General features: G+C 70.3%; 31 protein-coding genes and 3 pseudogenes (1 of these 34 running past the window's edge). 18 read left to right on the forward strand and 16 right to left on the reverse strand.

Annotated features, from left to right (window positions below; genetic code table 11):
• Positions 1 to 129: 129 nt before the first annotated feature.
• Positions 130 to 651 (reverse strand): hypothetical protein, encoded by a 522-nt coding sequence (locus tag ACWC2B_RS30065; RefSeq protein WP_450722067.1) that lies wholly within the window; start codon positions 649 to 651, stop codon positions 130 to 132.
• A gap of 284 nt (positions 652 to 935) precedes the next feature.
• Between ACWC2B_RS30065 and ACWC2B_RS30070 the strand changes: the two genes are divergently transcribed.
• Both ACWC2B_RS30070 and ACWC2B_RS30075 read left to right on the forward strand, forming a co-directional pair.
• On the forward strand, positions 936 to 1205 hold the full coding sequence (locus tag ACWC2B_RS30070; protein WP_450722069.1) for an integrase core domain-containing protein: 270 nt from the start codon (positions 936 to 938) through the stop codon (positions 1203 to 1205).
• Positions 1206 to 1228: 23 nt separating this feature from the next.
• Positions 1229 to 1428: pseudogene (locus ACWC2B_RS30075) on the forward strand (DDE-type integrase/transposase/recombinase); the annotation flags it as partial.
• Positions 1429 to 1465: 37 nt separating this feature from the next.
• Here the strand turns inward: ACWC2B_RS30075 and ACWC2B_RS30080 are convergent.
• Genes ACWC2B_RS30080 through ACWC2B_RS30095 form a run of 4 tightly spaced genes read right to left on the reverse strand, consistent with a single transcriptional unit; the run spans position 1466 to position 25560 of the window.
• Entirely contained in the window at positions 1466 to 1693 is a 228-nt protein-coding gene (locus ACWC2B_RS30080; protein ID WP_450722071.1) for an MbtH family protein, read from the reverse strand.
• The gene (locus tag ACWC2B_RS30085; RefSeq protein ID WP_450722073.1) at positions 1690 to 3000 is read right to left on the reverse strand and encodes a lysine N(6)-hydroxylase/L-ornithine N(5)-oxygenase family protein; all 1311 of its coding nucleotides are present in this window, start codon (positions 2998 to 3000) and stop codon (positions 1690 to 1692) included. Before ACWC2B_RS30085 ends, ACWC2B_RS30080 begins: the two co-directional genes overlap by 4 nt.
• The gene (locus ACWC2B_RS30090) at positions 2987 to 18937 is read right to left on the reverse strand and encodes an amino acid adenylation domain-containing protein (protein ID WP_450722075.1); all 15951 of its coding nucleotides are present in this window, start codon (positions 18935 to 18937) and stop codon (positions 2987 to 2989) included. The genes ACWC2B_RS30085 and ACWC2B_RS30090 overlap by 14 nt, the downstream gene beginning before the upstream one ends.
• An 11-nt stretch (positions 18938 to 18948) precedes the next feature.
• Complete coding sequence (locus ACWC2B_RS30095; protein ID WP_450722077.1) at positions 18949 to 25560, reverse strand: amino acid adenylation domain-containing protein; 6612 nt, start codon at positions 25558 to 25560, stop codon at positions 18949 to 18951.
• Between the two features lie 478 nt (positions 25561 to 26038).
• Between ACWC2B_RS30095 and ACWC2B_RS30100 the strand changes: the two genes are divergently transcribed.
• The 3 genes from ACWC2B_RS30100 to ACWC2B_RS30110 all read left to right on the forward strand — a co-directional run bounded on the left by ACWC2B_RS30100 (position 26039) and on the right by ACWC2B_RS30110 (position 30701).
• On the forward strand, positions 26039 to 26785 hold the full coding sequence (locus ACWC2B_RS30100; RefSeq protein ID WP_450722079.1) for a thioesterase II family protein: 747 nt from the start codon (positions 26039 to 26041) through the stop codon (positions 26783 to 26785).
• An 11-nt stretch (positions 26786 to 26796) separates the two neighbouring features.
• A complete protein-coding gene (locus ACWC2B_RS30105) occupies positions 26797 to 27651 on the forward strand; it encodes a mycofactocin-coupled SDR family oxidoreductase (protein WP_450722081.1) in 855 nt (284 codons plus the stop codon).
• Positions 27652 to 27719: 68 nt separating this feature from the next.
• The gene (locus ACWC2B_RS30110) at positions 27720 to 30701 is read left to right on the forward strand and encodes an amino acid adenylation domain-containing protein (RefSeq protein WP_450722083.1); all 2982 of its coding nucleotides are present in this window, start codon (positions 27720 to 27722) and stop codon (positions 30699 to 30701) included.
• Positions 30702 to 30759: 58 nt separating this feature from the next.
• On the opposite strand, the gene ddaH is transcribed toward ACWC2B_RS30110, so the two are convergent.
• Entirely contained in the window at positions 30760 to 31590 is an 831-nt protein-coding gene (gene ddaH, locus ACWC2B_RS30115; protein ID WP_450722085.1) for a dimethylargininase, read from the reverse strand.
• A gap of 188 nt (positions 31591 to 31778) precedes the next feature.
• Here ddaH and ACWC2B_RS30120 point away from each other — a divergent pair, with 188 nt between their 5' ends.
• From ACWC2B_RS30120 to ACWC2B_RS30140, 5 genes are all read left to right on the forward strand, one after another.
• The gene (locus tag ACWC2B_RS30120; RefSeq protein ID WP_450722087.1) at positions 31779 to 32420 is read left to right on the forward strand and encodes an FMN-binding negative transcriptional regulator; all 642 of its coding nucleotides are present in this window, start codon (positions 31779 to 31781) and stop codon (positions 32418 to 32420) included.
• Between the two features lie 226 nt (positions 32421 to 32646).
• Positions 32647 to 33741 carry a cytochrome P450 gene (locus tag ACWC2B_RS30125; protein WP_450722089.1) on the forward strand — a complete coding sequence of 365 codons (1095 nt, stop codon included), beginning with the start codon at positions 32647 to 32649 and terminating at the stop codon, positions 33739 to 33741.
• A gap of 57 nt (positions 33742 to 33798) precedes the next feature.
• Entirely contained in the window at positions 33799 to 34992 is a 1194-nt protein-coding gene (locus ACWC2B_RS30130; protein ID WP_450722091.1) for a cytochrome P450, read from the forward strand.
• Positions 34993 to 35020: 28 nt separating this feature from the next.
• Entirely contained in the window at positions 35021 to 36046 is a 1026-nt protein-coding gene (locus tag ACWC2B_RS30135) for a methyltransferase (protein ID WP_450722093.1), read from the forward strand.
• Between the two features lie 52 nt (positions 36047 to 36098).
• Positions 36099 to 36905, forward strand: a complete 807-nt coding sequence (locus ACWC2B_RS30140; protein WP_450722095.1) for an AfsR/SARP family transcriptional regulator — start codon at positions 36099 to 36101, stop codon at positions 36903 to 36905.
• Here the strand turns inward: ACWC2B_RS30140 and ACWC2B_RS30145 are convergent.
• The gene (locus ACWC2B_RS30145; RefSeq protein WP_450722096.1) at positions 36866 to 37390 is read right to left on the reverse strand and encodes a flavin reductase family protein; all 525 of its coding nucleotides are present in this window, start codon (positions 37388 to 37390) and stop codon (positions 36866 to 36868) included. The genes ACWC2B_RS30140 and ACWC2B_RS30145 overlap by 40 nt on opposite strands.
• Positions 37383 to 38900 (reverse strand): tryptophan halogenase family protein, encoded by a 1518-nt coding sequence (locus ACWC2B_RS30150; protein WP_450722192.1) that lies wholly within the window; start codon positions 38898 to 38900, stop codon positions 37383 to 37385. The genes ACWC2B_RS30145 and ACWC2B_RS30150 overlap by 8 nt, the downstream gene beginning before the upstream one ends.
• Before the next feature lie 417 nt (positions 38901 to 39317).
• Between ACWC2B_RS30150 and ACWC2B_RS30155 the strand changes: the two are divergent.
• Positions 39318 to 40064 (forward strand): annotated as a pseudogene (locus ACWC2B_RS30155) (transposase family protein); the annotation flags it as partial.
• Positions 40065 to 40413: 349 nt separating this feature from the next.
• Here the strand turns inward: ACWC2B_RS30155 and ACWC2B_RS30160 are convergent.
• The 5 genes from ACWC2B_RS30160 to ACWC2B_RS30180 form a co-directional block, all read right to left on the reverse strand.
• Positions 40414 to 41262 carry an ABC transporter permease gene (locus ACWC2B_RS30160; protein WP_450722098.1) on the reverse strand — a complete coding sequence of 283 codons (849 nt, stop codon included), beginning with the start codon at positions 41260 to 41262 and terminating at the stop codon, positions 40414 to 40416.
• Entirely contained in the window at positions 41259 to 42209 is a 951-nt protein-coding gene (locus ACWC2B_RS30165; RefSeq protein ID WP_450722100.1) for an ABC transporter ATP-binding protein, read from the reverse strand. Before ACWC2B_RS30165 ends, ACWC2B_RS30160 begins: the two co-directional genes overlap by 4 nt.
• A gap of 344 nt (positions 42210 to 42553) precedes the next feature.
• Positions 42554 to 43411: a DUF4097 family beta strand repeat-containing protein gene (locus ACWC2B_RS30170; RefSeq protein WP_450722102.1), complete on the reverse strand. Its 858-nt coding sequence runs from the start codon at positions 43409 to 43411 to the stop codon at positions 42554 to 42556.
• Positions 43412 to 43453: 42 nt separating this feature from the next.
• Positions 43454 to 43954, reverse strand: coding sequence for a hypothetical protein (locus ACWC2B_RS30175; protein WP_450722104.1), 501 nt, complete (start codon positions 43952 to 43954; stop codon positions 43454 to 43456).
• A gap of 333 nt (positions 43955 to 44287) precedes the next feature.
• Positions 44288 to 44992, reverse strand: a complete 705-nt coding sequence (locus ACWC2B_RS30180) for an LmbU family transcriptional regulator (protein ID WP_450722106.1) — start codon at positions 44990 to 44992, stop codon at positions 44288 to 44290.
• A gap of 670 nt (positions 44993 to 45662) precedes the next feature.
• On the opposite strand from ACWC2B_RS30180, the gene ACWC2B_RS30185 reads away from it, so the two are divergent.
• The 6 genes and pseudogenes from ACWC2B_RS30185 to ACWC2B_RS30210 all read left to right on the forward strand — a co-directional run bounded on the left by ACWC2B_RS30185 (position 45663) and on the right by ACWC2B_RS30210 (position 52625).
• The gene (locus tag ACWC2B_RS30185; RefSeq protein ID WP_450722108.1) at positions 45663 to 46058 is read left to right on the forward strand and encodes a hypothetical protein; all 396 of its coding nucleotides are present in this window, start codon (positions 45663 to 45665) and stop codon (positions 46056 to 46058) included.
• A 208-nt stretch (positions 46059 to 46266) separates the two neighbouring features.
• A pseudogene (locus ACWC2B_RS30190) lies at positions 46267 to 47647 on the forward strand (ISL3 family transposase); the annotation flags it as partial.
• A gap of 943 nt (positions 47648 to 48590) precedes the next feature.
• Positions 48591 to 48896, forward strand: a complete 306-nt coding sequence (locus ACWC2B_RS30195; protein ID WP_450722110.1) for a hypothetical protein — start codon at positions 48591 to 48593, stop codon at positions 48894 to 48896.
• 645 nt (positions 48897 to 49541) lie between these two features.
• Positions 49542 to 49982, forward strand: a complete 441-nt coding sequence (locus ACWC2B_RS30200; protein ID WP_450722112.1) for a hypothetical protein — start codon at positions 49542 to 49544, stop codon at positions 49980 to 49982.
• A 571-nt stretch (positions 49983 to 50553) separates the two neighbouring features.
• Positions 50554 to 50949: a hypothetical protein gene (locus ACWC2B_RS30205; RefSeq protein ID WP_450722114.1), complete on the forward strand. Its 396-nt coding sequence runs from the start codon at positions 50554 to 50556 to the stop codon at positions 50947 to 50949.
• A gap of 1529 nt (positions 50950 to 52478) precedes the next feature.
• Entirely contained in the window at positions 52479 to 52625 is a 147-nt protein-coding gene (locus ACWC2B_RS30210; RefSeq protein WP_450722116.1) for a hypothetical protein, read from the forward strand.
• A 98-nt stretch (positions 52626 to 52723) separates the two neighbouring features.
• Here the strand turns inward: ACWC2B_RS30210 and ACWC2B_RS30215 are convergent, their stop codons facing one another.
• The 3 genes from ACWC2B_RS30215 to ACWC2B_RS30225 all read right to left on the reverse strand — a co-directional run bounded on the left by ACWC2B_RS30215 (position 52724) and on the right by ACWC2B_RS30225 (position 56777).
• Complete coding sequence (locus ACWC2B_RS30215; protein ID WP_450722118.1) at positions 52724 to 53017, reverse strand: putative quinol monooxygenase; 294 nt, start codon at positions 53015 to 53017, stop codon at positions 52724 to 52726.
• Positions 53018 to 53032: 15 nt separating this feature from the next.
• On the reverse strand, positions 53033 to 55594 hold the full coding sequence (locus tag ACWC2B_RS30220) for a GH32 C-terminal domain-containing protein (protein ID WP_450722120.1): 2562 nt from the start codon (positions 55592 to 55594) through the stop codon (positions 53033 to 53035).
• 220 nt (positions 55595 to 55814) lie between these two features.
• A complete protein-coding gene (locus tag ACWC2B_RS30225; RefSeq protein WP_450722122.1) occupies positions 55815 to 56777 on the reverse strand; it encodes a carbohydrate kinase family protein in 963 nt (320 codons plus the stop codon).
• A 247-nt stretch (positions 56778 to 57024) separates the two neighbouring features.
• Between ACWC2B_RS30225 and ACWC2B_RS30230 the strand changes: the two genes are divergently transcribed.
• Positions 57025 to 57671, forward strand: partial view of a substrate-binding domain-containing protein gene (locus tag ACWC2B_RS30230; protein ID WP_450722124.1) — the 5' portion only. The gene runs 370 nt beyond the window's last position; the window shows 647 of its 1017 coding nt (coding positions 1-647); its start codon is at positions 57025 to 57027; its stop codon lies off the right edge, out of view.

The raw sequence follows: 57671 nt of genomic DNA on the forward strand, positions 1-57671 counted from the left end.
CCCTAGTAGCTCCGCTACGAGGACCTTCCGGCGCCTTGCGATCGCACGCACCAGACGCCCCGGCCTGATCCGGACGGGGTTTAGACACAGGCTCTAAGCCGTCGTCGACATGCTGCCGGATTTCCGGGCTCACCTCTGGCTGGCCCACGCCTGCACGAGCTGGGCCACCCCGAAGGTGACCGCCAGCGAGAGGGGCACCGGCCACCAGCGGCGCTGGGCACCGCTCAGCTCTTGCTGGTTGTACGTGTCCAGGGCGGCCAGGCCGCGCAGTGCCCAGGCGGTGGCGAGGACGAGCGGCACAGCCAGCACCGCGTGTGCGGCCCAGGCTCCCATCAGCGTCGGCCCGCCCCAGGAGTGCTGGTAGTCGTGCGCGTCCACGAGGGGGTACAGAGCACCATTGAGGGCAGCCATTCCGGTGATGACCGCGATGAACCAGCCACCGGCTCCCAGAGCGGTGCCGCACAGACCACGCAGCGCGGTGCGCCACTGCCCACGGACCAGCCCCCTGACCAGGCGTCCCAGCGAGAACGGAAACAGTGTGATCCCGTGCCAGGCCGCAGCCCAGACTGGCTTCCCGCCGGCCCTGAACACCAGGCGGGCCGGCACGGGACGGGGACGGGTAGGGGCGGTGTGCTGCTGTGTGATGTTCATAGACCCAGGCTCACCGATCCACGGCGCCCAATCGATCGTGCCAGCACGAAACCGAAGGGTGGGGTAAACCGAACCCCCGTGTTCCAGCGCCCGGCCGGCTGACGGCCACTCACCTCCAGCACAGCGGCGCTCCGCGCCCCGGTGATTACCTTGCTACGGCCGGTCCCTCGCCCGCAGGTCGCCCAAACGCACCCCACCACCGCCACACGTCCTGAAGCGATCACTAGACCCGCACGTCAACGCCCTGCCCATCTAGTGATCACCAACGGATCTGTCACACGCCCGTGGCCAGCGAAGTCACCAACCGGGTACGTGGCCGCCGACGCGAGCTGCTGGACCGCACCTTGATCTGGAACCAGCGCCACCTGCTGCACGCGCTGCGGGAGTTCGAAGACTTCTACAACTCCCACCGGCCCCATCAGGGCATCGCCAACACCCGCCCGCTGCAACCGTTGCCGGTGCCGATCACCGATCCGGACGTCATAGACCGCCTCGACATACGACGACGCGATCGCCTCGGCGGCATCCTCCACGAGTACCAGAATACGGCCTGACCTGCACGGACGAGATTTCCGGCAAGGGCAACGTCGATGGGCGCATTCTCCACAGCGATCGCGGATCGCCCAGTACACGTCCAAGGCGTTCGCGGACGCCTGCGAAGCGGCCGGCGTGACCCAGAGCATGAGCGCCGTCGGCAGCTCCGCAGACAACGCCGCCGCGGAAAGCTGGAACGCATCCATGAAGAGGGAGACGCTCCAGAGCGCGAAGACCTGGCCCACCGCCCGCCAGGCGCGGCTCGCGGCCACCAGTCTCTTCACTCCGAGCCGCAGTCCTCGGCCATGGCCCGCTGGAGGCTCTTGGGCCGCATGTCGGTCCAGTTCGCCTCCACGTACTCAAGGCACTTCGGGCGGGTGTCATCGCCGAATACAATGCGCCAGCCGTCCGGCACCGAGGCGAACACCGGCCACAGTGAGTGCTGGTCCTCATCGTTGGCCAGGACGTGGAAGCGGCCGTTCTCGTCGTCGAACGGATTCGTGCTCATACGCGTATCCCCATCTCTTCTTCTGCAACTCGGCTGTCCAGGATGGAACTTGCTATCTCGCCGCTCCTGACGGCCAGGTTCGACAGGAGCGAGGACGACAGTCCGTGGGTGTGCTCGGTGCCACCCTGCAGATAGATCCCACACCGCAGTGCGTCGGTGGTGACCAGGCGGTAGTCCCGGGTGACCCGGTACCTGTCCTCGTCGTCCTGGAGGCAGTGGGCGCCGAGGTCGCCGAGGATCTCGGTGGGGTCCATCGGGTCGTAGCCGGTGGCGCACACCAGCACATCGACATCGAGGTCGTACGACTCCTCGCCCGCCAGCGAGTGCACCGTGACCCGGGTGTCGTTCGGGCCCTGCTTGACGTCGACGACCCTGGCCAGGTTGATGAAGTCCAGCCGTCCCTCGTTGCCGACCTCGTCGGCGTACGCGCGCTGGTAGAGGTCGCTGAGCACCTCGTTGTCGACCACCGAGTAGTTGGTGTTCTTGTGGTAGTGCCAGATCGCTTCCTTGGAGCGGTGCGAGCCCCGGTAGAACTCATCCGCCGCATCCGGGTCGAAGACCTGGTTCGCGAAGGGGGTGTTGTCGGCGATGGAGTAGCCGTACGAAGGCAGGATCGCGGAGACGCTGACGCCCGGCACGTTGTCGTGCAGATAGCGGACGATCTCCGCCGCGCTCTGGCCCGCGCCGACCACGGCCACCCGCCTCAGCCCGTCGGTGTCCCGCTCCTTCAGGCGGTGCAGGAACTCCGAGCTGTGCCACACGGATTCGCCGCGCTCGATCCCGGGGGGCATCCTGGGGACGAGTCCGGTCGAGATGACGACGTTGCGGGCGCCGACCAGGCGCGTGCCGCCGGTGCTTCGGGGATCGGTCACTTCGAGTCGCAGATGGTCCGCGGGACCCGAGGCGTGCGGCTCGGGCAGACGGACCGCGGTGACCTGCGCGTTGTACGTGACGCGGTGCGCCACCTTCGCCCCGGCCCATTCCAGGTAGGCGTGGAATTCCTGCCGGGACGGGAAAAAGTCCTGGTTGTTGACGAAGCGCGCCAGCCGTCCCATCTCATGGAGGTACGAGACGAAGCTGAATTCCGAGACGGGGTTGCGGAAGGTGGCGAGGTCCTTGAGGAAGGAGACCTGCATCTTGGCGCCGGACATCAGCATCCCGGGGTGCCAGCTGATCGACGGCCGCCGTTCGAAGAAGACGGTCTTCAGCGGCGTACGCTGCTCCTCCAGCGCGACGGCGAGCGACAGGTTCGAGGGTCCGAATCCGATCCCCACGACGTCGTACATTTCAGGTTCACGCGTTTCCACGGAATTTTCCCCTCGTTGATTCGCCGATGATCCGGCAGATCTCGGCGGCCGGTCCGGGCAGATACATGTCGCCGTGCGCGCTGTCGATGTCGTGTTCGTGCACCGTGCCCCGGATGTAGGGCCGCCACAGGCCGGCGAAGGTTCCTTCGGGCTTCGGCACCGCGTTGAAGAAGACGGCATCGCCACGGAAGACGGGCTGGTGGAACTCCGGCATGAGCATGGTGTGGTTGACGATGACGGACACCGCGTTCGTCAGGAACTCCTCGCCGTCCGCCGTGCCCGAGACGCCGGTGAGGTGCTCGGTGAAGTACTCCCGGATTTCTGTCGCCGTCGGCGGCGCCTGCTCCCGCAGATGGCTGCCGGGAGCGCTGTCGAGCAGGGCGAGCAGGGCCACTTCGTGTTTCTGCCGCTGGAGTTCCGCCGCTATCGCGTGGGCGAGGGTGCCGCCGATGGAGAGTCCCATGAGGTGGTACGGGCCCTGCGGCTGTACGGCGAGGATCTCCGCGGTGTAGTCGGCCACCATGTCGTCGATGGAGCCGGGCAGCGGGGTCTTCCCGTCGAAGCCCTTCGCCTGGATGCCGTAGACCGGGCGGTCCGCCGGGAGCAGTCCGGCGAAGCCCAGATAGGGCCAGCAGATGCCGCCGCCGGGGTGGATCCACCACAGGGGTTCCGTGCCGGGGCCGTCCGCTTCGACCACTCTGATGGGCAGGACCGGGGCGAACGCGTCGGCCGGCGGAGTCGTACCGCCGTCGTCTCCTTCGGATCCCCCGGATTCCAGGTGCCGGGCCAGTTCGGCGACGGTGGGCGACTGGAACACCGTACGCAGCGGCAGTTCGACGCCGAGCACGACGCGGATCCTGTTGATGAGCCGGGTGGCGAGGAGCGAGTGGCCGCCCAGGGTGAAGAAGCCGTCGTCGATGCCGATCCGGCCGATGCCCAGCACCTCGGCGAACAGGCCGCACAGGATCTCCTCCCGGGGTGTGCGGGCGGGGCGTCCGCTCGACGCTCCCGCGTAGTCCGGTGCCGGGAGCGCGCTGCGGTCCAGCTTGCCGTTGCGGGTGAAGGGCAGTTCGCCGATGACCGTGAGTGCCGAGGGCACCATGTACTGCGGCAGGCGGGCGCGCAGGTGGCGGCGCAGCTCCGCGGGGAGTGCGCCGTCCGGGGGTGTGGTGCCCGGCACGAGGTACGCGGCCAGGCGTCGGTCGCCGTCGCGGTCGTCCACGATCACCGCGGCCCGGGCGACGGCGGGGTGGGCCAGCAGGGCCGCCTCGACCTCGCCGAGCTCGACGCGGAAGCCGCGTATCTTCACCTGGCCGTCGGCCCGCCCCTGGAAGGCCAGTTGGCCGTCCTGGCCGGTCACCACCATGTCGCCCGTGCGGTACATGCGCTCGCCGGGCGGCCCGAACGGGCAGGGTACGAAGCGCTCCGCCGTCAGGCCGGGGCGGCCGACGTAGCCGCGGGCCACGCCCGGGCCCGCGATGTACAGCTCGCCGGCCGTGCCCCGCCGTACCGGGCGCAGCGCCTGGTCCAGGACGTAGAGGAGGGTGTCGGGGGTCGGGCGGCCGATGGGCGGCAGTCCGGTGTCCGGGGCAAGCGGGGTGCTCATGGTGACGCACGCCGTGGTCTCGGTCGGCCCGTAGACGTTGACCATGGAGCGGCCCGGCGCCCAGGCGGCCACCAGTTCGGGCGGGGTGACCTCGCCGCCGACCACCAGCGACTCCACCGTGGACAGCGCATCGGCAGGGACCAGGGCGAGCATCGCGGGCGGGATCATCGCGTGGGTCACCGCATGGGCGGCGATCGTATCGGCGAGAGGGGTGCCCGGGGCCAGGCGGGTCACGTCGGCGGTGACCACAGCCGCGCCGCAGAGCAGGGCCGTGAACAACTCGCAGAGCGATACGTCGAAGCTGGGCGATGCGAGTTGCAGCATCCGGCTCTCCGGCGTGACGCCGAGCCGCTCCACATGGCCCCTGGCCAGGGCGGCGATGCCGCGGTGGGTGACAGCGACGCCCTTGGGACGGCCGGTCGAGCCCGAGGTGTAGATGATGTACGCGGTGGAGTCGAGCACGGCCGCCGGTGCGGTAGCCGCGTCGCCGCCGGGGTCCGACTCGGGCTCGTCGATGCGGAGTTGGAGGACGGGGACGGGGGCGAGCCGGTCCGTCGTGGTCGCGTCCACCAGGGCCAGCCCCGCCCCGGAGTCCGCCGCCATGAAGGCGATCCGCTCGTCCGGGAGGGTCGGGTCGACGGGCAGGTACGCGCCGCCCGCCCGGGCCACCGCGAGCAGCGCCACCACCAGGTCGGGTGAGCGGCGCAGCGCGACCGCCACGACCGCCTCGGGGCCCACGCCGCGCCGGGTCAGCCGGGCCGCGAGGCGGTTCACCCGGGTATCGAGCTCGCGGTAGGTCAGCGTGGCCTCCTCGGAGACGACCGCGGGCGCGTCCGGGGTCGCAGCCGCCTGTGCGGCGAACAGTTCGGCAACCGTCCCCTGGGGTGTCCGTATCTCGGTGGGCGGGGTGTCGTTGAGGTCGGCCAGCAGCCGCTCCCGCCCGGCCGGGGCGAGTCCGTCGACCGCGCCGACCGGGGTACCGGGATCGGCCGCCACCTGGTGCAGGACCCGGGCGAACCGGTCCGCGATGTCCTCGGCCGTCCCCGCATCGAACCGGTCGCGCTGGTACTGCAGGACCACCCGGAGGCTGGGTTCGGCGGTGGCCGCCACGCCCAGCGGGTAGTGGGTGCCGTTCGCGGAGGTCGCGGCGGTGATCTCGATGCCCGCCGACTTGTTCGCCTCGCCGATGCCCGCGCGGTCGACGGGGAACGACTCGAAGACCGTGACGGTATCGAAGAGCACCGGCAGCCCTGTGGCCCGGTGGATGTCGGCGAGCCCGGTGTGGTGGTGGTCGAGCAGCGCGCCCTGCCGGTCCTGGAGGCCGGTCAGCAGGGTGCCGATGCTGTCCCACGGCGACATGGCGACCCGTACGGGAAGAGTGTTGATGAAGAGGCCCACCATGGAGTCCACGCCCGGCACTTCGGCGGGGCGACCCGACACCGTGGCCCCGAACACCACATCCTGACGGCCCATCAACCCGGCCAGTACGAGCGCCCAGGCGCCCTGCACCACCGTGTTGAGCGTGACGCCCAGTTCGGCGGCCCGCCGGGAGATCTCGGCGGCGACGCCGGCCGGGATCGGGACCTCCAGCTGCCCGGTGTCGCCGGGGTCCGCGTCACAAGCGGCAGGGGCGGCGGGGGCGAGCAGGGTGGGCTCGTCGATCCCGTCGAGTTCGGCGGCCCAGGCCGCGACGGAGCGCTTCCGGTCCCGTGCGGACAGCCAGCGCAGGAAGTCGCGGTACGCGGCGGGCGCGGGCAGGGCCGATGCGTCGCCGCCCGTCCCGTACAGCCGCAGCAGGTCCTCCGTGAGCAGGGGCAGCGACCAGCCGTCGAAGAGGACGTGGTGGGCGGTGAAGACGAGCTCGGAGCGGCCTGGGGCGAGCGTCACCAGGGACATGCGCAGCAGGGGCGGTGCCGCCGGGTCGAAGTGTGCGTCCTGGTCGTCGGCGAGGAGCCGCTTGAACTCCCTTTCCCGCTCAGAGGCTTCGAGCCCGCTCAGGTCGGTCTGCTGCCACGGCAGGGTTACGTCGTCGAGGACCAGCTGCACCCGGTCGCCGGACGTGTCACTGACGAAGGCGGTGCGGAGGGTGGGGTGCCGGTCGATGAGCGCCTGTCCTGCGGCCCGCATCCGTGCCGGGTCCACGTCGCCGGACAGGTGGTAGACCATCTGGACGTGGTAGGCGTCGAACGCTGTGCCGGCGAGCAGGGCGTGGAAGAGGAGCCCCGATTGGAGAGCCGTGAGCGGCCAGATGTCGGTGAGGGATGGATAGCGGTTCTCCCACGCCTCGATCTCGCTCTGACGGACCGTCACCAGGGGGACGTCGGAGGGGGTGAGGCCCCCCGCGTCGGGCTGCTTGGTGTGTGCGGCCAGCGCTTCCAGCGCGGCACACCACAGGTCCGCCAACTCCCTTACCTCATCGGCCGACAGCACCCCCGTGGGGAAGTCGAACCTGGCCCGCAGCTCCGGGCCCCGCTCGGCGTCGGTGACGTAGGCGTTCACGTCCAGGGCCGCGAGTGCGGGGAGGCCGGGGTCGAAGTCCGCCACGATTCCGGCGGTGTCGGGGGCTTCGGTCCAGCCGAGGCCGCGGAGGTCTTCGGGCATGTCGGTGGAGGAGAAACGGCCCAGGTAGTTGAAGGCGATCTGCCCGGTGGAGTACGGGGCCAGCTGCCGGCCCGTCTCGTCGTTGAGGCAACGCAGCAGGCCGTAACCGATACCCTTGTCGGGAATGGCGAGCAGCTGCTCCTTCACCGCCTTGACGGCCGCACCCGCTGCCGGGCCGCCCGCGAACGCCTCGTCCAGATCCACACCTTCGATGTCGAGACGCGCCGGGAACATGCTCGTGAACCAGCCCACCGTGCGCGACAAGTCCGCCCCCGGGACCACACCCTCCTCACGGCCGTGCCCTTCCAGGCGCACCAGCAGCGAGGACTCCCCCACGCCCCGGCCCCGGCGCCACCTGGCCACTGCCAACGCCAGACCCGCCAGCAGACCATCCGCCGCACCACTACGGAACACCGCCGGCAACCCCGTCAGCAACACCTCCGTCACCGCAGGTGAGACCCGAGTTTCGATGCTGTCGACCGTCGACTGGACGTCTACGGCGGGGTCCAGTTCCCTCGCCCCGATGAGAGGCTCGCCTCCTTCAACTATCGAGCGCCACAAGGGGAGTTCTGCGGTACGGGACTCACTGGACGCCTCCTCGCGCAGGGCGTGCGCCCAGCGGCGTACCGACGTCGCCACACCCGGCAGCTCCGGCCGCGCTCCGGACTTGATCCGGCGCCATGCCTCCGCCAGATCCGGCAGCAGCACCCGCCACGACACCCCGTCCACCACCAGATGATGCAGCACCACCAGCAGCCGACCCGCATCCACGAACCACACGAACTGCGCCATCACACCCGCCACCGGATCCAGCCGACCCGTCGCAGCATCCAACTCCACCCGCAGATCAGCATCTTCGCCCGCACAAAAGACCAGGGACGCCACATCCGCAGGACCCCCGACCTCCATCCCCCCGGGCACCAGCCGCGAACGCAGCACATCATGACGGTCCAGAACCGCCCCCAGCGTCGCATGCAGGCCCGGCTCGTCTATGCCCTCGGGCAGGTCGACGACCGTGGTCATCGCGAACCGGTCGGAGCCTGCGCCCAGTTCCAGGAGGTACTTGGCCATCGGGAGCAGCGGCATCCAGCCCTCGCCGCCGCCCGCGAGCTCCGTGAGCGTGTCGGTGTCCCCGGCCGTTCCGGCCACCGCTGCGGCCAGTCCGGCGACGGTACGGTGCTCGAAGATGTGGCGCGGGGTGATCTCCACGCCCTGCGCTCTCGCCCGGGACACCACCTGGATCGAGCGGATGCTGTCGCCGCCGATGAGGAAGTAGTCGTCGTCGATGCCGACTTGGTCCACGCCGAGCACCTCGGCGTACACCCCTGCCAGGGTTGTCTCCACGGCGGTCCGTGGTGCCCGGTAGGTGCCGCCGGTGAGGACCGGTTCTGGCAGGGCCGCGCGGTCCGGTTCGCCGTCCGGGGTCAGGGGCATCCTGTCGAGCACCATGAAGTCGGAGGGGACCGCGTGCTCGGGCAGGTGCTCGCAGGCGTAGGCGCGCAGCTCCGTGGAGGAGAGGCCGGCGGTGAAGTCCATGCTGGCTTCGGCGCCCGCCGTCTTCGCGGGAACGACGTAGCCGATCAGCCTGCGGCCGGTGCCGCGGCCCGTGTGCGGGGCCGCCGCCGCCTGGGCGACGCCGGGGTGCGCGGCGAGCACGGCCTCGACCTGGGTCAGGTCGACCTCGGTGCCCCGGATGGTGGTGGTCCGTGTCTCGTCGCGGACGGCGGCGGCCGCGCCTAGCGGGGTGTCCGGGCGGGCGACGAGGCTCCGCAGCGTACGGACGAATCCGGCGGCGATGCCGTCGGCGGTGGACCGGTCGAAGAGGTCGGTGGCGTATTCGAGGCTGCCGAGCACGCCCTGGCCCGGGACGTCGGCCATGGTGAGGAACAGGTCGAACTTCGCGGTGTCCGTGGCGATGGTCTTCAAGTCGGCTCGCAGGCCGGTCAGTTCGAAGTCTCCCGGCGCGATGGTCTGCCAGCCGAACATCACCTGGAACAGCGGGTGGTGGGCGGTGGAGCGGTCAGGGTTGAGGAGTTCCACCAGGTGCTCGAAGGGGGCGTGCTGGTTGTCGTACGCGGCCAGCGCCTTGTCCCGGACCTGGTCGAGGACCCCGGCGAAGGTGAGCTCTTCGGGGATGCGGACGCGCAGCACCCAGGTGTTGACGAAGAAGCCGACCAGGTCGGCCAGGGCGGCGTCGGTGCGGCCCGCGATCGGGGAGCCGATGGTGATGTCGTCGCCGCTGCCGAGCCGGCGCAGCTGCACCGCGAGCGCCGACTGGAGCACCATGGGGACGGTTGCGCGGTGTGCGGTGGCCAGTTCCTCGACGGCCGCCGCGAGTCCCGCGTCGAGGGTGAAGTCGACGAGGCCGCCCCGGTGGCTGGCGGCCGGCGGCCTGGGGCGGTCGGTGGGCAGCGGCAACGGCTGGCGCGCTCCGGCCAGTTCGTCGCGCCAGTAGGCGGACTGGGTCGCGAGGACGCTGCCCGGGTCGTTCTCGTCGCCCAGGAGTTCCCGCTGCCAGAGGGTGTAGTCGGCGTACTGGACGGGGAGCCCGGGCCAGTCGGGTGCCGTGCCGCGCCTGCGGGCGTCGTAGGCGGTGGCCAGGTCCCGGGTGAGAGGGGCGAGCGATTCGCCGTCTCCCGCGATGTGGTGGATGACCAGGAGGAGGACGTGGTCTTCCGGGGCCTGCCTGAACACCCGGACGTGGAGGGGGAGTTCGTTGGCCAGGTCGAAGGCTCGGGTCACTTCGGCAGCGACGGCCTCATCGGCTGCGTCCATGTCGGTGACGGGGATGTCGATGGACACTTCGTCGGGGGTCAGGATGTGCTGGTACGGGACTCCGTCGTCCTCGCCGACGAGGGTCCGCAGAGTTTCGTGGCGTGCCACTACGTCGTGTACGGCGGCCTGTAGTGCGGGGATGTCCAGTGCGCCTTCGAGGTGCAGCACCACGGGCAGGTTGTAGGTGGCGGACGGTCCTTCGAAGCGGTCGGCGAACCAGAGCCTGCGCTGGGCGAAAGAGAGGGGGATCCGGTCGGGGCGATGCGCTACGGGGCGGAGTTCGGGCTGGCCCCCGGCGCCTGCCGGGCTCGTGGGTTCCGCCGGTATGCGGGCGGCCAGGTCGGCGACCGTGGGCGAGTCGAAGACCGTACGGATCGGGACGTCGGCGCCGAGTGCGGTACGGATCCGGCTGATCAGCCGGGTGGCGAGCAGGGAGTGGCCGCCCAGGGCGAAGAAGTCGTCGTCGACGCCGACCCGGTCCACGCCCAGCACCTCGGCGAACAGGGTGCAGAGGGTCTCCTCGCGGGCGTCGTGCGGCGCGCGGTAGGCGGCGGCGCCCGCGAACTCGGGGGCGGGCAGCGCGGCACGGTCCAGTTTGCCGTTGGCGGTCACCGGGAGGGCGTCGAGGACGACGAGGGCCGACGGCACCATGTACTCCGGCAGCCGGTCTCCGGTGCGGTCGCGGATGTCGGCGGTGAGCTGATCCGGGTTGTACCAGGCGCTGGGCTCGGCCGTCGGCGGCACGGGAGGGTCGTCGCCGGTGGGCGGGCGCACGGCGTACAGGGAGTACATGCCGGTCAGGGACAGCTCGTGGGAGCTCTCGACCGTGGTGCGGAACCCCTTGTCGCGCAGGAGCGCCACGACGGTGTCCAGGCGGCCGTCGATGTCGTGGACCTCGGCCACGATCTGCCGGACGAGCGGCCAGTGTTCGGGCTCGATGCCGAGCAGGACGTCGAGTTCGCCCTTCTCCGCGTCGATCTTCAGGAGGTCGATGGCGGAGATGCCGTTCTCCCGGATCATCTGGGAGAGGGTGCGCAGTTCGACGTTGACGGGAACGCTGCGCAGCCGGTCGGTGAGCAGTTCGTCCAGCATCTCGCTGTCGGTGGTGCCGCGGTCGTTCTCGATGACCCGTTCCAGCATGCGGCGCTCTTCGTCCTCGTCGGCGAAGCGCCCGGAGAGCAGGGACATCTCAGGGTAGTACGTGAAGACGGCGCTGCCGGGCTCGCGGCCCAGGGCGCAGTTGGTGATCCGGACGTCGATGCCGTGCAGCGCGGCGTTGAGCCGGAACATCCCGGCCAGTTCGGGCATCGGCTCGAAGGCGTGGATCCTGGCGTCGGGGCGCAGGGTCTTCACGTACAGGGAGAACAGGCCGACGTGGCCGCCGACGTCGACGACGGTCGCGTCTTCGGGGAGAGTCACGCCGCCCCTGAGGTACTCGTTCCTGGTGAAGATCTCGTCGTAGAGGAAGAGGGTGTTCGACCGGTTGCGGGCGGAGATCAGCATGCCGTTGGGCAGTTCGTGGAGGTCGACCCCGTCCAGTCGGCCCTCGCTCCTGAGCCGGGCGATCCGGGCCACGTCGGGGGCTTCGGCGGGTGCCGGGACGACGTATCCGACGAGCTGCGGTCCGCCCTCGGTGTCGCGGGCGACGACCGCGGCGTGCTCGACTCCGGGGTGGGCGGTCAACGCGGCCTCGATCTCGCCGAGTTCGATGCGGAAGCCCCGTACCTTCACCTGGTCGTCGGTCCTGCCCAGATACTCCAGCCGGCCCTGCCGGTCCCAGCGGACCCGGTCCCCGGCACGGTACATGCGGCTGCCCGGCGCGTCGGAGGGGCCGGCGAAGGGGTTGGCGACGAACCTCTCCGAGGTCAGTGCGGAACGGTGGAGGTAGCCGCGAGCCAGCTGGTCCCCGGCGATGTACAGCTCGCCCGGCACGCCCGGCGGGACGGGGTTGAGGTGTCCGTCCAGGACGTAGAGGCGGGTGTTCCACACGGGGCTGCCGATGGTGACCGTGCCGGCGCCCGCCCCGGTGCGGGTGGCGGTGACGTCGACGGCGGTCTCGGTGGGGCCGTAGAGGTTGTCCAGCGGGGCGTCGAGGACGGTGTAGTACTGGTCGCGCAGGTGCGGCGGGAGCGCCTCGCCGCTGCAGACGACCTGGCGCAGACTCGTGCAGCCGCGCGCGGCGGGTTCCTGGAGGAACGCCTGCAGCATCGACGGTACGAAGTGGGTGATCGTGACCCGGGACTCCTGGATCAGCCGGGCCAGGTAGGCAGGGTCGCGGTGGCCTTCGGGCTTGGCCACGACGAGCGCGGAGCCGGCGATCAGGGGCAGGAAGAGCTCCCAGACCGATACGTCGAAGCCCAGCGGGGTCTTCTGCAGGATGCGGTCGTCCCCGTCCACCCGGTAGGCGTCGCGCATCCAGAGCAGCCGGTTGACGATCGCCGCGTGCTCGACGACGACGCCCTTGGGGCGGCCGGTCGAGCCCGAGGTGTAGATGACGTACGCGGGGTGTGCGGGGGTCAGGGGGTGTACGCGGTCGGCATCGGTGAGATCTGTGAGGTCGGTGAGTTCCGTGCTGTCGGGGTCGGGGTCCGATCCGTCCTGGGGGAGGTGCAGGGCCGGGTCGTCGACGGCGATCTGCCGGGTGCCTTCCGGTGCGGGGGCGGCCGCTGTGGTGAGGGTGAGGAGGGGGCGCGCGTCCTCGTACAGGAAAGCGATGCGCTCGGCGGGGTGGCCCGGGTCGACGGGGAGGTAGGCGGCGCCCGCCTTGAGGATCGCCAGCAGGGCGACGATCAGGTCGGCGGAGCGCGGGAGTTGGACGGCGACCACGCTCTCTGGGCCCGCGCCCTGGGCGGCCAGGTGCCGGGCCAGCCGGTTGGCACGCCGGTTGAGCTGTGTGTACGTCAGGGTGGTGCCATCGAAGTCCACGGCGACGGCGTCGGGGGTGCGCGCGGCCTGCGCCTCGACGGCTGCGGTGAGGGTGACGGCGGGGACGGGCCTGGTGGTGTCGTTCCACCGTTCGACGACCTGCTCCCGCTCGGCGGGGGCGAGTGTCCCGATCTGCCGGACCGGGCGGTGCGGGTCGTCCGCCAACTGGGTGAGGACCCGGGCGAACCGGTCGGCTATCACGGTCGCCGCTTCGTGGTCGATCACCGCGTGCTGGTGCTGGAGGGCGATCCGCAGATGGGGGTCGGCGTCGGCGGTGACGGCGAGGGGGTAGTGGCTGCCGCTGAACGGGGTGAGGCCGGTGATCGTCACTCCGGCCGCGCTGTTGGCCTCGCTGATGCCGACGCGGTCGACGGGGAACGACTCGAAGACCACGACGGTGTCGAAGAGTGTGGTGAGCCCGGCGGCCCGCTGGATGTCGGCGAGCCCGTAGTGGTGGTGGTCGAGGAGGGCGGCCTGCCGGTTCTGGAGGGAGGTGAGCAGCTCGGCTGCGGTGTCCCCGGGGGCGTAACCGACCCGTACGGGAAGGGTGTTGATGAAGAGGCCCACCATGGAGTCGACGCCGTCGACCACGGCGGGGCGGCCCGAGACCGTCGCGCCGAAGACCACGTCCTGGCGGCCGGTGAGCTGTCCGAGCAGCAGGGCCCAGCCGCCCTGGACGAGGGTGCTGAGGGTGACGCCCAGTTCGGCGGCCCGCCGGGAGAGCGCGGTGGCGAGCTCGGTGGGGATCGGGACGTCGACGGAGCCGATGTCGGCGGTGGCCGTCTCGGATGCGGCGCCGGGGACGAGGAGGGTGGGCTCGTCGACTCCGGCGAGTTCGGCGGCCCAGGCGCGGGCGGCGGCCTGCCGGTCCTGGCGGGAGAGCCAGCGCAGGAAGTCCCGGTAGCCGCGGGTACGGGGCAGGGCCGATGCCTCGCCGCCCGTCCCGTACAGCCTCAGCAGGTCCTGCATGAGCAGCGGTACGGACCAGCCGTCGAAGAGGACGTGGTGGGCGGTGAAGACGAGCTCGGAGCGGCCCGGGGCGAGGGTCACCAGGGACATGCGCAGCAGGGGTGGTGCCGCCGGGTCGAAGTGGGTCTCGCGGTCGGCGGTCAGCAGCCGGTTCAGCTCTTCGGTGCCTTGACCGGTCAAGTCGTGTTGTTTCCAGGGGAGTTCGATGTCGTCGAGGACGATCTGGAGGTGGTCGCCCTCGGCGTTCGTCACGAAGGCGGTGCGGAGGGTGGGGTGCCGGTCGATGAGCGCCTGGCCTGCGGCGCGCATCCTCGCCGGGTCCACGTCGCCGGACAGATGGTAGACGAACTGGACGTGGTAGGCGTCGAACGCCGTGCCGGCGAGCAGGGCGTGGAACAGCAGGCCTGACTGGAGGGCGGTGAGCGGCCAGATGTCGGTGAGGGAGGGGTAGCGCTGCTCCCACGCCTCGATCTCGCTCTGACGGACCGTCACCAAGGGGACGTCGGAGGGGGTGAGGCCACCCGCGTCCGGCTGCTGGGTGTGTGCGGCGAGCGCTTCCAGGGCGGCGCACCACAGGTCCGCCAACTCCCTTACCTCATCGGCCGACAGCACTCCCGTGGGGAACCCGAATCGGGCCTGGAGGCGCGCACCGCCCTCGCCCTCGGTGACGAGCGCGTTCACATCGAGGACGGAGAGGGCGGGCATGTCGGCGTCGGGGGTCGCTACGACGGTGGCCGTGCCGGGGGCCTGGGTCCAGCCGAGGCCGCGGAGGTCTTCGGGCATGTCGGTGGAGGAGAAACGGCCCAGGTAGTTGAAGGCGATCTGTCCGGTGGAGTACGGGGCCAGCTGCCGGCCCGTCTCGTCGTTGAGGTAACGCAGCAGGCCGTAACCGATACCCTTGTCGGGAATGGCGAGCAGCTGCTCCTTCACCGCCTTGACGGCCGCACCTGCTGCCGGGCCGCCCGCGAACGCCTCGTCCAGATCCACACCTTCGATGTCGAGACGCGCCGGGAACATGCTCGTGAACCAGCCCACCGTGCGCGACAAGTCCGCCCCCGGGACCACACCCTCCTCACGGCCGTGCCCTTCCAGGCGCACCAGCAGCGAGGACTCCCCCGCGCCCCGATCTCGGCGCCACTTGGCCACCGCCAGCGCCAGGCCCGCCAGCAGACCGTCCGCCGCACCACTGCGGAACACCCCCGGCAACCCCGTCAGCAACACCTCCGTCACTGCGGGCGGCACTTCGGCCCATACGTAGTCGAGGGTGGCCGTCACGTCGACGGCAGGGTCGAGTGGCCTGCTGCCGAGGTCCGGGTCCGGGTGCTCAACTATCGAGCGCCACAAGGGGAGTTCTGCGGTACGGGACTCACTGGACGCCTCATCGCGCAGGGCGTGCGCCCAGCGGCGTACCGACGTCGCCACACCCGGCAGCTCCGGCCCCGCTCCGGACTTGATCCGCCGCCATGCCTCCGCCAGATCCGGCAGCAGCACCCGCCACGACACCCCGTCCACCACCAGATGATGCAGCACCACCAGCAGCCGACCCGCATCCACGAACCACACGAACTGCGCCATCACACCCGCCACCGGATCCAGCCGACCCGTCGCAGCATCCAACTCCACCCGCAGATCAGCGCCTTCGCCCACGCGGACGATCAGGGGCGCCACCTCCACCGGGCCCCCGACCTCCATGCCGTCACCCACCAGCCGCGACCGCAGCACATCATGACGATCCAGGACCGCCCGCAGCGTCGCATGCAAGCCCTCCTCGCCTATGCCTTCGGGCAGGTCCAGGACCATCGACATGGAGAACCTGTCGGAGCCGCCGCCCAGTTCGGCGAGGTATTCGGCGACCGGCAGCAGTGGCATCCAGCCCTCGCCGCCGCCCGCCAGCTCCGCCAGGCGTACGCTCCCCTCGGTCATGCTGCCGGCGACCGTGGCGAGTTCGGCGACGGTGCGGCGTTCGAAGATCTGGCGCGGGGTGATCTCCACGCCCTGCGCCCTCGCCCGCGACACCACCTGGATCGAGCGGATGCTGTCGCCGCCGACCGTGAAGAAGTCGTCGTCGATACCGACCCGGTCCACGCCCAGGACTTCGGCGTACACCCCGGCCAGGACCTTCTCCGGTACGGAGTCCGGTGCGCGGTAGGTGCCGCCCTTGAACTCGGGGGCGGGGAGTGCGGCCCGGTCCAGTTTGCCGTTGGGGGCCAGGGGCAGCCGGTCGAGCATGACGAAGGCGGAGGGGACCATGAACTCGGGGAGGCGGCCCGCGACGAAGGTGCGCAGTTCGGGGACCGATACGCCTGCGGTCAGGTCGACGTCGATGTGCCCGATGCTCTCGACGGTGCCGAGGCTGCCCACGCTCAACGGGACTATGTAGCCGACGAGTTGGGTGCCGCCTGGCCGGACGTGCGTGGTGACGACGGCCTGGGCGACGCCGGGGTGCGCGGTGAGCGCCGCCTCGACCTCGCCGGGTTCGATGCGGAAGCCGCGCACCTTCATCTGGGCGTCGTCGCGCCCGGCGAATTCGAGGTGCCCTTCGGTGTTCCAGCGGGCGAGGTCGCCCGTGCGGTACATCCGGGATCCGGCGGGGCCGTACGGGTCGGCGACGAACCGGTCGGCGGTGAGCGCGGGGCGGCCGTGGTAGCCGCGTCCGACTGCGCCCGCGACGTACAGCTCACCGACGACGCCGGGCGGGACGGGCAGGAGGCCGGGGCCGAGCACGTAGGCGCGCATGTTGCCGAGCGGTGCTCCGATGGGGGCGCTGCCGGGTGCGTCCTGGGCGGTCGGGGGTGCAACGAGGGCTGTGGCGTAGAAGCTCTCGCTCTGGCCGTAGGCGTTGACGACGCGGACGCCTTCGAAGGCTTCCTGGACGCGGTGGACGAGGGAGGCGAGGAGGGCTTCTCCGGCGAAGACGACGGTGTCGACCGTGGTGGTGGCGGCGATGTCGTCGATGATCTCGGCGAAGACCGAGGGCACGGTGGAGATGACGCTGCCCGACCAGGAGGGCCGTTCACCGAGGGCCAGTACGTCGCGGACGATCTCCACGGTGCCGCCGGTGCCGAGCGTGGTGATGATCTCGAAGACGGACACGTCGAAGTTGACCGAGGTGCCGGCCAGCATGCGGGAGCAGGGGCCGATGCCGACGACGGAGGCGAGGCGGGTGATGCCGTTGACGATGCCTCTGTGGGTGATGGCGACGCCCTTGGGGGTGCCGGTCGAGCCCGATGTGTACATCACGTAGGCGATGTTGTCGGGGTGGGGCGGCGACTGCGGAGTGATTCCTTCCGCTTCGGTCGGGGGCAGGGTGTCCAGGTGCAGGCGGGGGGTGCCGTCGTCCGGGAGGCTGTCCGCCGTGGCCGTGTCCGTGAGGAGCAGTTGGGGGTGGGTCTCGGAGAGGATGAAGTCCAGCCGCTTGCTGGGGTACCTGGGGTCGATCGGCAGATAGGCGGCGCCCGACATCAGGACGGCGAGCAGCGCGACGACCAGGTCGGCGGAGCGCGGCAGTGCCAGGCCGACGACGGACTCGGGGCCGGCGCCGTACCGGTTGAGTTCGCGGGCCAGGCGGGCGGCACGCGTGTGCAACTCCCGGTAGGTCAGCTCCTGTTCATCGTGGACGACCGCCACGGCGTCGGGCGTCCGGGCGGCCTGACGGCGGATCAGCTCGGGGACGGTCACCTCGGGTGTGGCGGCCGCCGTGTCGTTGAACCCGGCCAGCAGCGCGTGCTCGGCGGGGGCCAGTACGTCCACCGCGCCGACCCTGGTGCCGGGGGCCGCGGTGAGGGCGTGCAGGACGCGGAGGAAGCGGTCGCCGATGCCGGCCGCCGTGGACCGGTCGAAGAGGTCGGTGGCGTATTCGAGGTTGCAGGTCATGCCCTCGCCGGGAGCGCCCGCCGCGAAGTTGAACTCCAGGTCGAACTTGGCGGTGGGGGTGGCGACCGCCGTCAGCTCGGCGGTCAGGCCGGGTGGCAGCGGGAGGTCGACCCGGGTGTGGTTCTGCCAGGTGAACATGGTCTGGAAGAGCGGGTGGTACGCGGTGGAGCGCTCCGGGTTCAGCGCTTCGACGAGCCGCTCGAAGGGCACGTCCTGGTGGTCGTAGGCGCGCAGGGCCGTGTCGCGCACCCGGTCGAGGAGCCCGCCGAGCGTCGGGTTGCCCGAGAGGTCGGCGCGCAGCACCCAGGTGTTGACGAAGAAGCCCACCAGGTCGGTGAGCGCCTCGTCGGCGCGCCCGGCCGCTGTGGAGCCGATCGTGAGGTCGTCGCCCGCGCCGAGGTGGTGGAGCGTCGCGGCCAGGGCCGTCTGCATGACCATCGCCGTCGTCAGGCCCCGGGTCCGCGCCAGCTCTTCGGCGGCCGTGACGAGGTCGGCTCCGATGGCGAACTCGACCATGTCGCCTCGGTGGCTTGCGGCCGGGGGGCGGGGGCGGTCGGTGGGCAGCCGCAGCTGCTGGGGGGCGCCTGCGAGCTGTTGGCGCCAGTACGCGAGTTGGGTGGCGAGCACGCTGTCGGGGTCGTTCTCGTCGCCGAGGAGTTCCCGCTGCCAGAGCGTGTAGTCGCCGTACTGGACGGGGAGTTCGGGCCACCGGGGCGGCTCGGAGCGCAGTCGGGCGGTGTACGCGGCGGCCAGGTCGCGGGCGAGCGGCGCCATCGACTCGCCATCGGCCGCGGCATGGTGCACGACCAGCAGGAGGAGGTGCTCCTCGGGGCCTCGGCGCAGCACACTGGCCCGTACCGGAATCTCGGTGGCGAGGTCGAAGCGGTGGGCGACGGCCTGGCCCAGCGCGTCGGCCTCGCCCTCGGGGGTGATGTCGGTGACCGGCACCGGCAGGTCGAGGCCGTCGGCCGGGACGACGTGCTGGGCGGGCAGTCCCTCGTCGTCCTCGACGAACACGGTCCGCAGGCTCTCGTGACGGGTGACCACGTCGCGTACGGCCAGGGCCAGTGCGGTGGTGTCGAGGGTGCCGGTGAGGCGGAGCACGAAGGGGAGGTTGTAGGTGGCCGACGGCCCCTCGAACCGGTCGATGAACCACAGCCGCCGCTGCGCGAAGGACAGGGGGATCACTCGGCGTCTCCTCATCGGTCGGTCATGCGGCGTAGGCGGGGCCTGCTGGCGGTGGCCGGGGCGTCCAGCTCGCGCGCCAGTTCGGCGACGGTCGGGCGCTGGAAGACGGTGCTGACGGGGATGTCCCTGCCGAGCTCCGCGCGGATCCGGCTGATCAGCCGGGTCGCCACCAGGGAGTGCCCGCCCAGGGCGAAGAAGTCGTCGTCGATGCCGACCCGGTCCGCGCCGAGCGCCTCGGCGTACAGGCGGCACAGCGTCTCTTCGCGGGCGTCGCGCGGTGCGCGGTAGGCGGCGCCGGTGAACTGCGGTTCGGGCAGTGCGGCGCGGTCCAGCTTGCCGTTGGGCATCAGCGGGAGCGCGTCCAGGACGACGAAGGCGGCGGGCACCATGAAGTCGGGGAGCTTATCGGCGAGGAAGGTGCGCAGGTTGTCTGGGGTTGCGGAGGGAGTTACGGGAGCTGCCGCGGGGGTCACGTACGCCACCAAGTGCCCTGACGCGCCCGGGCCCCGGCCCTCCTTGACCGTGACGGCCGCCCGGTCGACGCCGGGGTGCGCGGTGAGCGCCGCCTCGACCTCGGCCGGTTCGACGCGGGCGCCGCGTACCTTCAGCTGGGCGTCGCCGCGTCCCGCGTACTCCAGCTGTCCCCCGGGGTTCCAGCGGGCCAGGTCCCCGGTGCGGTACATCCGGGATCCGGGCGGGCCGTACGGGTCGGGTACGAAGCGGCCCGCGGTCAGCGCGGGGCGGCCCCGGTAGCCGCGGCCGACGGTGGCCCCCGACACGTACAGTTCGCCCACCACACCGGGCGGCACGGGCTGGAGTCCGGTGCCGAGCACGTACACCCGGACGGTGTCGAGGGGCGCCCCGATGGGGGCTCCCGCCGCGTCGCCCTCCCACTCGTCGGTCCCGGCGAGGGAGTAGGTGGTGGCGTAGAAGGTCTCGCTCTGCCCGTAGCCGTTGACGACGCGCACGCCGGGCATCGCCTCGCGGATGCGCCGCAGCAGTGCGGTGGGCAGGGCCTCGCCCGCGAGCATCACGGTCTCGGCGCTGATCCGGCCGGGCACCTGGTCGAGGAGTTCGGCGAAGGCGGAGGGCACGGTGCTGATGACGCCGCCGGTCCAGCCGTCGCGCTCGCCCAGGGTCAGGATATCCCTGACGACTTCGACGACCCCTCCCGTACACAGGGTCGAGAAGATCTCGAAGACGGATACGTCGAAGTTGACCGACGCCCCGGCGAGCATGCGCGCGCCGGGCGCGACGCCCAGGGCTGCCACCAGGGACGGCAGGCAGCTGGTGATGTTGCGGTGCGAGATGACCACGCCCTTGGCGGTGCCGGTGGACCCCGATGTGTACATCACGTAGGCCACGTTGTCCGGCCTGGGGCCTGGGCCCGGTTTCGTTTCTCCGGTGGTACGTGTCAGGTCTTCGATGTGCAGCAGCGGTACGTCGACGGGGGGCAGTTTCCGTCCGGTGGCCGCGTCGGTGAGAACCAGCGACGGGCGGGCGTCGGCGAGCAGGAACTCCTTGCGGCGGCCCGGGTATTCCGGGTCGACGGGAAGGTATCCGGCGCCGGACTTGAGCACGCCGAGCAGGGCGACGACCAGTTCCGCCGTTCTGGGCAGGGCGAGGGCCACGAGGGTCTCGGGGCCCGCGCCGTGCTCGCGCAGGGCGTGGGCGATGCGGTCGGCCCGCTCGTCGAGTTCGCGGTAGGTCAGCGTTGCGCCGCCCGCGACGACGGCCACGGCGTCGGGGGTGCGGTGCGCCTGGCGGTGGAAGAGGTCGGGGACGGTCGTGGGGGTGGCGGTATCAGGAGTGCTGTTGAACTCCCGCAGTACGCGGTCCCGTTCGGCGGGCTCCAGCAGGTCCAGCGCCCCTGCCGGGCGTTCGGTGTCCGTGGCGATGTGCCGCAGCACCCGGGCGAAGCGGCGGGCGACGCTCTCCACGTCGGCGGGGCCGAAGGCGCTGTGCCGGTACTGCAGGACCAGCCGCAGGGGGGCGCCGCCGTCGGCGGGCAGCGCCATCACGGACAGCGGGTAGTGCGTGGTGGCGAAGGGGCGGAGCCCCGTGAAGGCGATGCCCGCCTCGTTGCTCGCCTCGGTGATCCCGGCCCGGTCGAGCGGGAAGGACTCGAACGCCACATAGGTGTCGAACAGGGCGGGGGTGCCGGTGGCTCGCTGGATTTCGTGCAGCGGATGGTGGTGGTGGTCGAGGAGGCCGCCCTGCCGCTCGTGCAGTGCGGTCAGTACGGTGCCGATGCTGTCCCCAGCGGCCCATCTCACCCGTACGGGAACGGTGTTGAGGAAGAGGCCGACCACCGACTCCACGCCGGGGATCGCGGGCGGGCGGCCCGCGACGGTGGCCCCGAACACCACGTCCTGACGGCCCGTCAACTGTCCTACGAGCATCGCCCACGCGCCCTGGACGACGATGTTGAGGGTGATGCCGAGCTCCGCCGCGCGCCGCGCGAGGGCGCGTGCGGTATCCGGGGGGAGCGGCACCTCGGTCTGGCCGATGCCGACGTGGCCCGCATGGGTTCCCGTAGCCGGCGCGAGCAGCGCGGGCTCGTCGAAGCCGTCGAGCTCCGCCGCCCACGCCCGGGCCGACGCGGCGCGGTCCTGTCCGGCGAGCCAGGCCAGGAACTCCCGGTAGGCGCGGGGCCGGGGCAGGGCCGAGGCGTCGCCGGCCGATCCGTACAGCCGCAGCAGGTCCTGTGCGAGGAGCGGGATCGACCAGCCGTCGAAGAGCACGTGGTGCGCGGTGAGGACCAGTTCGAAGCGCTCCGGGTCCATGGCGGCGAGGGTCATCCGCAGCAGGGGCGGTGCCGCCGGGTCGAAGTGCTCCACCAGGTCGTCGGCGAGCAGCCGGGCGAACACCTCGTCCCGGTCGGCGGGATCATGGCCGGTCAAGTCAGCTTCCCGCCACGGGAGTTGGACGTCGGCGACGACGAGCTGGACCAGGTCTCCCGACGCGGCGGGCACGAACGCAGCGCGCAGGGCGGCGTGCCGGTCGATGAGCGCCTGCCCTGCGGCCCGCAGTCTGGCCGGGTCGACGGGGCCCGACAGGTGGAGGGTGTACTGGACCTGGTAGGCGTCGAACCCCGGGCCGTCCGGCTGCGGCGCGTGGAGCAGTCCGGTCTGCGACTCGTAGAGCAGTCCGGCCTGGAGCGAGGTGAGCGGCCAGACGTCCTCGATGCCGGGGTAGCGCCGCTCCCACTCCTCCAACTCGCCCTGGCCCACCTCGACCAAGGGCACGTCGGACGGGGTCAGCCCGCCCGCGCCCGGTGCGGTGGCGTGCCGGGCGAGCCCTTCGAGCGCGGTGCTCCACAGTTCGGCGAGCCGCTGCGTCTCCTCGGGGGGCAGTACTCCGGCGGGGGCGCCGAACAGGGCGCCGAGGCGGGGGCCTTCGGGGGTGTCCGTGACCATGGCGTTGATGTCCACCTCGGACAGGGCGGGCATGCGCGGGTCGTGTCCGGCGTCGAGTTCGGCCAGTTCGGCGAAGGCGGTGAGGTCGTCGGTCTGGGTCCAGCCGAGGCCGCGCAGCTCCTCGGGCATGTCGGCGGCGGAGAACCGGCCGAGGTAGTTGAACCCGATCTGTCCGAGCGGGTGGTCGCACAGCGCGGTGGCGGTCTCGTCGTTGAGGTAGCGCAGCAGGCCGTAGCCGATGCCCTTGTCCGGTACGGCGGCGAGCTGTTCCTTCACCGTCTTGAGTACGGTGCCCGCCGCGGGGCCGCCCGCAAGTGCCTCGTCGATGTCGATGCCGCTCAGGTCGAGGCGGACCGGGAAGACGCTGGTGAACCAGCCGACAGTACGGGCCAGGTCGGCGCCGGGGACGGCGTCCTCCTCGCGGCCGTGGCCTTCGAGCCTGAGCAGGGTCGACGGTTCGTCGACTCCCCGGTCGCGGCGCCAGGCCGCGACGGCCAGGGCGAGCGCGGCCAGCAGGGCGTCGGCCGCCGAGCCGTGGAACGCCTTCGGTACGGCGGTCAGCAGGGCCTCGGTGACGGGCACGGGCAGCAGGACGCGCGCCTTGTGCACCGTGGCCATGACGTCCACGGCCGGGTCGATCCTCCTGGCCCCGATGAGGGGGTCGGGGCCCGTCACCACGGACCGCCAGACCGGGAGCTCCGCGGCCCGCCCCGCGGCGGCCTCGTCGGCGAGGGCGTGGGCCCAGCGGCGTACGGAAGTCCCCACGGCGGGCAGCTCGGGCTGCTGACCTGCCCTGATACGGTCCCAGGCGGCCGCGAGGTCCGGCATGAGGATCCGCCACGACACTCCGTCGACGACCAGGTGGTGCAGCATCACGAGCAGCCGCCCCGGCCCGCTCCCGGCACCCGGCCCGCTCCCCTCACTCGGGGCGCTCCCCGCACTCGGGTCGAACCAGACGAACCGAGCCACCGATCCGTCCGCCGGGGCCAACTGCCCTGCTGCGGCGTCGAGTTCTGCCAGGAGCAGTTTCCGCCAGCCCTCCGCCGCCCAGTCGCCGTCGCAGGGGACGCGCCGGATCAGCGCGTCCGCGTCGACCGATCCCGGCGGGGCGGTGAGCAGTCCGTCCGGTGTCAGTGTCGTACGGAGCAGGTCGTGCCGGTCGATGACCGCCGTCAGGGTCGCGGCGAGCCCGGGGCGGTCGATGTCCCGCGGCAGTTCGAGCACCACGGCCTGCGAGAGCCGGTCGAAGCCGGGGCCGAGCTCCTGGATCCAGCGGGCCACGGGCATCAGGGGCATCGGGCCGACGCCGCCGCCCGGCAGCTCGGCGAGTCCGGGCCCGGCGTCCGGGTGCTGCCCGGCGCGCGCGGCCGCGACCTCGGCCAGCCGGGCCACGGTCCTGAGCCGGAAGACCTCGCGGGGGCTGAGCGTCACCCGCTGGGCGCGCGCCCTGGTCACCACCTGGATCGCCTGGATGCTGTCGCCGCCCAGGGCGAAGAAGTCGTCGTCGGCACCGGCCCGCTCCAGGCCGAGCACCTCGGCGAAGAGCCCGGCGACGGTCTCCTCCTCGGGGGTGCGGGGCGCCCGGTAGGCGCCGCCGGTGAACTCGGGGGCGGGCAGCGCGTCCCGGTCGAGTTTGCCGTTGGGCGTCAGCGGCAGCCTCTCCAGGACCGTGAACGAGGCGGGCACCATGAACCGGGGCAGGCGCTCCGCCACGTACGCCCGCAGTTCGCCGGTCATCAGCCCGGAGCCGAGCGCGAACTCGGGGCCGCCGCGGCCATCGGCCGACGGGACCACGTAGCCGGCCAGGCTGCGGCCCGTGCCGGTGCCCGCGTCTCCTGTGCCTTCGTGGACGACGACCACCGCCTGCCCCACCCCGGGGTGGGAGAGCAGCACGGCCTCGATCTCGCCCGGTTCGACGCGGAAGCCCCTGAGCTTGACCTGGGCGTCGGCGCGGCCCAGGTGGACCAGCTCGCCCCCGGGGGTTGTGGTCACCACGTCCCCGGTGCGGTACATCCGCTCCCCCTCAGGGCCGAACGGGCAGGCGACGAACCGCTCGGCGGTCCCCCCGGACCGGCTCAGATAGCCGCGCGCGAGCCCGGTGCCCGCGAGGTACAGCTCGCCCGGTGTGCCCGGTGCCACCGGGCGCAGGGTGTCGTCGAGCACATGGGCGCTCATGCCGTCCATGGGCCGCCCGATGGGGATGTCGGCGGGGACGGGTGCGTCGGCGTCCGCAGTGCGGGCCGCCCGGTGCTCGACGGCGAAGACCGTCGTCTCCGTGGGCCCGTACACATTGGTGAACTCCGTGTGCGGGCAGGCCTCCTGGGCCCGCCGGACCGCCTGGGGCGAGACGCGCTCGCCGCCCGTCCACACCTCGCGGAGCCCGCCCAGACAGTGCGGGTCCTCCTCCGCCAGGAGGCTGAACAGGGCGCTGGTCAGGAAGACCGCGGTGACCCGGTGCCGCTCCACCAGGGCGGCCAGCGATTCGGGGGTGAGGTCGGGCGCCGGGTCCACGACGACCTGGGCGCCGCCCAGCAGCGGTACCCACAGCTCGTACACGGAGGCGTCGAAGGACAGCGGCGAGTGCAGCAGTACGCGTGCGTGGCCGCCGCGCCAACTCCGGTCCCCGGCAAGACCGATCACGTCCCGGTGGGTGATGCCGATGCCCTTGGGGGTGCCCGTCGAGCCCGAGGTGTAGATGACATACGCGAGCTGCTCGGGGGGAAGTACGGGCTCCGGGGCGGGGGCCTGGGACTCCGGGTCCTCAAGCTCCGCCGGCTCGACCCGGGGGCAGCCGCCGGGCAAGTCCCCGGCCGTGCCCTCGGCGGCGATCAGCAGGACGGGCGCGGAGTCCCGCACCATGAACTCGATCCGCTGGGCCGGGTATTCGAGGTCGACCGGCAGATACGCGGCGCCCGCCTTCAGCACTCCGAGGAGCGCCACCGCGAGCTCCGTGGACCTCGGCATGGCCACCGCGACGAGCGACTCGGCGCCCACGCCGCGCCGCCGCAGCTCCCCCGCCACCCGGTCCGAGCGGACGTCGAGCTCCCGGTAGGTGAGCGAGCGGTCGCCCGACACGATCGCGGTGGACTCGGGGGCCTGCGCGGCCCGCAGCGCGAACAGCGCGGGAATTGTCCCGCCGGGGACCGGCATCGCCGAATCGCCCGACTCCATCAGTGACCGGTACGGCTCCACCTGATCACGCACGTGCATCACCCCACCCGAACAAGTGGATCGGAGAATCGGTTCGCATTGTGCTGCGCATTGCACTGATGTCCGCGGCGGCTCCGCGACACCAATGCCGGATAGGGCGGTTGCGCACCGCCACCGTGAATCCTCGGGAAATCCTCCGGGATTTCCTGGATGCGACTCCCTCGGGGCGCATCGCACCGCCCCGGGGCCGCCCACAGCTTCATCCCTGGGAGCTGCCGAGGTCAAGCACGAACCCGTCGGCCCTGAGCCGCCCCCTGTCCTGTCGACAGGACAGGGGGCCGCCCGTGCGAGCCCGGGCGATGGCCGATTGCACGGGATTCACCGCCTCGGTTAGCCTCCGGGCAAAGCAGCGGCCGCGCGTCCGACGCCTTTGACTTTCCGGCGGCTTCCCTGACACTTCCGGGACTTTCCGGCCGGGGGCCGTTTCGCCATCGTTCTCATTCCGATTCGCGAGAAAGAACGAGGAACGCCCATGCCGTCTTCAGAACCGCCTTCTTCAGAGCCGTCCCCTTCGGAGCCCTCCTCTTCGGAGCCCCTGTCCCTGGTGTGTCTGCCCTTCGCCGGGAGCGGCGCCGGTTTCTATCGCGCCTGGGCGCAGCGGCCGACGCCGGGTCTCACGATCCTGCCGGTGCAACTGCCGGGCCGTGAGGAGCAGTTCATTGAGGCGCCCTTCACCGACGCGGCCGAGGCGGCCGCCCGGCTCGCGCCCCACGTCGTCGACCTCACCGCGGGGACCGGGAGGTTCGCGCTGTTCGGGCACAGCCTCGGAGCCGTACTGAGCTATGAGCTGGCGCACGCGCTGACCGCGCTTTGCCATGAGGGGCTGAGTCATGTGTACGTCAGCGGCTCGCCGGGCCCCTGGCACGGCCGCGACGCCAGGGCGACCGGGCTCAGCGACGATGAATTCCTGGAGCGGGTACGGGAGTTCGCGGGCTACCGGCACGAGGCGTTCGACGATCCCGACCTGCGTGAACTGCTGCTGCCCGTGCTCCGCGCCGACGTGGCCATGCACGAGAACTACAAGCCGTCGAGGGACGAGCCGCTGCGGGTGCCGGTCACCGCGCTGCGCGGCGCCGATGACGCCCTGGTCTCGGCCGAGCACGCCCGGCAGTGGCACACCACCACCAGCGCGGACTTCCGGTACACCGAACTGCCGGGCGGCCACATGTACCTCGCCGACTCGCCCGATGAGCTGCTGCGCACCATCGCCGGACGATGACGGATCCCCGGATGACGGACCCCCGAACGGAGAGCGCGGGCATGGTACTCAAGGGCAGGACCGCCGTGATCACGGGAGCGGCACGTGGGCTGGGCCGGGAGTGCGCCCTCAGATTCGCGCGCGAGGGCGCCGATCTGCTGCTGCTCGACATCGGCCGCGACGTCGACGGCGTCGGGTATCCGCTCGGCAGCCGGGACCAGTTGGAGTGCACGGCGCGGCTCTGCGAGGAGCAGGGCAGCTCCGTCGTCGCCACCGCGGTCGACGTACGCGACCCGGAGGGCACCCGCGATGCGGTGGAGGAGGCCGTCGACCGCTTCGGGGCCATCGACGTGCTGGTCAACAACGCGGGGATCGCGGCGCCTTCGGGCCGGCCCGTGCACGAGATCAGCGAGGACGACTGGCTGCTCATGCTGGACACCAACCTCAACGGCACCTGGCGGATGATCAAGGCCATGGCGCCTTCGATGCTCGAACGGCGGGCGGGCAGCATCATCAACGTCTCGTCGACCGCCGGGCTCGTCGGCTACCGCAACTTCGCCTCGTACGTGACGGCCAAGCACGGGCTCATCGGGCTGACGAAGGCCGCGGCGCTCGACTACGCGCCCTTCCACGTCCGCGTCAACGCGATCTGTCCCGGCTCGGTGCGCGACAACCCCCTCGTGGAGGGCCGGATGCTCGCGGAGATCGCGCAGTCGCTCGACATCCCGCTCGACGAGCACGAGGAGGCCTTCCTGCGGGACCAGCCGATGAACACGCTCGTCGAAACGTCCAGCATCGCGGGGGCCGCCGTCTGGCTGGCCGGTGACGACTCCCACCAGGTGACCGGCACGGTGGTCACCGTCGACGGCGGATTCACCAGCCGGTGAGCTCCGCCTCCCCCTACCACTCCTCCGACCTCTCTCCCCACCGTCCCGTCCCCGCAGGAGGCCGCAGCATGGCGACAGCCGTCAACAGACCACCCCGCGCGGCCGGCGAAGTCCCGCCGCCCGCCCGCCCGTTGTCCGCCCTGCCGCTGTCCGGTCGGCCGCTGTCGGCGCCGGGCCGGAGCGGGCACGCCCTGGTCCTGCGCATCGCGGACCCGGGCGACGGCGAGGAGCTGCGCCGCGGGCTGGCCGGGGCCGCCGGGCGCTGGCCCGTGCTGCGGGGGGCGCGGCTCTGGGAGACCGCCGTGCCGTGGGAGTACGGGGCGCGGGGCTCGCGGGAGCGTGCGCTGCGGGAGTCGCTGCGGCCGGTGGGCGGCGGGCGGGTCCCGCTGCGCGCGGTCCTGCTGCGGTACACGGACGGGCCGGCGGACCTGGTGCTGGTGGCCGACCGGGGGCGGGTGCCCAGGGCGGTCCTGGACGGGGTGGCCGATCTGCTGGTGTACGGCTCAGGGGCCGCGGTTCCCGACCCGGTGGATCAGCCTGCCGCCCCGTCCGGCGCGTGGGCTTCGGCGGGCTGGGGGCTGGGGGATCCGGGCCGTGCGGGGCTGGTGAGTGCGCGTCGGCTGGCCCTGCCCGGTGGCCCGGGGATGACCGGGCGGGTGCTGCTGGCCGCGGTGGCGCTCACCACGGCCAGGTACAGCGGTGCGGGGGCGGCCGATGTGGGCCGGCTCGACACCGGGTGCGCGTCGCCGCGCACGGAGGTCCTGCGCATCGCGGACGCCGGGGCGGACGAGGGGGCCGGGGACTTCCTGGACCGCGTAGGCGCTGTGTCGCCGTCACCGTCGCCGTCACGGTCCGGGGCCGGTGACGCGCTGCCCCCGGTCGGGCTCGTGCTCTCCGCTGCGCGGGAGGACCGCTCCTATCTGCCGTGCCAGGCGCCGGTGTTCCCGCTCACGGTGCTCGGGGCCGAGGGCGATGACGGTACGTACGCGGCGGAGTGCTGGTTCGACGAGGGGGCGTTCTCGCCGCACGTGGTCGAGCTCTTCTGCGCTTGCGTGGAGCGGCTCGCCGGGCACCTCGCGGAGAAGGGCGGGAGAACCGGTCGACTACCGCTGTCCGCCGTGCCGTTCGTCGGCACCGAGGACACCGAGCGCATCCTGCGCCTGGGCGGTGCGGGCAGCGCGGCCGTCCGTCCCGCGCCCGGTCGGCGCATCGACGAGCTCTTCCGGGAGGTGGCCCTGCGGCGCCCGGATGCCGTGGCACTCGTGGACGAGGCCGGGCAATTGACGTACCGCCAGCTCGACGAGCGGGCGGACCGGGTCGCGGCGGGGCTGCGCGCGCTGGGGGTGGTGCGGGGCAGCCGGGTCGGGGTGTGCCTGGACCGTGACGTCTCGCTGGTCGTCGCCCTGCTCGGTGTGCTGAAGGCGGGCGGCGCCTATGTACCGATGGACGTCAACTACCCGGCGGACAGGCTGCGTTACATCTGCGAGAGCGCCTCGCTCCCGCTCGTCGTCGGCGACCCGGACGGCTTCCCGACGATTGCGGGAGTCCGCACCGTACCCCTGGCGGAGCTGAGCGCCGCCGGAGCCTCCCGTACCCCTGAGGACGAGGCGCGGGAGGCCGGGAGCGCGGACGACGACGCGTACGTGATCTACACATCGGGGTCGACGGGGCGGCCGAAGGGCGTGGTCGTGCCGCACCGGAACGTGGCCGCGCTGCTGGACGCCACGGCCGGGGACTTCGGGCTCGGGCCCGACGACGTGTGGACGCTCTTCCATTCGAGCGCCTTCGACTTCTCGGTCTGGGAGATCTGGGGCTGTCTGCTGACCGGCGGGCGCCTGGTCGTCGTCTCCTACTGGGTGGCCAGGGACACCCGTGCGTTCCACCGGCTGCTGTCGGAGCACGGTGTCACCGTCCTCAACCAGACCCCGTCCGCCTTCGCCCAGCTGGCCAACACCGACCGGCGGGAGCGGGGCGAGATGCCGGTGCGGCTGCTGGTGTTCGGCGGAGAGCCCCTGGACGTACGGCTGTTGGGACCATGGTTCGCCCGCTACTCGCCCTCGCGGTGCCGGGTGGTGAACATGTTCGGCATCACCGAGACAACCGTGCACGTAACGGCGCGGACCGTCACCCCTGCGGATGTGGTGGCGGGTTCGCGTTCGGTGGGCGGGGCCCTGCCCGGCTGGTCGGTGTCCGTACGGGACGGCGCCGGGCGGGTGCTCCCGCCGGGGGCCGCCGGGGAGATCTACGTCGGCGGGGCGGGGGTGGCCGACCGCTATCTCGGCCAACCGGAGCTGACGGCACGGCGGTTCGTCACCGACGAGGCCACCGGGGAGCGGCTCTACCGCAGCGGGGACCGGGGGCGGCTGCACCCCGACGGGACGCTCGACCACCTCGGCAGGCTCGACAGCCAGGTCAAGATCCGGGGGCATCGCATCGAGCTGGACGAGATCCGCTCCGTGCTGCTGGACGACCCGGGGGTCGGCGCGGCCGCGGCCGTCGTCAGGGAGGCGGTGCCCGGTGACCCGGCGAGCAGCAGGATCGACGCGTACTTCGTGCCCGCGGCGGGCGCACGGGAGGCAGATGCCTGGCGGATCCTCGACGGCGCCCGGCGGATCCTGCCCGACTACATGACGCCGACCACGCTCACCCGGATAGCGGAGGTGCCGCTGACCGTGAACGGAAAACCGGATGTGGCCCGGCTGCCGGAGCCGGACGCGGGGCGCGCGATGCGGCAGCGGGCGGCCTCGGCATCGGACTCGGTGGTCTCCGGCCCGGGCTCCGGCCCGGGCTCCGGCCCGGGCTCCGGCCCGGGCTCCGGCCCGGGCTCCGGTGGGCTCGCCGACGGGGTTCTCGGGATCTGGAGCCACTGTCTGCGGACCGAGGTGACGGCCGACGACAACTTCTTCGAGCTGGGCGGCAATTCACTGCTGGTGGTCCGGGTCCTGGCCGAGATGCGGGAGCGCGGGCTGCCCGAGCTGACGCCGCGCGACTTCTACGCCAACTCGACGGCGGGCCAGTTCATCAGGCTCGTGGAGCAACGGGCGGCATGAAGGGCGAGGGGTGAAGCGGGAGGCGCCGTGCGCCCGGGCTCGGCGCCTCCGGCCGGTATCAGGCGCGTTCGCTCGGCTCTTCGCGCAGTTCGAGGGTGCAGCACTTCACGCTGCCGCCGCCCTTGAGCAGCTCGGACAGGTCTATGCCCACGGGCTCGAAGCCCCGGGCGCGGAGCTGTTCGGCGAGGCCCGTCGCGGCCTCGGGCAGGACGACGTGCAGCCCGTCGCTGACCGCGTTGAGCCCGAAGGCGGCGGCGTCCTGGGGTGCGGCGATCGCCGCGTCGGGGAAGAGCCGCTCCAGGACGGCCCGGCTGCCCGGGGAGAACGCCTGCGGGTGGTACATCACCTCGTCGGTGTCGAGGACCGCGAGCGCGGTGTCGAGGTGGTAGTAGCGGGGGTCGGTCAGTTCCAGGCCGATCACCGGGCGGCCGAAGAACTCCTGTGCCTCGGCGTGCCCTTGGGGGGTGCTGCGGAAGCCGCGGCCGGCCAGCACCCAGCTGCCGGTGACGAGGAAGTCGCCCTCGCCCTCGTTGATGTGCTCGGGGTCGTGCAGGTCGGTGAAGCCGTTGGTGCGGAACCAGTCGAGGTACGCGGGGCCTTCGGCGGTCCTTTCGGCGTTGCGGAAGCGGGCGCCGAGCACCTTGCCGTCCACGACGGTCGCGCCGTTGGCCGCGTACACCATGTCGGGGAGGCCGGGGACGGGGTCGATGAGGTCGACGCGGTGGCCGAGTTCGCGGTAGAGGGAGTGGAGCCGCTCCCACTGGGCGACCGCCAGCTCGGTGTCGACGGGTTTGCTGGGGTCCATCCACGGGTTGATGGAGTAGGTGACGTCGAAGTGGCTGGGACGGCACATCAGGTAGCGGCGCGGCCGCTGTCTGCGAACGTTCATGACACCTCAATTTGTCGGTGCCCGCTTTTGGGCATGCGGCGCGGGCGGTTTTATGGCCACTCCGCGGAGCGCCGAACATAGCAAATGCGTATCGCCCGAAAAAGGGTGGCCCAAAGGATGCCCGGCAATCTATTATCGGCGCGCCGAGAACACCGAGTACGCCCAGAACTCCGGGAAAGGGGTCATGCGTGTTTGTTCCCGACCTGTACCGTGAACCCGAAGCAACGTGGATGGCCGAGCTGGTGCGCGGGTATCCGCTGGCCCAGCTGTCCAGTAATGGTGACGGTGGCGCCGCTCCGTATGCGACGCATGTACCCGTCATTCTCGATCCGCAGCTCAAGGAACTGCCGCCCGAACTGCCCGGCATCACCCTGTGGGGGCATATGAACAGGGCGAATCCGCACTGGGCCGCGCTCGCCGAGCCCACCCCCGTCGTGGTGGCGTTCCGCGGGCCCCACGGCTATGTGTCGCCGGCCGTGTACGAGACCACTCCTGCCGCTCCGACCTGGAATTTCACCGCTGTTCATATACGTGGGGTGCTGAGCCGGATCGAGTCGGAAGAGGACACCCTGGAGACCGTGCAGGCCACCGTGCGCGCTCTGGAAGGGCGGTTCGGCGCCGGGTGGGACATGTCGGAGTCGGTGGACTATTTTCGTCGGATTCTGCCGGGGGTGGGGGCGTTCCGCGTCGCCGTTTCGCAGGCCGACGGGATGTTCAAACTGAGTCAGGAGCAGGAATCCGATGCCAGGGAACGGGTGCGCTGCTCGTTCGCCGGTCAATCATCGGGCAATCAGCGTGAGGTGGCCGCGATGATGGGCCGGCTGTCCTGACTGTCCCGTCGCCAGGACAGCCCGTACCACCAGAACAGCCCTGGCAGCCCGTGCAGCCTTGACAGGCCGAAGGCCGCACTTGAACACTGAGGCAGCGAATTCTGCTCTCCCGGGAGGGATATATTCCGTGGCCATGTCCGTCGATCAGTGGGATATACATCCGGACCATTTCTGGTTGACCGGAAAGCGGCCGGAGCGGCTTGTCGAGTACAACAAAGAGTTAGAAATGTGGATGGTCTATGGCTATCCGGAGGCGGTCGAGGTCCTCACCCAGCCCAAGCTGTTCTCGAACGACGGCTGGCGGCTCGTGAACGTCGAGGTCGAGGAGTGGGTCAAGGAGGGCGACTTCGCCCAGATGGACCCGCCGGAGCACCGGAAGCTGCGGGGCCTGGTCGACTACGCCTTCACCCCGAAGCTGGTGGCCAATCTCCAGCCCCGGGTGAACGAGATCGTCCATGAGCTGATCGACGGCCTGGTGGGCCGGGACCGGTTCGACGTGGTGGCCGACTTCGCCAACCCGCTGCCGGTCGCGGTCATCTCCGACATGCTGGGCGTCCCCAAGACCGACCGGGAGCTGTTCGCGGGGTGGATGCACGGACTCCTCGACGACGCGGGCGAGTTGGACTCGCCCGAGGAGATCCGTCAGCAGGAAGCCTCGATGGACGACCAGTTCGGTCTGTTGCGGGAGATGCGCGACTACTGGGCCGAGCAGGCCGCCGAGCGCAGGAAGCAGCCCAGGGAGGATCTGCTCAGCCATCTCGTGCACGCGGAGTTCGAGGGCGAACAGCTCTCCGACGGCGCGGTGTTCAACATCGCGAACCGCATGCTGATCAACGGGCACCACACGACCGAGCTGCTCATCGGCAACACGGTGCTGTGTCTGACCGAGTTCCCCGATCAGGCGGAGCGGGTGCGCGAGGACCGGTCCCTCCTGCCGACCCTGATCGAGGAGTCCCTGCGGTTCCTCAGTCCGCTCGCGGGCGTCATGCGCGTGTCCACCGCCGATGTGGAGGTCGCCGGGCAGCTCATCCCCAAGGACCAGATGGTCATGGCGTGGTGCGGCGCGGCCAACCGGGACGAGCGCGAGTTCGCCGACCCCGACACCTTCGACGCCGGGCGCTCCCCCAACGCGCACCTCGGCTTCGGCCGGGGCGTCCACTTCTGCATGGGCAGGCGGCTGGCCAGGCTGGAGGCCAGGTCCGCGGTGGACATCCTGCTCGACCGGCTTCCGAAGCTGCGTACGGACCCCGCCGACCCGCCGAAGTTCGGGCACGTGGTGGATGCCACCGGCGTGGCCAGGCTCCCCGTACTGAACGGCTGAGCGCTCCCCCATACCCCGCTTACCCGGACCACGTACCCCGGAAGAAGAGTGATCCCGATGACGACGGTCGTCGACCGGTGGAACATCCACCCGGACCATCGCTGGTTGCGCGGCCAACGGCCCGCGTCCCCCGTGGAGTTCGACGAGGCACAGGGGATGTGGTGCGTCTATGGCCATCCCGAGACCATGGAGGTGCTCGGCAACCCCGGGGTCTTCTCGTCCGACACCGCGCGGCTGCTGCCCGTCAGCGTCGACCCCTCGCTCACCGAGGGCGACATGTCGCAGATGGATCCGCCCCGGCACCGCGCCTTCCGCGGGCTGGTCAGCCGCGCCTTCACCCCCCGGCTGATCGCCGGGCTTGAGCCGCGGATCGGCGAGATCACCGACGGTCTGATCGCCGATATGGACGGCAAGTCCGAGATCGAGATCGTCGCCGATCTGGCGTATCCGCTGCCGGTCATCGTCATCGCCGAGCTCCTCGGGGTGCCCGACAGCGACCGCGACCTGTTCAAGAAGTGGGCCGACAACATCATCGAGGGCTTCAGCCAGGCCTCGTTCATGGACGCCAGTGAGCAGGGCGAGCAGGATCTGCGCGATGCCACGGACCGGATGCAGCCCCTCCTGGACTATCTCGCCGGGCACGTCGCCGACCGGCGCCGGCACCCCCGGGAGGATCTGCTCACCCAGCTGGCCCTGGCGGAGGCCGACGGTGAGCGGCTGACCGACAACGAGGTCGTGAACGTCGCGAACATCCTGCTGGTCACCGGGCACATCACCACCACGATGCTGCTCGGCAACACGGTGCTGTGCCTGGACGCCGAGCCCGAGCAGTTCGCCCGGGTGCGCGCGGACCGGTCGCTGGTGCCCGGCGCAATCGAGGAGGCGCTGCGGACACTGCCCCCTTCGGCGGCGCTCGCCCGGGGCACCACCCGGGAGGTGAAGCTCGCAGGGCAGCTCATCCCCAAGGACCAGATGGTCTATCTGTGGCTCGGCGCGGCCAACCGCGACCCGCGGCAGTTCGAGCTGCCCGATGTCTACGACCCGGCCCGCAGCCCGAATCCGCACTTCGGGTTCGGCCGGGGCATCCACTACTGCATCGGTGCCGCGCTGAGCCAGCTGGAGGGCCGGGTCGCGCTGAACAAGCTCCTGGACCGCTTCCCCGTGCTGCGTACGGACCCCGGGAAGCCGCCGGGCTTCTTCCCCACCGCCGACATGATCGGCGTCAACTCCGTCCACCTGCAGACCAGTTGACACACCTGACTCATCTGACGAGGACTACGTGACCGAACAACCACTGGCTCAGCTGTCCTACGGGTACATCCCGGCCCAGATCGTCTACGCCGCGGCGGAGCTGGGGGTCGCCGACGCCCTCGCGGACGGTGCGCTCGGCTACGGAGACCTCGCCGAGCGGACCGGCGCCGATCCGACCGCGATGCTGCGGCTGCTGCGGGCCCTGGTGGGCCTGGGCGTGGTCGGCCAGCGGGACGCCGAGCGGTTCGAGCTCACCGGTGCCGGACGGCAGCTGGTCTCGGGCGCGCCCGGCTCGCAGCGCGAAGACGTCCTGCTCTCCGCGATGCCCGAACTGTGGCGCGCCTGGGGCGAGTTGCCGCAGGCGCTGCGGTCCGGGCAGCCGCCCAGGCACCCCGGCACCGGCCTGACGGCGCACGAAACCCTGATGCGCGATCCCCGGCTGGCGGAGAAGTTCCGCGCCGCCAAGATCCTGGGCAACCGGGTGCTCACCGCGGGTATCACCGCGGCCTGTGACTTCTCCCGGTTCCATACCGTCGCCGACCTCAGCGCCGACGAGGCCACGGTGCTCTCCGCGGTCCTGGTCGCCGTGCCGGGGCTGCGCGGGGTGCTCCAGGACCGGCCGGAGGCGCTGGAGCGCGCGGCGGCCGCGCTGGCCGGGGCGGGTGTCGCCGAGCGCGCCGAGACCGTGGCCGGTGACGTCCTGGAGTCGGCGCCGGCGGGCGCCGACGCGTATCTGCTCGCCCATGTGCTGCGGGACTGGGACGACGAGCGGGCCGCGGTGATCCTGCGCAACTGCCGTACGGCCATGGCGCCGGGCGGCCGGGTGGTGCTGGTGGAGACGGTGGTCCCCGCCGTTCTCACACCGGAGGACTCCGCCACGTACGGCATGACCGACCTCAACAACCTGGTGTACGCCGGCGGCCGCGAGCGGACCGCGGACGAGTTCGCGGCGCTGCTGGCCGGTGCGGGCTTCACCCTCACCGCGCAGACCGCCATGAAGCTCGAACCGGGCATGCCCGACTACCACCTCATCGAGGCAACGCCCGGCGCGTAGCGGGTCCGTGATCCCGACCGAGTCGTCCGTACCGAGTCTGTGAGGCCGTGAGATGGAGTACCGCATTCTGGGTCCGGTCGAGGTACGGGACCGGGGCACCACGATCCCGCTGGACGGTGAGAAACAGCGGACCGTGCTCGCGGCGCTGCTCCTGGCCGAGAGCGGTTTCCTCTCCGACACCGAGCTGACGTCCCTGCTGTGGGGGTCCCGCCCGCCCGGGACGCACAACGCGCAGATCTACAACTACGTGTCCAGGCTGCGCAAGACGGTGGGCGGCGCGAGCATCGTGCGCCGCTCCCCCGGCTATCAGATGGAGATCAGCACGGCCTCGCTCGACCTCGTCGAGTTCGAGAAGCTGGCCGCGCGCGGCCAGGGCGCGCTGGCCTCGGGGCGCTACGAGGAGGCCCGCGGGCTGCTGCGTTCGGCGCTGGCCCTGTGGCACGGTCCGACGCTCGCCGACGTCTCGGAGTATCTGACCAACGCGGAGCGGCCGCGGATCGAGGAGGCCAGGATCTCCGTACTGGAGAGCCGGATCGAGGCGGACCTGGCGGCCGGCGGGCAGGGCGATGTGCTGCCCGAGCTGACCCGGCTCGTGGGGCAGTACCCGCTGCGCGAGCGCTTCAGGGCCCAGCTGATGGCCGCGCTCTACCGGTCCGACCGGCAGGCCGAGGCGCTGGCGCTGTACGAGGACAGCAGGCGGATGCTCGCGGAGGAGCTCGGGGTCGGTCCCGGGGCGCTGCTGCGCGAGGTGCACCACGCCATCCTGACGGCGGACCCCCTGCTGCCTGGACAGCACGGCCGCGGGCGACTGTGCTGTCGTCAGGCGGCGGGCCAACTGCTGTACCTGCGCAGGCCGTAGAGGAGGGGCAGGCAGTCCTGCCGCCGCTCCACGGCCTGTACTTCTCCGAACACCAGCACATGGTCGCCGACCGGCACGGTCCTGGCCGCCGTGCAGTCGGCGACGGCGTGCGCGTCCGCCCACAGGTGCGGTCCCGCGTCGGTGTCGCCGAGGCGCCAGCCGACGTGGTCGAAGCGGTCCTGCCGGCCGGACGCGAACAGCTCGGCGGTGGCCTGCGCGCCCTCGTGCAGCAGGTTCACGGCGAACCTGCGGCTACTCCCGATCGCCGCCAGCGTCGGGCTGGCGGCGCGCAGGCACACCAGCAGCGTCGGCGGGTTAAGGGTCGCGCTGCACACCGACGAGCAGGTCATGCCCCACGGCCGGCCCCCGGGGCCGGTGGCCGTCACGACCGCCACACCGGTCGGGAAGCCGCTCATCATCGAGCGGAACCCGTCCGGTGTGGCGCTGCCGACCGATCGTGTGATCGAGCCGGTCGGATCAGGCATCGAGACCACGCATCCGCGCGAAGTAGTCGTAGTGCGAAGGCAGGGTGTCGACCATGTGCCGCGCCCGGTCACGGATGGCGGCGAACTCCTTCTGCGCCGCCTTGTCGTCCGAGAGAGCCAGCGCGGGCGACGGGGCCGGCTCGATGCCTCCGGTGCCGAGCAGGATGCAGTTGTACGAGTAGGGCGGCAGCCCGTGGTAGTACGGGAAGACGTCCTCGGAGCCCGGCAGCCTGGCCTGCCACCCCTCCAGGCGCTCGGCAAGACCGTCGGGCACGGCCCGGGTCTTGGCGTCCTTCCAGTACTGGGTGTTGTTGCGCGCGGCGCCCTTGTAATGCAGGACGAGGAACTCCCGTACGCCGTCCATGACGTGGGCGACGGCCGAGTTGTACATCCCCCTGAGTTTCGGGTTCCAGTCGACTGCGGGGAAGTGTCGCACCAGCTGCTCGATCGCGTGGTGGATGAAGAAGATGCCGGTCGATTCGAGCGGCTCGACGAATCCGCTGGACAGCCCGATGGCCACGCAGTTGTTCACCCAGGATTCCTCGCTGCGGCCGATGCGCATACGAATGTGATTGGCCTCGACGTCGGCCGCTGCGGGGCCCACGAATTCACGCAGGGTGCGCTCGGCTTCCTCGGGCGAGAGGTAGTCCTTGGCGTAGACGTAGCCGGTGCCGATCCGCCCGAAAAGGGGAATCGTCCATATCCATCCGGCGTCCTGGGCGGTCGCCGTCGTGCAGGGACGGATGCCGTTCTTCTTCATGTCCAGGGGCACTTGGAGCGCCACAGCGCTGTCATTGGGCAGCGTGTCCTGGTAGGAGACGAAGGGTACGTCGAGTGCACGGTTCAGCAGCAGTCCGCGGAATCCGGTGCAGTCGATGAAAAGGTCGCCGTGAAGTTCGCCGTGCTCCTGGGTGACGACGTGGTCGATCCACCCGCGCTCGTCGAGGCGGACGTCGAGTACGTCGTCCACGATGTGCCGGACGCCGCGGTCCACGGAATAGCCGGTGAGGAATTTCGCGAGCAGCGCCGCCTCGAAGTGGTAGGCGTAGGGGAACTGGGTCTTCCCCTGGTGCTCGGACATGGTCAGGCCGATGGGCTCGTCTGACCCGGTGCCCGCACCCTCGCCCAGCAGGCTGCCGTCCAGCCGGCGGGGGCTGCGTCCGGCGTCGATCAGGGACGCCATGACGAAGCAGTCCTTGTCGAAGCGGTCGGTGGGTCCGCTCTGCAGCCACCAGTCGGTCAACGGGAAGCCGTTGACCGACCGCACCTGCTCGAACGGGTGGTAGAAGTGGTGCCCCGGCTTGCGCCAGTCCTGGAATCTGACGGCCAGTTTGTACGTGGCGTTGCAAGCCGGCATCCATTCCTCTTCCTTCAGGTCGAGGAATTCGAAGAAGTGCCGGATGTCGCTGAAGGTCGCCTCACCGACGCCGATGGTGCCGACCTTGCCGGACTCGACGAGCGTGATGGACACCCGGTCTGCGAATGCCGCCTTTAGATACGAGGCGGTCATCCAGCCGGCGGTTCCGCCACCGACAATGACGATCTTTTCGGGGTTCTGCGCGCTCACGTCAGCACCTCGGTTCACATGGCTGGGCACTATGCGGGGCTGGACCCCGCCTGTCGGTCACGAGTCTGCTCCACCGCGCTATCCGGTATCTATGGCATCACTATCAATCACAAATATTCACTGCACCGGCGCCCCAGCATGGCCATGCCAAATCGCCTGAACTCCCTTGCCTACGGCGTTGGTTAGGACGGTGGTCCGGTGAGTTCTGCCGACTTTTCATCAGGGCGGGACATGTACGCGCAGTGAGCCCTTTCCGAATGGCCACCGATCGAGGGAGGGGTTGAGGGTGCGAAACGGACAGGGCCCCGGTGCTGTTGAGGGAGGTGTTCGAAGCCTCAACTCGCCAGCACTGGAGCCCTGTTGGTTCCTCATCCTGCCGTACTCGACCTGCCACATGCACTCGTCGAGTGGCTCACGATGCTCATCGTCACCCGCGAGAGTGACCACCGCTGCAAGCTCCGCCCGCCCCAGCGGGCGCTGGTCGCTCTGGTCTACCTGCGCAAGCACGAGCCCCTGGCACAGATCGCCGCGGCCTTCGGGATCTCGGTCGGCACGGCCCACGCCTACACCCCGGCTGCCGTCAGCCCGCTCGCCGAGCGAGCGCCGGGCCTGCTGAAGGCCCTGCGCGAGGCGGACCCGCACTACGTGCTGGTTGACGGAACGCTCGCCGAGTGCGACCGGGTCGGCGACAGCCGTGCCGACTACGCGGCCAAGCACCGCCGGCACGGAGTGAACTTCCAGCTGGTGAGCGACCAGGACGGACGACTGCTGTGGACCTCCCCGGCTCTGCCCGGACGCACCCACGACCTGACGGCCGCCCGGACCCACCGGATCATCCGGATCTGCGAGCGCCAGGGCGTTCCGATCCTGGCCGACTGCGCCTACACCGGGGCCGGCTCCTGGGTCACCACCCCACAACGGCGCCCTCCCGGAGGCGACCTGACACCGACCCAGCAGACCGTCAACCGAGCACTGTCACGAACCAGGGCAGCCGTCGAGCGCGGCCCGGCCCGACTCAAGACCTGGAAGATCTTCCGCAAGGCGCGATGCAGCCCGAATCGAATGACGTCAATCGCCAAGGCCGTCCTCCCCCTGGAGCGTCAACGCTGTAAGGGCTCAGTGCTCGGCGGCATACTTCTGGTGGTCGCGGTCGATCGATTCGCGGCGCCAAAGGCCCATCAACCGGAAGTCGTCCGTAAGTTGACGGCGGGGACTGCGCACCCCTCCGCTGTTCCTCGCCCTGGTGGTGATGGCGTGGTCACTACCGCGATGGCGGGGCCCGCGCTGGGCACCGTCGGCCGTGCGGGGATGCGCCACCGGAAGACGGGGCGACCGGTGCGAGAGGACGAGGTGGCCCGACGGCACCACGCACGTGGGCCTCGCGCCCCGCCGACCGGCTGGAGCACGAGGCCCAAGTGTGCCTGTACGTAAGGATGTTGACCGAGTCCGGCACCTATCAGCCGACGCGTTGTAGGGCCTTCTCCCTGCGCGCGGCCACGCTCGAACCGGACTCTCGGCGTGCCATGCGGCGCAGTACAGCGGGGGCGAGGACAAGGCCGGCCACGGCCCAACCGCCCAGCACCGCCACGGTTTCCAGGTGGCGCCACGCCTCGCCGATCTCGACGCTCGCTGCGGCGTCCGGCAGCAGCGCGGACCGCATGCCGAGGCCGAGCCAGTAGACCGGGAACACCTGGGCGAGGATGTGGACCCAGTCCGGCAGGGATGTGATGGGGTAGAAAATGCCGGAGATTCCGATCATGGCGAGGATCGGCAGCAGGAGAAGGCCCTGGCTGCGCGCGCTGGTGAAGACCGAGCCGAGCACCGCGCCGATCGGCAGGGTCGCCATCAGCCCCAGGACCAGCACCCAGGCGAGGGTCAGCCAGGCGCCCGCGCTGCCGATGGAGAGGCCGTCGATGATGATCAGGCCGGGAATCAGGAAGATCGCGAGGTCGATGAGCAGACAGCCGGAGACCGAGAGGATCTTGCCGAACAGATAGCCCACCATGCCGTTCGGGGTGGCCTTCGCCCGCAGCAGGGTGCCGTCCTCCCGGTCGGCGGTGAGCTGCTGGCTCATGGTGATCATGGCCATCGACGCGTTCATGCCGAGGATGCTGGGGAGCACGAGGGTGCCCAGCATGAACCCGCTGCTGCCAAAGTCCACGTCGCGCATGAAGAACATGACGACCAGCATCAGCACGGGCCAGAAGAAGTGGTTGAAGATATCTCCGGCATTGGTAACCGACTGGCGGATCTCGATCACACCGCGGGTCCAGCCCGCGCGCAGGGCGGTCGTTGTCGGGTTCATCGTGCCACTCCCTCGTTCCCGGCCGCCGTCTCACTCTCGTTCTCGGGCGGCGTCTCGCTGCCGCGGGATTCGGCCTGCCGCACCATGGAGAGATACGTGTCCTCCAGTGAGGCCCTGCGGACCTCAAGGTCGGCGATCTCCTCGCCGTACTCCTTGAACAGTTCGAAGGCGAACTTCGTGGAGTCGGGTGTCGACTGCTCGTACTGCTGTCCCTGCCGGGTCCAGCGGACCGTGTCCTCGCCCGCGATCCGCTGGGCGAGCTCCTTCGCTGTGCCCTCGCCGATAATCCGCCCGTCATCGAGGATCATGATGCGGTCCGCAAGCTTCTCGGCTTCCTGCAGATCGTGCGTGGTGAGCAGGATCGTGGTCTCGTGCTCATGGGCAAGGCGGTTGACGAGTTCGTGGAACTCGCGGCGTGCGACCGGGTCCAGGCCTGCAGTGGGCTCGTCGAGGAAGAGGAGTTCGGGGCGGCCCGCGATGCCGACCGCCACGTCCAGCCTGCGACGCTGGCCCCCGGAGAGCATCCGGACCTTCTTGTGGGCGTGCTCGGTGAGGCCCACGGACGCGATGAGTTCGTCCGGATCCCAGGGGCGCTTGATCTCGTCGGTGGAGTAGGCGGCGTAGTAGCTGCCGAGGTGCGCGAGTAACTCCCGGACATACCAACGGCCGTGGTCACGCCATGACTGCAGTACAACGCCGACCCGGGCCCGCCACCGCTCGTCGGCGTGTGCAGGGTCGGTGCCCAGCACCTCGACCCTGCCGGCCGACCGCATCCGGAAGCCCTCCATCACCTCGATCGTGGTGGTCTTGCCGGCACCGTTCGGACCGAGCAGGCACATCACCTCGCCCTGCCGTACCTGGAAGTTCACGTCGTGCAGGACATCGGTGGAGCCGTAGCGCATGCGCAGGCCCTCGACATCGAGCACAACCTCCTCGCTCGTGTGCATGGTTGTCCTAATTCTTGAGCAGGCGGTTCCGGGTCGTCCCGTCAGGGAGCTCTCCGGACTGTGGTGGTTTCGCGGCGGTCGCCTGAGCTGACCCGGCTCTTGGTGCCCGGCCCGTGAGGCCTTGAGAAGGAACGGTTACGCCCGGTGTCTTCGGGTCACCGTGGATCCCACTGCCCCGCCAGTCGTCCCTCTTACGTCCAAGAGCCGCGCGGAGCGCTCGCCCCTGGGGATCGGCAGCCTTGAGGAAGCGGCGGCCCGGATACCGTACGGGGGATGAACCGGCTCCGGGCCGCCGCGCTGGCGCCAGGGGACGGCACAGGGCCGTCCCGCCGACAGGTCTGCGGTCACTCGGACCGACGGATCACTACGTCTCCGTCGAAGGTGCGGATCCTCACGTCGACGACGTCCACGGCATCGCCGGGTCCTTCGGCCGACTTCAGGGAGTTGTGCACACAGCTGGAGACCGTGCTCACGTCGTACTTCACCGCAGTGCCCTCGCGGATGCCGACCTCGACGTATCCCGATGTGGCGACGAGCAGCACCAGTCCGCGCCGGACCTCGCCGACCCGGATGCTGCCGTAGGCCGTCTTGGCCTCGACGCCGCCGTAAGCGCGGGCGATGTCGATGTCGCCGCTGGTGCCGGAGACCCGGAGGATTCCGGTGACTTCTCCCACGGAGTTGTCACCGTGGTCATTCTTGATCACCGCGGTGCCGTCGATCTCGTCGATGCGGACCGTGCCGGACTTCTTGGTGATCTCGCCATGGCCCGTCATACGGCTCACCGAGATGTCGCCGGCGACGGCGGTGAGGCGCAGCGGCCCCGTCCGGTCGAGCATGATGTCGCTCTGTACGGTCTCGAACCGGCACTCGCCGAGGCGGCCCTCGGAGTACAGCGCCGCCCAGGCGGAGCCGCCCCGCACCCGCGACCCCTCGGGCAGTTCGATCGTCACGTGCACCGAGCCGGCGTCCGCGCGGAGCGCGTTGGAGCGCCGCAGCAGCCGTGAGCCCGCCTTGACCAGCAACTTCCCGTGTGAGAAGTCGACTCGTACCCGTTCAGCGGCCTTGACGTCGGCAACCTGGGAACTGTCGGTCGGGCGTACTTCTACGACGGTGTCCATCCGGTCACTCGCCACGAGCCTGATCTCCCCGATGTCGATCTCGATCACCGCTGTGATCGGTTCAGGGGTATCAAAACTGGCCACCACCGGTCCTCCCTCTGGGCCCACTTGCGTGTCCATGGCTCTCTACCGCGCCCAGCCGCTGAAGCGCCTGTTCCCCGGAGGCTCGCCCCGCCCGGCTCGCCAGTTGTTGGCACGCAGGGCGGCGGTGACGGTCCTCACCAGCCAGGCGTTGACCGAGAGCCGGTCCTGGCGCGCCGCCTCCTGGATCCGGGCCTTGAGGCCTTCGGAGGGACGGAAGTTGATCCGGGCGGTGTCGCCCCCGGCCTCCAGCGGCGGGCCCTCGTCGCCATACCCCGCATCGTCGTCGAGCGATGGTCCGGGCGGCGGCGATATCACCACAAAGCTGAGGCCGACGCCGCGCAGGCGTACCTCGACCGACCCCGGAACGAGTTCACCGGTGATCTCTTCCGCAGCATCCGACAGCGCTCTGAGCAGCGTGAGCCGGACTGACGAGTCGAATGCCGCAGTGAGTTCCTTCCCAACGGCAAGGGCGTCCTCGCCACGCGCCTGCGCCACGGCAAGGAACTCGCGGCGGAGGCTCTCGACATAGGGAGTCAAGTCCATGGCGCCATGGTGGCATACCGATGGCGCCATATCAACTGTCACGTCGCGCATCGCGACGCCGCCAGTTGGTCGATTCCCCCTGCATGGCCGCCAAAGTCCGGGAAACCAGGCCCCATTGAGATGGAGCCACGCTTGCTCTAGGGTCGCCACCGATGGCGCCTCATGGCGCCACCGTGTCCGGTCGACAGGACAGAGTGACGCCACACTGGAACCTGGCGCCACATCCGCACCGTTGCGCGAGGAGGGATCTTGGAGAGGGAAGCCGCGTTCTCCCGGATGGAGATGTCCCTTCCGGGAGAGATCCGGGAGGGCGGGCCGACAAAGGGCCGGGCCTCAGGAGGACCGCAGGGCGGACAGTTCCTCGGCGACCGTCGCCACGTCTTTGGCGCCCAGCGCCCGCCTGGCCGCTCCGTCGAGAGTTTCGAGCACCCATTCCTCGAAGTCGATACCCGACTGCTCTGCAGCCTCGCGCCACCGATGAAGGTGGCTCGTCGGAACCGCGAGCCGCTGCACGTCCGACGTTTTCTTGACATTTTGCGTGACGCCGCCCTCGACGTCACGAATAGCGTTTCTCAGCTGCTTTGTACTCCATCGCATCCGCTCCGACCGGTCGAGCCATAATTCCTGGTCCGCGATCGAGAGAGATGCCACTTCGGCATGGTGCTGAAAACTTAACCCGGGCCTTCGGCGACTTAATTCAAAGCGGCGTGAAACCCAGGCGTAGTTACGCAGCGTCTGGTAGCTGAGACCCGCGGCACGCACCCCTCGCTTATAGCGATCGGAGAAATTGTCCCTGCCGTGCACGAGCCAGTCACCAAGCCACCACACGGATGAGTTGACAACCCCAGCAAGCTGCTGACCAGCATGCTCCCAGTCCTCGAAAGTGAGGTCCATGGGTATCTTGAGACCCACTCCAGTAGTGAGGACCTGACCACGCATGGGCCGTTCACCGGCCGCCCTCTGCCGCCGAATCGTCGATGGCGACGGCCTGCGCGGCCCTGCGACCTTTGCATCCTGAACGTCTGTAGCGGCATCCATCCGAATCACCCCGTAGTGAGAGACCTAGCTACGTACAGGAGAGGAAAAACCGAGTTCGGGAAGTGAATTGAGCGGTCGACTGCAAGACGTTATCCCCGCACTCTTGATTGAAGATCGAAGAATACTATTGCATACGACTCCGGATGCACACAATCGTTTGACTCTGCGGCGGGCTATTATCGCTTCCGCGACAGGACCACCGGGGTGACCAGTTCCGCTCACCCCTTCTCGACAATAGGACGGCTACGGTGCGTAGCGCGGACGCCGTGTCCCCCTGTCAGCCCTTATGCAAAGCCCCTGGCAGGAACGGATCTGCGACGATCACGTTCCGTGCAGCAGGCAGCCCCTCCGGTCCTCCACGACGACGGTGCGGGACGCCAGGCAAAACTCCATTTCAGGGCGTTTTGAGCGGCATGTAAGGGAACATCCGGAATACACCGGATACCTCCGAGGCATGGCGGATTCCGGGATTTCCAGAGTCCTGGCCATCGAGATGCCACACGGTCCCCCGGCCCGCGCGCAGAGAAATGGATCTCATGGACCCGAGGAAGGGGGCCCTGGCGGGACGCAGGTCTCCGTATCCGGAAGAGTTCAGGAACGACGCGGCGGCGTTGCATCGCGCGACGGGCGAGAAGCGCGGCCGGCCCTACCAGGGAAGGGACCTACCACAATGACCTCCAGCCTTCGCTTACCTCACCGAGGCCGCGCCAGCGCCGCCGCCGTCGTGCTCGCCGCCGCACTCACCACCGGCTGCGAAACCGCCCACCGGGCACTGGACTGCGTGCGCACCGCCAACGCCATCGCCAACAGCGTCAACGACCTGCAACAGGCGGCACGGAACGCCGCGCTCGACCCGCCGAAGGCCAGCACGTACTTCGATCCCATCGAGAAGGACCTGAAGACCATCGGCCACCAGACCGACAACGTCGACGTGGACAAGGCGGTCAACGACCTCAGCCAGGCCGTGAACAACATCCGCACCTCCCTCAAGAACGGCGACAAGATCCCGGACCTCAGCCCGGTCCAGGCATCAGCGGGCGAACTGACCAAGGCCTGCACGAAGTAGCCCAGGCACCCACAACTCGACCGCCGGCCAGAGAGCGCCCGACATCTGCGCCATCAACCGCTGCGCCGGTCAGACCATGAAAAAGCCGCTCTGAGCCTTAGCCTGTTCCTTATCATCGCGCCCGGCCATGTGGGGGTGTGTCAAGTAGACGGGTCTGGCCCGTAGTCGGTGGTAACGGCGGGTAGCCGCCTGTGATCATGATCTTGTGATGGATGTCAACTCCCTCATAGCAACGGTGTTTTCCGGGCTATCGGTGCTGATCGTCGAGGACGTGACGGATGGCGGTGACGCGGTGATGGTCATGGCCCGTACTCGGGAGGTGGCGGTGCCGTGCCCTGTCTGCGGGACGCCGACGTTGAAGGTGCACGGGTATCACCGCCGGACGGTGGCGGACGTGCCGGTCGACGGGCGGCGCGTCGTCGTCCGGCTGCGGGTGCGGCGGCTGGTCTGCCCGGTGCTGGGGTGTGCGCGGCAGGCTTTCCGTGAGCAGGTTCCCGGGCTGCTGGAGCGTCATCAGCGCCGGACGGTGCGGCTGGCCGGGCGGATAGCTGAGGTGGCGCGGGAGTTATGTGGCCGGGCAGCAGCCCCGCTGGCTGACCTGCTGGCCCTGCCGGTTTCCCGCAGTACCGCGCTGAGGTGGCTGTGGCGTCTACCCGTGCCCGAGGCACCGGTCCCACGGGTGATCGGAGTGGACGATTTCGCCCTGCGGCGCCGTCACCGCTACGCCACGATCATCACCGATGCCGTCACCGGCCGACGCATCGAGGTCCTGCCCAGCCAGGATGCCGATCCCCTGGAAGCGTGGCTGCGCGAGCATCCCGGCGTCGAGGTCGTATGCCGGGACGGCTCGGCCACCTACGCCGAGGCCATCCGCCGTGCGCTGCCCGACGCGGTGCAGGTTAGCGACCGGTGGCACCTCTGGCGAAACCTCTGCGACAAAGTCCAGCTCGGGGTCCGTGCCCACGCCGACTGCTGGGCCGCCGCCCTCAACCCACCGCTGCCCGGCGGCATCCGCGAACAGACAACCCGTGAACGCTGGAACAAGGTCCATACCCTGCTCGGCCAGGGCGTCGGCCTGCTGGACTGCTCCCGCCGCCTCGGCCTCGCGCTGAACACCGTCAAACGCTACGCCCGCATGCCCGAGCCCACCGGTCTGCGCATCGCGCCGGCCTACCGGCCCACTCTCCTCGACCCCTACCGCGAACATCTGCGCCGGCGCCGGACAGAGGAGCCGGGCGCCCCCTGTCCTCCACCTCTTCCACGAGATCAAGGAACTCGGCTACAACGGCAGCCTCAACGGCCTGCACAAATACCTCAACCAGGGCCGTGCCGACGGCGACCGGCCCGTCACCACCCCGCGCCGCGCTGCGCGGCTCCTCCTCACTGATCCGAAGAACCTGCGTCCGAAGGAAACCTCTCTGCTGGAGAAGATCACCGCGGCCTGCCCCGATATGACCGAACTCGCCGACCTCGTACGCGGCTTCGCCGCCCTGCTCACACCGGCCCAGGGCAACGATGCAAAGCTCACCGGCTGGATCGCCGACACCCGCGCCGCGGCCCTGCCTCACACCCGGCTGCGGACCTGGTGCGCCAAGCGGTGTCGTTCCCGGTCCCGTCATGGTTTGTCGAAGCGGTGGGCGGCTTCGAAGTCGGGCTGGGCATATGGCTCCTGGCCGGGATCGGGCTGCTGTACGCGGCGCCGGTGTTCGCTCTCCACATGGGCGGCACCTTCGTCGTCCTGGTGTTCCTGCCACAGCAGTCGTTACCAGCACGGTCATGTGTGGGAACTCACGATGACCGGCGAGTTGGTGGTCAAGAACCTCGTCCTGCTCACCGCGGGCCTGCTGGCCTGTATCACCACATCCCGCCCCACCGGGATGTCCCTGGGCGACACCGTGCTCTCCGCTGCCCCTGCCGCAGAAACAGCCCGGGTGCGGGACCATGACATATGACATGCCGCAGTCCGCGAGCCGGACACGGGTCGGCCCTACCGACGTCCAAGTCCACTTCTGCGGACCCGCCGGCCCCACGGTCCGGGCGATCGCCACCGAACGGGGGCGGAGTCCGTCCACGGGCGGCCGGGAGTCTCCCGGATCTTGACGTTCGTCGCACCCCCTGGGCCGGGCAAGCCGAAGGCCGCACGGCATGCGGCGACTTACCGCCGCCTGGCCCCGGTGAGGGCCGACACACCACACGTTCACCGTATGAGGCACGATGTGACTTTTGGACTAAACGAGCGCAGTTCATGACGTGTTATGCCTTTTTCTCGCTTGAGGGGGTGTCCGGTGGATCAGGGTCGGATCAGGTCGCGGCGTCTGGTGCGGTGCATCGCGAGGCGCCGGAGCGTCTTGTCGGAGGCCCCCCTTGGCTCTTGAGGCCCTGGAGGGAGGAACTACGAGAGATGTTCGGGCAACACGGCGAGGTGCCGTGCCAGCCGCCGCGACCTGTCCACGATCCACCGGACACCGCCCAGGGGCGGCAGGCTGCCAACAGGGTGGGCCGTCACCCCTCGTTGATCCACCGAATGGGAGCATGATCGTGATCAAGCAGGTTCTCGCCGGAGCAGCCCTCTCCCTTGCCGCCACCATGGCCGTCGCAGCCCCCGCCTCTGCGCAGGGTGCCTCGGACTTCGGCACCCGCAACGGCAACACCGCCATCACCGGCGGCGCGGGCGGCATCCTCAACACCTACGGCGCCCCGCTCATCAACGCCGACCTGCGCTGCGCGATCCCGCTGCCCGAAGGCGAAGGCATCGGCGGACACCTCCTCGGCGGCCCCAAGGCCGCCTGCAACACCGCACCCGTCGACCAGTACCAAGCACCCCAGAAGCTCCTCTGACACACCCGCGACCAACTGCCCCTGGCCCACGGCCCCTGCACGCAGGGGGCCGCGGGCGGCCGGGGACGGTGCGCACCAGACCGCCGTTCCGCATCGTGTCGGCGTACCCCGAACAGGCCGCCAGGACCGGCCGCCCGGGACGGCCAGGACCATGACATGCAGCCCGCCGTATGGGGCTCCCCCACAAGAGCGCACGCGAGCAGCCGGACGGACAGCAGGTCGCGTAGCTTGCCGGGCCCGCAATGGGCCGGGCGGGCGAGGCCGGGCGACCGGGACCGCACCGCGTCGTTGGACCAGCGCAAGATCAGGTGAGTGAGTACCGCCCAAGGGTCCCGGGGTTTCACACACCCCGGGCCCCCGGCACACCCACCACCCCCACCAGGCCGGGCCCGGGCACCGGACACACGGCCCTGCCGGCGCCATCGGCCGCCAAGGACTCCCGCTTCGGGGCGCGGCGCTTGCGGGTCCACCCGCAGACCCGGGAGACCGCCGACGGACAGCCGGCACACCAAGGCGTCCATGACTCGTTGGTCTGAATGGGCTCATTTCGCGACGTTTTACGCATGTTCCTCGTTCCAGGAGCGACAGGTTCCGCACTCCCCCAGGGCAGACCTGTCACCTCTACTGACCCACCGAATTGGGAGCATGATCGTGATCAAGCAGGTTCTCGCCGGGGCGGCGTTCGCCACCGCCGCAACGATGGCCGTCGCCGCGCCCGCCTCGGCGGCGCAGGCCCCGAAGCCCACGCCCAGCACCACCCCCATGACCACGCTCCAGATGCCCACCGCCACCCTCCAGAGCATCCTCGCCGCCGCTGCGGCGCAGGGCCCGACCGCGAGCGGCATGGGTGCCATGAGCGGCGTGGGCGCCTCGGACTTCGCGACCCGCAACGGAAACACCTCCATCGCGGGTGAGGCGGGCGGCATCGGCAACACCTACGGCGCCCCGCTCATCAACGTCGACCTGCGCTGCGCGGTGCCGCTGCCCGAGGGCGAGGGCATCGGCGGACACCTCCTCGGCGGCCCCAAGGCCGCGTGCAACCTGGCCCCCGTCGACCAGTACCAGGCCCCCCAGAAACTCCTCTGACACACCCTTCGGTGGAGCGGCGTACGGGTCTCCCACCACACAATCCGCTCCACGCTCCATGAACAGCAGCCGGCGCAGCCCGCACTGGACCGGGCGGGGGATGCGGGGTGACCGGGACTGCACAGAACCGTTGAACCCGGGGATCAGGTGAGGGCCCCAAGGGTCCCGAGGTCTGGACACGCCCCGGGACCCGGCACACTCACCACCCCGCCAGCCGGGGCCACCGGACGCAGGCGTCCATACCGGTGGCGTCGGCGGCCAAGAACGTTCGCTTCCGGGTGCGGCTCCTCTTGGGTGACCGCGATCAGGCTGCATGATCACGGTCGCGTGGTCGCGGTCACTCAAGTAGAGCCGCACCCCCCGCATGTGCGGCTGCGCCCGCGACCCCGGGAGGCCCCCGGCGGACCACGAACCCACCAACCCCCACGCCTTACATGCTCGTTCTGGTCCGAATGGGCGCATTTCGTGACGTGTTGTGCACGCTCCTCGTTCCAGGAGCGACAGACTCCCCGCTCCCCCAGAGCGGGCCTGCCACCCCTCACCGACCTTACTGACCCACTGAATTGGGAGCATGACCGTGATCAAGCAGGTTCTCGCCGGAGCAGCCCTCGCCACAGGCGCAACGATGGCTATCGCCGCCCCCGCCTCGGCCCAAGCCCCGGTCCCGGTCCCCCAGGCCCTGAACCTCCCCGCCAACACGCTCACGAGCGTCTTCACCACCGGCGCCGCGGGCCCGACCGCGAACGGCACCGGCGCCTTCGGGACCAGCAACGGCGACACCACCATCACCGGCGGGTCGGGCGGCATCCTCAACGGCCACGGCGCCTCGCAAGGCACCGTCGACCTGCGCTGCGCGGTCCCCCTGCCCGAGGGCGAGGGCATCGGCGGACACGGCCTCGGCACCATCAAGAACCAGTGCAACCTCGGACCCACCACCCTGTACCAGGCCCCCCAGAAGCTCCTCTGACACACCATCGGATCTGGATGGAGCGGCGTAACCGGTCTCCCACCACAAGCGCCAGCACCACAAGCCGAACGAGCCACGCCCTGCCCAGCCTGCAGAACCCGCAATGGCTGGGCAGGGGATGCGGAGTGACCGGGGCTGCGCAGAACCGTTGAACCCCGCGCATTGGGGAGTGCACCAGGGTCCCGGGGTCCGGACACGGCCCCGGGACCCTACGTGCACTCATCCCCCCTCCCGGCATGACAGGCCACACTCTCCAGCCCCTGCACGCGAGCCGCAGCGGGCAGGGCGACTGCCAAGCCGTACGCGAACCGGGCCAGACATCGTTGTGAGCAGCGCGGACGGGCAACCACCGGAACGCTCCCAGGAACAGCCGCCCCGTCCGGCAGCCCAGCGGAACCCGCCCCCCGTCCAGTCGTTGAACAGCCCGCATCGCATCGTCCCCCGGTCTGGTGCACCGACCGGCCGCAGGACCCCCAACATGGAGCGGGGTCCCGCGGCCGCTCCAGAACCCTCCCAGGACCCGTCGCCCGGCACAGGGCTGACTTCACCAAGCCCCCACTGTCGGAAACAGTCGGTGCGCGACGCGCCACGAACAACCGGCTCCGGCCTGTGAGTGACCACGTATCAGACGCTGCCTCCGACGCGACCGGAGGCGCGATCGGGGGCTACTGGCCGGGGTGGACCGCCCGCACTCCGGTGCCCTCGTACGCCCCCGGCGTCAGGAGGCCTGGATGTAGAACGCGGCGACGGCCTCGTTGAACGGATCCTCCGGATCGTGCAGCGCGGTGGCGGCCGTGTGGTCCAAGACCACCCCGGTCGCCCCCACTACACGACTGCCAAGCCCCGGCTCGCCCGAGGCGCTCCAGAAGCGTGCGGGCCTTGGACTCCGCCTCGGTGCTGGGCGTGGTGCCCCAGGGCCGGGGCGAGTTCGGCGCGGGCCTGCGCGGGCCGCTCCTCGAACTCCGGCCGGGTCGGTCGGCCCCCGGCCGGAGTTCTCGACGAGACTGCGGATCGTGGTGCTGCTTCCAGCCGCCAGAACAGCCAGGCGGTCCCGCGCCGCCACGCTCGCCTTGATGCTCTTTTCGTCTGCCGTACGAGGATGCGTGGCAGGCATCCGGCCACAGCCAGATGATTGCAGCCCCGATCAACCCCGCACCCCCTGCTGGTACGCGAAAAGTACGGTTCAGGTGCCGCGCGCCGGCCGCGAACACAGGGCGCGCACTCTCCGCTTTACGATGATCACTTGCCAACACGCCGGTGGGCCATACGGGGATATACTGGACATGACCGCGGCTCCCGGAATGACCTGGTGCGCGGCCAGAAACAACGGGTCGCATTCCTGGGATGACGATGCCCCAGTGCGTGACTCAGTACGAACGGCACCTGCCTGCAGGCGGGTGCCGTTCGCCGTGCAGGAAGGTGTCCACCTCCGGCAAGGCTGGCGGCCGGGCTCCACATCCAGGCGGTCACGGGGGCGCGGCCGGGCGTTCAGCCGGCTTCGTGCCGCCACGGGCCGTGTGATCGTGCCCGTGGGCAGCTCGGCCACCGGCGCGCTGCTCGATCTGGGCCTGCCGGCCGCCGTGCCGTGGCTGGTGCCTGCGGTCTTCCCGGTCCTGGCTGTGGCGCTGCTGCCACATCGCCCGGAACGGGCCGAGACCGCGACGGCGGCCGTCTGACGCCATCAGTTCTGCCCGAAGTCGCCCCGAGCCCGGTCACTCTTCCACCAGCCGGACAACCCCGCTGCCGCAGTGACTTCGACGCCATGCCCATCACCTCAGGCCAGGGGGTCGAGGAAAGTCAGGACAGAGGCGTCCTCCTCGATCAGCGGAGCGAGGGCGGCGTTGAACGGGCCGCCGTACGGGGCCTTCAGGTGCGCCTGGAACGCGTCCTGGTCCTGGTAGACCTCGAAGATCCAGAAGGCGCGCGGGCTGGACTCCTTGGTGTACACGTCGAAGGCGAGGTTGCCGTCCTCGTCCCGTACCTTCTGTGCGTACTCCCGTATCAGGCGGGAGACTTCGCCCTCCGCTCCCTCGCGGGCGGTGAACTCGGCGAGCAGGGTCTTCTTCACGGTTGTGTGTCCTTGTCAGTTGTTCGCGGAGCCGAGGTGCCAGACGACGGCCTTGTCAAGATTCACCGAGCCGTTCTCGGCGAAGACCCGCACTCCCCGGCTGTCGGGGTGGGGGAAGATCTGGTCGGTGATCACGGCCTCGCCGCTGCCGCCGAAGACCTCGACGGACGACCGGTCGACCAGGATCCGCAGCTTCACCTTGCCGTTCGTGGCCTTCAGCGGCGCGGCCTGGATGCCGGGGAAGGCGCTGCTGAAGTCGACGGCACCGGAGCGGGTGCGATCGACGTACAGCTCCTGTGTGGTGGTGTCGTATCCGATGACGGTTTCCTCTTGCCCGGTGCCGGTGCGCACCTTCAGGCCGAAGCGTTGGGCGCCGTTCAGGGTGAACGTCGCCTCGATGTCGAGTGCCTGGCCCTCGGCCGCGGGGCCGATCAGGGGCTGGGAGGTGTTCGTGACGGTGACGCCGGTCGCCGTCGCCGCGGATCCCTCGCGCAGCGAGGCCACGTCCGGCACTGGCTCGCTGGTCAGCCGGACGCGGCCGCCGATGGTGCGCAGGGCCGTCTGGCGGGGGATGCTCTGCGCGCCACGCCAGGGCGAGGTGGGGATGGACGTCCCGTACTCCCAGTCGTTCATCCAGCCGATCATGTACCGCTTGTCGCCGGGCACGTTCTCCCAGGACACCGCCGCGTAGTAGTCCTTGCCGTAGTCGGCCCAGTCGGCGCGTTGCACGACGGACTCGGCGGGGGCATTGGAGGTGGTGAACTGGTCGGCGAGGATGTGGCCCCAGCCACCGGTGTTCCTGTCGACGATCTGGATCCGCGCCTGCTTGCCGGCGTAGGGACGCATGTCGAAGGAGGCCCAGTCCAAGGTCTCGCTGTCGGAGCCGGTGGCGCTGCGGACGACTTCGCCGTCGACGAGCAGGTTGACGGACGTCTCCCGGGAGACCGGCTGGGCACGGGTGTCGGACAGGGTGATCTGGTCGACGTTGATGTGGCCCCAGCTACCGGTGTTGTCGTCGACAATCCTGATCCGCGCCTTCTTGCCGGCGAGGTCGCGGACGTCCCAGGAGGCCCAGTTGAGCGTCTCGGCGTCCTGCCCGGTGTCGCTGCGGACCACCTTGCCGTCGACGAGGAGTTCGACGGTGGTCGGGTTGTCGTGGCCGGCGGGGTGGTGGCCGCCGCCGACGAGGAAGTCGACATAGTGCTTGTCGATGGTGAACTCGGGCGAGGTGAGGGTGCCAGTGGCGGAGTCGCCGTTCAGGTAGGTGTTGACCAGGCCGTTTCCGAGGAAGCCGGAGACCTCCTGCTGGCCGGGGAGGGTGCCGGTGGCTGGTGCGGTGCCGAAGGCGTCGCCGGCCGTGGTCCAGCCGCCGTAGGTGCCGCCCTCGAAGTCGGCGAGGAGCGTGCCCGCGGGCGGCGGGCCCTGCTCCAGAACGGTGCCGGCCTCGTGCGGGTGCCGGCCGCCGCCGACCTTGAAGTTCAGGTACTTGCTGCCGACGGTGAAGGGGGGTGAGGTGAGGGTGCCGGTGGCGGAGTCGTGCGAGTGGAAGCTGTTGGCGAAGCCCGTGCCGTCGAAGCCGGTCACCGTGCTCTGGCCGTCCAGCGCTCCGGCCGCCGGACCGTCGCCGAACGCGGTGCCGGTGGTCGTCCAGGTGCCGTAGCCGGCTCCTTCGAAGCCCTGCACGACCTGTCCGGCGGGCGGGGTGTAGGTGCCCTTGTCGTCGGCGGTGAACGTCTTGCCGTCGAAGTCACCGATGAAGTACTGGGCGCCCGAACCGCCGGCGATCCCACCGGGGTTGATGTTGACGACCAGGACCCACTTGATGCGCTTCTCGTCCCCGTCGACCGCGAGGGGGAACAGGTCAGGGCACTCCCACACACCGCCCGTCGCGCCGGCCGGCCCGAACTCGCTGAGCAGTTCCCAGTCCTTGAGGTTCTTGGACGAGTAGAAGCGCACCTTGTGCTCGGCGGACAGCGACACCGTCATCAGCCAGCTCTTGGTGGGGGCGTACCACTGGACCTTGGGGTCGCGGAAGTCCTTGGAGCCGATGTCGATGACGGGACTGCCCTGGTACTTGGTCCAGGTGCGGCCGCGGTCGGTGCTGTAGGCGAGCGACTGGGCCTGTGTACCGGTGGACTTGGAGTGGCTGGTGTAGACCGCCACCATGGGCGGGTTCTGCTTGCTGCCGAAACCGGTGGTGTTGTTCCAGTCGACCACCGCGCTGCCGGAGAAGACCATCTCCTTGTCGTCGTACGACAGGGCGAGCGGCAGTCGCTTCCAGTGCACGAGGTCCGTACTCACCGCGTGGCCCCAGGACATGTCGCCCCAGGTGTCGCCGTTGGGGTTGTACTGGTAGAAGAGGTGGTACTCGCCCTCGTAGTACACGAGACCGTTGGGGTCATTCATCCAGTTCTTCTCCGGGGTGAAGTGGAACTGGGGGCGGTAGGTCTCGGTATACGGAGGGGCGTCGGCGGCGACGGCCCGGGGAGCGGGCAGGGCCGCGGACAGCGCGCAGACCGCCGCCACGGCCGCGATCGTCCACACACGGGCGTGCCGGAACACACGTCGAGAGCTCATCGGGTCTCCTGTGCCGCGGCCGTCCGCGCACCGGAGACTGCGGCTCTGGCACGGACGGACCGAAAGGTGGCGCCCCGGCCGGCACCGTCGTCCACGCCGTCGGCCAGGGGTGTCATCGTTGACTTGTGTCATCGATGACATCGATGGCCCGATGATGTGCGTGATCCGGTCAACACGTCAACAGTTCTGGCGTGATTGGCCCGCGCGGGTCCCGGTCGCGTCAGTTGCCGCCGACTGTCGTCAATCGGTCCAGGTGGCTCTGCCAGGGCGGGTTGGGACCGGCGGCCGAGCAGGTCAGGGCCGCGACCCGAGCGGCGAACCGGCACGCCTGGGCCACCTCGCCGAGATCGAGGCCGGCCAGCCGGCCGCCGAGGTGTCCGCGGGTGCCGAGGTGGTGCAGCAGGCCGGCGGTGAAGGAGTCCCCCGCCCCGACTGTGTCCACCACCTGCGTCGCCACCGCCGGTACCTGCAGCCGTTCGCCGTCGAGGGAGGCCAGGGCGCCGTCGACCCCGCGCGTGATCACGACGAGCCGGGCTCCGGCGGCGTGCCAGATGTCGCAGGCCCGCTCCGGTGAGGTTCCGGGCAGGAGCAGTTCGAGGTCGTCCTCGCTCAGCCGCAGTATGTCGGCGAGGGCGCACCAGTGCGCCAGGCGGGCGCGATAGACGTCGGGGCGCACCAGTAGCGGCCGTACGTTGGGGTCGATGCTGATGGTGGCCCGGGCAGAGGCCGCCGCCAGGAACTCCTCCACCACCGCCGCGCCGGGCTCGCGGACCAGCGCGAGGGAGCCGGTGTGTACACAGGCGGTTCTGGACAGATCCACTGCTGCCAGTTCCTGAGCCGTCCACTGCCAGTCGGCCGTGTTCTGCGCGTGGAAGGAGAACGCGGCCTGCCCCTGGGCGTCCAGCTCCGCCACGGCCAGCGTGCTGGGTTCGGCGGCCGGGACGGCGCACGACAGGTCCACCCCGGATTCCTCCAGGTGGGCCCGGAACAGGCGGCCGAACACGTCGCCGGACAGGCGCGCGAGGAAACGGGCGCCGGTGCCGAGGCGGGCCAGGGACACGGCCGTGTTCGCAGGTCCGCCGCCGGGCAGCACCCGCAGGGCGAGTTCGTTCGAGGCGCTCGCGGGCTCGCAGAAGGCGTCCGCGACGCACTCTCCCAGGACGGTGATCTGGCTCGGGTTCATGGGCTGCCCTTCTTTATGGACATATGAGTCAAGTCGACACATTGCGAGCAATCGCTGGGTGGCTGCGTGGTGGTTGCGGCCGCGACGTTGCCGATTTGTGACGGGGGGGAAGGCATTGACGTTGCCGGGATGCGGAGTCCATCATCCTCGCCATGCAGTGTCAACGATGACATAAGTCAACGATGACATCTTCGGACGGCATGCTCCGATGCCGACCGCGCCGCTCGTGATCCAGCAGGAGTCGTTCATGTCGCGCACCACTCGTCTGACCCCCACCCTCCTCAGAATCGCCGCCTGTACGGGCATCGCGGCCCTCACCCTGACGGCCTGCGGTTCCGGCTCGGGCTCGGGCTCCGCGAGCTCCGGCTCCGGCGGCGTCAAGGTCGGCCTGATCACCAAGACCGACACCAACCCGTTCTTCGTGAAGATGAAGGAGGGCGCGGAGAAGGCCGCCAAGGAGAACGGCGCCCAACTGGTCACCGCGGCAGGCAAGTTCGACGGCGACAACGCCGGGCAGGTCACCGCCGTCGAGAACATGGTCGCCTCCGGAGTGAAGGGCATCCTGATCACCCCCAGCGACTCCAAGGCGATCGTGCCCGCTGTCGCGAAGGCCCGCGCCAAGGGCGTCCTGGTCATCGCGCTGGACACCCCGACCGAACCGCAGAGCGCGGTCGACGCCCTCTTCGCCACCAACAACCTCACGGCCGGCGAGCTGGTCGGCGAGTACGCCAAAGCCGCCATGAAGGGCAGGACGGCGAAGATAGCCACCCTCGACCTCGCACCGGGCGTCTCCGTCGGCGTCCAGCGGCACGACGGCTTCCTGAAGGGCTTCGGCGCCACCGACAAGGACGTCGCCTGCGCCCAGGACACGGGCGGCGACCAGGCAAAGGGCCA

This window comes from Streptomyces sp. NPDC001415 (assembly GCF_053597395.1).

Bases quoted from the DNA above. Each gene is read 5' to 3' on its own strand.
- ACWC2B_RS30065 (WP_450722067.1), bottom strand. From the start codon at position 651: ATGAACATCACACAGCAGCACACCGCCCCTACCCGTCCCCGTCCCGTG.
- ACWC2B_RS30080 (WP_450722071.1), bottom strand. From the start codon at position 1,693: ATGAGCACGAATCCGTTCGACGACGAGAACGGCCGCTTCCACGTCCTG.
- ACWC2B_RS30100 (WP_450722079.1), top strand. From the start codon at position 26,039: ATGCCGTCTTCAGAACCGCCTTCTTCAGAGCCGTCCCCTTCGGAGCCC.
- ACWC2B_RS30105 (WP_450722081.1), top strand. From the start codon at position 26,797: ATGACGGACCCCCGAACGGAGAGCGCGGGCATGGTACTCAAGGGCAGG.
- ACWC2B_RS30110 (WP_450722083.1), top strand. From the start codon at position 27,720: ATGGCGACAGCCGTCAACAGACCACCCCGCGCGGCCGGCGAAGTCCCG.
- ddaH (WP_450722085.1), bottom strand. From the start codon at position 31,590: ATGAACGTTCGCAGACAGCGGCCGCGCCGCTACCTGATGTGCCGTCCC.
- ACWC2B_RS30125 (WP_450722089.1), top strand. From the start codon at position 32,647: ATGTGGATGGTCTATGGCTATCCGGAGGCGGTCGAGGTCCTCACCCAG.
- ACWC2B_RS30130 (WP_450722091.1), top strand. From the start codon at position 33,799: ATGACGACGGTCGTCGACCGGTGGAACATCCACCCGGACCATCGCTGG.
- ACWC2B_RS30140 (WP_450722095.1), top strand. From the start codon at position 36,099: ATGGAGTACCGCATTCTGGGTCCGGTCGAGGTACGGGACCGGGGCACC.
- ACWC2B_RS30145 (WP_450722096.1), bottom strand. From the start codon at position 37,390: ATGCCTGATCCGACCGGCTCGATCACACGATCGGTCGGCAGCGCCACA.
- ACWC2B_RS30150 (WP_450722192.1), bottom strand. From the start codon at position 38,900: ATGACCGCCTCGTATCTAAAGGCGGCATTCGCAGACCGGGTGTCCATC.
- ACWC2B_RS30160 (WP_450722098.1), bottom strand. From the start codon at position 41,262: ATGAACCCGACAACGACCGCCCTGCGCGCGGGCTGGACCCGCGGTGTG.
- ACWC2B_RS30165 (WP_450722100.1), bottom strand. From the start codon at position 42,209: ATGCACACGAGCGAGGAGGTTGTGCTCGATGTCGAGGGCCTGCGCATG.
- ACWC2B_RS30175 (WP_450722104.1), bottom strand. From the start codon at position 43,954: ATGGACTTGACTCCCTATGTCGAGAGCCTCCGCCGCGAGTTCCTTGCC.
- ACWC2B_RS30180 (WP_450722106.1), bottom strand. From the start codon at position 44,992: ATGGATGCCGCTACAGACGTTCAGGATGCAAAGGTCGCAGGGCCGCGC.
- ACWC2B_RS30185 (WP_450722108.1), top strand. From the start codon at position 45,663: ATGACCTCCAGCCTTCGCTTACCTCACCGAGGCCGCGCCAGCGCCGCC.
- ACWC2B_RS30195 (WP_450722110.1), top strand. From the start codon at position 48,591: ATGATCGTGATCAAGCAGGTTCTCGCCGGAGCAGCCCTCTCCCTTGCC.
- ACWC2B_RS30200 (WP_450722112.1), top strand. From the start codon at position 49,542: ATGATCGTGATCAAGCAGGTTCTCGCCGGGGCGGCGTTCGCCACCGCC.
- ACWC2B_RS30205 (WP_450722114.1), top strand. From the start codon at position 50,554: ATGACCGTGATCAAGCAGGTTCTCGCCGGAGCAGCCCTCGCCACAGGC.
- ACWC2B_RS30220 (WP_450722120.1), bottom strand. From the start codon at position 55,594: ATGAGCTCTCGACGTGTGTTCCGGCACGCCCGTGTGTGGACGATCGCG.
- ACWC2B_RS30225 (WP_450722122.1), bottom strand. From the start codon at position 56,777: ATGAACCCGAGCCAGATCACCGTCCTGGGAGAGTGCGTCGCGGACGCC.